The sequence below is a fragment of the Saccharothrix coeruleofusca genome, from assembly GCF_014648515.1.
Lineage (GTDB): Bacteria > Actinomycetota > Actinomycetes > Mycobacteriales > Pseudonocardiaceae > Actinosynnema > Actinosynnema coeruleofuscum.
This window is the reverse complement of record NZ_BMRG01000004.1, coordinates 564307-620547: the sequence shown is the minus strand read 5'-3', so window position 1 is coordinate 620547 and position 56241 is coordinate 564307. Positions and strand designations below refer to the sequence as shown.

Genomic DNA, 56241 nt, shown 5'->3' with positions numbered 1-56241 from the left:
CCGGCGGCGGGCCAGCGTCTCGGGGCTGTAGCCCAGCGGCTGGGTGCGCACCCGCGTGGTGCGCCCGCGCCAGCGGACCTCGGCGGCGGCGTGGTCGACCTCGGCGTCGGGCAGCAGGTCGGCGACGCAGGACAGGAAGTTCCCGGTCCACCGGCTGGTGAAGAAGCCGATCACGTCGGCGGCCAGCATCCCCTCCAGCACCTCGACCCGGATCGGCCTGGGCAGGATGCGCCAGTAGTCCGCCGACGGCCACGGGATGTGCACGAACAGCAGGATCGGCGCGTCCGGCCGGTGCGCCCTGATCCGCGCGGGCACGCACACCAGCTGGTAGTCGTGCACCAGGTAGACCGGGTCGGGGTCGTCGGCGGAGCGGGTGATCATCTCGTCGGCGAAGTCGCCGGTGAACTCGGCGAACCGCTCCCACGCCCGCCGGGTCTCCGCGCCGAAGGTGGGCGTGGTCCAGCGGTCCCAGCCGTAGTTGTTGCCCGCCCACATCAGCTCGGCGGTGAAGAAGTCCTGCACCACCCGGAACATCTCGCGGTCGTGGCGCAGCTGGTGGACCCGGATGGTGCGGCCCGAGGGCAGCTCCACGACCGAACCGTCGGGGTGCTGCTCGGCGGCCTTGTGGTCGTCCTCGGTGTCGGCGCTGACGATCCACGACACGTCCAGGTAGCCCGCCTGCTCGGCGACCACGTTGCCGGTGCCGCCGGGAGCCAGCCACGCCCGCAGCTCGCCGGTGTCCTCGTCCGGCGCGTAGGTGACGACGGCCCGCTTGCTCGCCAGGAACAGGTGCTTGTCGGTCAACGGTCCTCCACTGCTCGGTGCGTCTTGCCCAGTGCTTCGGACAACCTCCGCGCGCTCTCGTCCACCCCCTCCGGCTCCAGGCCCGCCAGCTCGGGCAGCGAGTCCGCCCGCTCGCTGTGCAGGCAGGCGTTCTCCGGGCGGCAGGCGTACGGCCCGTCGGCGCGCTTGGCGGGCCGCACCAGGTCCGCGTCGGCTCCCAGCGCGGCGGCGATGCGCAGCGCCCACTCGTAGCGCGACAGCCGGTCCGGGCCGCCCAGGTGCAGCACCCCGGTGCGCCCGGCGGCCAGCAGCGCCGCGGTCCAGGCGGCCACGTCGTCGACGTGCACCGGGGTGTTCCAGTGGTCGTCGGGTACCCGCAGGACCTGGCCCGCACGCAGGGTCCGGGCGCAGGTGGTGGCGAAGTTGGGGCGCAGCCCGTCGGGGTCCCAGCCGTGCACCAGGCTCACCCGCAGCGCCAGCGCCGCACCGGTGTCGAGCAGGGTGCGCTCGGCGGCGAGCTTGGCCGCGCCGTAGGCGTTGGCGGGGCTGGTCGGGGCGGACTCGCCGCTGCTGGGCCTGCTGCCGTCGAAGACGTTGTCGGTGGAGATCAGCAGCACCGGGCGGCCGTCCGCGGCGTCGGCCAGGTGCCGGGCGCCGCCGGTGTGCGCGGCCCGCGCGGCCTCGGGGTTGGCCTCGCACCAGGTGATGTCGGACGGGCCGTGCACCGCCACCAGCGCGTCGGGGGAGTGCTCGCGCACCGCCGCCCGGCAGGCTTCGGGGTCCCGAACGTCCAGCGGGTGCCACGGCAGGCCCGCGGCGGAGGCGGCGGTGGGGCGCCGTCGGGAGCAGACCACCGCGTGGTCGCCGCGTTCGCGCAGGTGCGCGGCGATCGTGCCGCCGAGGTAGCCGCTGCCGACCACGAGCGCCCTCATGACGCCGTTCCCGGTGCGCGCACCACGATCGACGCGGCGGCCACGAGCAGGCCCCCGCACGCCACGGCGGTCAGCGCCGGGGTGAGCCCCCAGGCGCCCGCCATCACGCCCACCACCGGCGGGCTGACCAGGAAGCCGAGGTAGGACAGCGTGGTGACGGCGGCGATGGCGCCGGGGCGGCGCGCGTCGTCGACGGCCGCGCCCGCCAGGCCCAGCAGCGTCGGCAGCGCCGGGGCCAGTCCCACGCCCGCGATCGCGAACCCGGCCAGCGCGAGCGCCGGGGGCAGCCCGGCCCGCGCGGCCAGCGCGGCCGTGCCGATGCCGACCGCGCCCAGCGCACCCCCGGTCAGCACCAGCGCGCGACCGGAGACCCGGTCGCCGCGCCACTGCGCCAGCAGCCGCCCGGCGAACAGGCCCGCCATGTAGCAGGCGGGTGCGGCGCTGCCCAGCAGCGGGCCCGCACCCATGCCCTGCTCCAGGTGCAGCGCCCCCCACTGCTCCACGGCGTTCTCCACGAACAGCACCACCGCGGCCAGCACCCCGAACGCGATCAGCAGGGGCGCCACCGAGCGGCGCGGGCCGGGTTCGGCCGGGGCCGCCCGCCACCCGTCGCGGTCCACCGCCAGCAGCGCGCTGAGCAGCACCAGTCCGGCGATCACCAGCAGCACCGGCAGCGGTGCGACCCCGTTCTGCCTGGCCAGGCCCACGGCGGGCGCGGCGAGCACCATGGCCAGCGGGGTGGCGGCGTGGACCTTGTTGAACAGCCGCACGCCGTCGCGCGCCTCGTGCGCGGCGGTGGTGGTGTTGAGGGCGACCTCGATCGCCCCGGAGGTGGCGCCCACCAGCAGCAGCGAGGCGGCCAGCGCCAGCGGTGAGGTCGCCAGGCCGGGCAGCGCGCAGGCCACCGCGAACGCCACCAGCACCACGGGCAGCGTCCAGGCGCGCAGCGCCCTGGCCAGCGGTGCGGTGGCCACCATCGCGGGCAGGGCGCCCACCGGGATGCCGAACAGGGCGAGCCCGAACTGGGCCTCGGTCGCGCCCACCTGCTCGATCAGACCGGGCAGGAGTGCGGCCCAGCCACCCCAGAACAGGCCCCAGCTCGCCGCGGCGGCGATCAGGCCCGTGGAAGCGGAGCGTGTGGCTGCTCTGACCGGCACGGATACCTCCTGTCACCTAAAGTGCATAGGTGTCTACTCTAAGTTATTCTGGTACGGGTGGAAACACAACACGTGCCCTTTTCGGGTGATCCCCGAGAGGAGAACGATGGACCGTCACGGCTACCAGATCCGCGACCACATCCCTCTGCCGACCAGTCTGGGCCCGGTGCGCGTCGACGTCACCAGGGACGACTCCTACGACATCCGCGTGGTGCCCGATGTCGACAGCGCCGTGGCGGCGCTGCTGGACGAACTCGACGGCCACCGCGCCGCGGTGGTCACCGACCACGTGGTGGCCGACCTGCACGCGGAGCGCTTCACCACCGCCTTGGCCGAGCGCGGCCTGCTGCTGGGCACGACCACCGTGCAGGCGGGTGAGAAGAGCAAGTCGCTGACCACCGCCTTCGAGCTGATCGACTGGCTGGCCGAGCTCGACTTCGCCCGCCGCGACGTGGTGGTGGCGCTGGGCGGCGGCGTGGTGGTCGACACCGTCGGCTTCGTCGCCAGCGCCTACATGCGCGGCGTGCCGTACGTGAACGTGCCGACCACGCTGCTGGCCCAGGTCGACGCGGGCATCGGCGGCAAGGTGGCGGTGGACCACAGCGAGGCCAAGAACCTCGTCGGCGCCTTCTACCAGCCCAGGGCGGTGATCTCCTGCTTGGCGCACCTGCGCACGCTGGACGAGCGCCAGGTCCGCTCCGGGCTGGCCGAGGTGGTCAAGAAGGCGGTGATCGCCTCCCCGCCGCTGTTCGACTTCATCGAGCGCTGCGCGGACGAGCTGCTCGCCTGCGCCTCCCCGGCCATCGACGTGCTGGTGCACGCGGCGGGCGCGATCAAGACCCAGCTGGTCGGCCGCGACCCCTACGAGGTGGACCTGCGCAGGCCGCTGAACTTCGGGCACACCACCGGTCACGCCGTCGAGACCGTCACCGGCTACGGCCCCGTGCTGCACGGCGAGGCCGTCGCGTTCGGCATGGCGGTGGCGGTGGACGTGGCTCGCGGACGCGGGCTGATCGTGCCCGAGGTGGCCGACCGGGTCATCGGGCTGATCCGGCGGCTGCGCCTGCCCGTGGCGCTGCACGAGCTGGCCCAGCAGCCCGCCGTGGACGACGTGCTGGCGGCGATGGGCAAGATCCGGCAGATCCGCGACGGCAGCCTGCGCTTCGTGCTGCCGGTCGAGCTGGGCACCACGATCATCGCCGAGGACGTCACCGAGGACGAGGTGCGCCGGGCGCTGGTGCGCGACCGGGCGGCCACGCCGTGAGCACGCTGTGGGCGGTGGACGCCGGGGGCAGCACCACCACCGCCACCGGACCGGGCGGCAGGTCGCGCCGCGGGTCGGTCAACCCGGCCTCGGTGGGCGCCCAGCGGGCGGAGGGCGCGCTGCGGTCGCTGTTCGCCGATCTGGCCGCGCGGCTGCCCGGCGGGGCCGGGTTGGGCTGGATCGCCACGGCCACGCTCGACCCGGTGGACCCCGAGCGCGAGCTGGACCGGTTGCGCGCGCTGGCCGCGGACGCGGGGCTGCGCGGCCGGGCGGTGGTGTCCAACGACGCGCTGCCCTGGCTGGTGGCGCCGCCGCTGGCGGGCCGAGGCGCGGTGGTCGTGTGCGGGACCGGGTCGGGCTTCCTGGCCCGCAACGGGGCGGACGCGCCCACGCGGGTGGGCGGCTGCGAGTACCTGGGCAGCGACGAGGGCAGCGCGTTCGACATCGGCCTCGCGGGGCTGCGCGCGGCGGTGCGCGCGCGGGACGGCCGGGGACCGGGGACCGCGCTGGCGGAGGCGTTCCGGCCGACACCCGCGCTGCTGGCCCGCGACCTCGCGGCACGGGCGTTCCCCAAGGCCGATGTCGCGGCGCTGGCCCCGGTGGTGTGCCGGGCGTGGCTGGAGGGCGACGAGGTGGCCGCGTCGATCGTGGCGCGCGCGGTGGACGAGCTGGTCGTCGGCGTCGCCGCGGCGGCGCGGTCGGCGGGGCTGGAGGACGAGTACCTGGTCGCGGCGGGCGGCGGGGTGCTGCGGGGCAACCCCGAGCTGCTCACCGAGCTGGACTGGGCGCTGCGCGCCGCGCTGCCGGTGAGCGGGCTGGTGCCGGTGCCGGACCCGGACGAAGCGGTGCTGGCGGCGCTGACCGCCTGCGTCCGCGACGGCGACATCGTCCTGCCGCCCGGTCTCGACGGCGCCTGCGCCTGGCTGCTGGACCTCACCCCGGACCGGGCCGCTCCCGGCCCGACCGCTCCCGAACGGGCGGTCCCCGCGCCGGAGCCGCCCGCGACCGGGAACGGCGACGCGCGGGCGGCGGTGCTGCCGGAGCCGAGGGCCGCCGGACCGGCGAGCACCGCTCCGGTGGCGGTGGGGCTGTGCCTGGCCGCGTGGGGCGGCGCGGGCCTGGACGCCGCGGTCGCCGCCGCCGTCGAGGCCCGTGTGGACGCCGTGGACCTGCCCACCGACAGCACCTCCGGGCTGGTCGACGCCGACCGCTGGGCGCGGGACGCGGACTACCGGGCGCAGCTGCGGGCCGCGCTGCGCCCGGTCGCCGTCACCTGCGTCAGCAACAGCCGCGACACCCAGCTCCTGCTCGGCCCGCACGGTCCGCACACCGATCCCGTGCTGCGCGGCAGTCCGGACCAGAAGCGGGCGCACGCGCTGCGGCACGCCCTGAACGCCGTGCGGATCGCCGCCGACCTCGGCGCCGCGCAGGTCCGGCTGATGCTCGGCGTGCCAGACCTGGCGCGCTGGCTGTCCTGGTGGCACAGCGAGGTCGGCTGGGACGACAACGTCGCCGCCTGGCGCGAGGCGGCCGAGCCGGTGCTCGACCTGGCCGCCGAGCACGGCGTGGAGCTGCTCGTGGAGCCGCACCCCAAGCAGGTCGCCCACGACCCGCCGAGCACGCGCGCCCTGCTCGACGCGGTCGCGGACCACCGCGCGTCGGTGCGGGTGTGCCTGGACGTCGCCAACATCGCCGCCACCGGGCACGACCCGCTGGGGTGCGTGCGCGGCTGGGGCCTCGACCTGGGCGCCGCGCACGCCAAGGACCTCCAGCGCTGGACCGGCCCCGGCCTGCCGACCGGGGCGGGCTGGTCCCGCTACGGACCGGGGCCCGCGATCCGGTTCCGCGCGCTGGGCAGCGGCGACCTGCCGTGGCCCGCGCTGGTGGCCGCGCTGCTGGACGAGGGCTTCACCGGCGTGCTCTACGTCGAGCACGAGGACGCCCTGCTGCCCCGGCGGCAGAGCGTGGCCAACTCGGTGCGGCTGCTGCGCGCGCTGCTGCCCGACAGCCAACCGCAGGGGAGGACGTGGTGACGCCGTGGACGACGTGAGGGCCGCCCTGCTCGCCGGGGGCCTCGGCGAGCGCATGGGCAGGCTGACCGACGACACCTGCAAACCGCTGGTGCCCTACGCGGCCTCGTGCCGCCTGGTGGACTTCAGCGTCGACAACGCGGCTCGCTCGGGCATCCCCGAGGTGGTGCTGATGTCCCTGCACCGCGAGCGCGACCTGATCGACCACCTCGCGCGGCACTGGGACGGGCCGCGCGTCAAAGTCCACTTCGGACCGCACGACGAGCTGATCCGCTCCGGCGACCCCGGCCCGCTGCCCGAGCGGCCACCCGAGCGCGGCACGGCGGACGCGCTGCTGGCCAACGCCGAGTACGTGTTCGCGCCCGGCGCGAGGGACGTGCTGGTGCAGCACGCCGATCACGTCTACTCCTTCGACTACGGGCCGATGGTCGCCGCGCACCGGGCCAGCGGCGCGGACGTCACGATCGGCGTGCAGCGCATCGAGCGGCGGTACGTGCGGCTGTTCGGCATGGTCGAGGTCGACGACGACCTGGTGGTGCGGCGGTTGGTGGAGAAGCCCGCCGAACCGACGTCGGACCTGGTGTTCACCGCTTTCTGCTTGTTCCGGGCGCAGGTGCTGCGGCGGGTGCTGGACGAGTTGGCCGCGCTGGGCGAGGACGGCTGGCAGCACGACATCAGCCGGGACGTGCTGCCGTTCATGATCTCCTCCGGGCGGCGGGTGCTGGCCTACCCGATCAGCGGCTACTGGGCCGACATCGGGACCGTGGAGCGGTACCACGCCGAGCAGCTGAAGCTGTTGCGGCGACCGCACCCGCTGCCGCTGAACGCCTTGCCCACGACGTTGGCGGGGCGGTCGCCGCGGTACGACGCGGACAGCGACAGCCTGGTGGTGGGCGAGCTGCCGCGCGGGGCGCGGGTGCGCTCCAGCGTGGTGTTCCCCGGCGCGGTGGTGGAACCGGGAGCGGTGGTGGAGCGGTCGGTGGTGCTGCCGGGCGCGGTGGTCGTGGCCGGCGTGGTGGCGCGGGAGACCGTGGTGGGGGCCGGGGAGCGGCTGGCCGTCGCGCGCACCGGCTTGGCCGAGCTGGAGCCGAGCCGGTGAGGGGCCCTACCGGACGGTGTCGAACCGCTGGTGACCCAGCACGCCGAGCAGTTGCAGCTTCTCGGCCGCCTCCGTGCGGGGCGCGGCCGTGAGCACGAGCAGCATCTGCGCCTGGTCCTCGGTGAACAGCACCTGGCAGTCCACCTCGATCTCCCCCAGCTGGGGGTGCACGAGGACCTTGTGGTCCTCGAAGCGCTTGGCGACCTCGTGGCGTTCCCACAGCCGCGCGAACTCCGGGCTGGCCCCGCGCAGCAGCCGCACCAGCTCGCCCGCGCGGGACCGAGGGCCCATCGAACCGTGGGCGGCGCGGAGGTTGGCCACCATGGCGCGGCTCTGCCGGTCGCGGTCGCCCTCGGGGTAGATCAGGCGCTCGGCCGGGTCGGTGAACCAGCGGTAGATGTCGCTGCGCGCCCAGCCGGTGAGGTGGGACCGGTCGCCGTAGAGGGCTTCCGCCATGCGGTTCTGCACCAGCACCTCGCCCAGGTTGGACAGGATCAGCGCGGGTGTGTCCGACAGCCGGTCGAGCACGCGGTGCAGCGCGGGCGCCACGTGCGTCGCCGCGACCACGGCGGCGGGAGCGTTGCGGCCCGCGACCCGGAACAGGTAGTCGCGCTCGGCGTCGGTCAGGCGCAGGGCGCGGGCCAGCGCGGCCAGCATCTGCTCGCTGGGCTGCGGGCCGCGCTGCTGCTCCAGCCGCGTGTAGTAGTCGGTCGACATCGCCGCCAGCGCCGCGACCTCCTCCCGGCGCAGGCCGCTCGCGCGTCGGCGCGCCCCGGCGGGCAGCCCCACGTCCTCTGGGCGCAACTGCTCCCGGCGGCTGCGCAGGAACGCCGCCAGCTCCACGCGATCCACGCCCCCAGTATCCCGGTCCGAGCCGTGCGAACCAGGGATCGCCGATCCCCCGATGAGCGCTCTCTCCCGCCGGTCCCGCCGCGAGCCCACGCTGTGAGCATGGACATCAGCGGAAACACCATCTTCATCCCCGGCGCCACCAGCGGCATCGGCCTCGCGCTCGCCCAGCGGCTGCGGGCCAGGGGCAACACCGTCATCATCGGCGGCCGCCGCACCGAACTGCTCCGGCGGCTCGCCGCCGAGCACGGGTTCGACACCGTGTCCATCGACACCGCCGACGCGGAGAGCATCCGCGCCGCGGCCGCCGAGGTGCTGCGGGCGCACCCCGACCTCAACGTGGTCATCGCGATGGCGGGCATCATGCGCGTCGAGGACTGGCACCACGCCGACGGCTTCCTGGCATCCGCCGAGGAGGTCGTGACCACGAACCTGCTCGGCCCCATCCGGTTGGTGGCCGCGTTCGTCGAGCACCTGCGGACGCGCCCGCGGGCCACCATCGTGACCGTGTCCTCGGGCCTGGCGTTCGCGCCGTTGAAGGCCACGCCGAGCTACAACGCGAGCAAGGCGGCCATCCACATGCTCAGCGAGTCGCTGCGGCTGCAGCTGGCGGACACGTCGGTGCAGGTCATCGAGCTGGAGCCGCCCTCGGTGCGCACCGCGCTGCTGCCCGGCCAGCAGGACAGCGAGTTCGCCATGCCGCTCGACGAGTTCGCCGACGAGGTGATCTCGCTCTTCGAAGCGCAGCCGGACGCCAAGGAGATCCAGGTGGAGAACGTGAAGTTCCTGCGCTACGGCGAGGCCCGCGGCGACTACGACCAGGTCGTGGCCACGCTCAACGCGGCCGACCCGCACGGGCGGTAGCGCAGGCCGTGCGGCGAAGTGCGTTCAGCGCGCTGCGGAATTCCGCACCGCGTAGCCGGTCACGGTCGCGGCGCCGACCATCACGGCGATGAGCGTGAAGGCCAGCGGAAGACCGAAGCCGTTCGCCAGGAAACCGATTGTCGGAGGTGCCAGCAGGATGCCCCCGTAGCCGAGGGTGGAGGCGAAGGCGACCCCGTTGGGCCCGCCAAGAGCGCCCGCCCGCGCGATGGCCACCGGGAAGATGTTGGCCAGGCCGAGGCCGGTCGCGGCGAGCGCCACCAACACCACCCCCAGGTCCGGCGCCAGCGCGGCCACCAGGGCGCCCGCCGACGCCACGGCGCCGCCGACGACCACCACCCTGGTCTGGCCGAGGCGTTCCAGCAGCGCCACGCCGGAGAGCCTGCCGATGGTCATCGTGCCCTGCACGATCGCGTAGCCCGCCGCCGCGACGCCTTGGCCGCCACCCAGGTCGTCGGTGATGTGCAGCGGCACCCAGTTGTCCAGCGCGCCCTGGCTGTACGCGGCGCACAGGGCGATCAGCGCGAACAGCGGCAGGGCCGTGCCCGCGCGCGGCAGCAGGCGGCGGGGCCGGTCGACCGGGGCCTGCTCGTGGTGCGCGGCGGGCAGCGGTCGGGTCAGCAGGAACCACCCGCCCACCGCGGTGGCGGCCAGCACCACCGGCACCATCAGCAGCATGTGCCCGGTGGGGGACAGGTGCCCGGCCAGCACGCCGCCCAGCCCAGCGCCCGCCAGGCTGCCGAGGCTGTTCGCGGCGTGCAGGCTGGGCATGACCGGCCTGCGCAGCGCGGCCACCAGGTCGACCGCCACGCTGTTGATGGCCACGTCGATCGCGCCGTAGGCGACGCCGAACAGCAGCAGCGCCAGACCGAGGGCGAGGGCGGAGCGGGTGAGCGTGGGCGGCACGGCGCTGAGCGCGAGCAGGGCGCTCGCCACGACCGCGACCCGCCTGCTGCCGAAGCGCTCGCAGAGCCTGCCGGTGACGGCCATGGTGGCCACCGCGGAGCCGGTCATCGCGAACAGCGCCAGGCCCAGCGTGCCCGGCGTCGCGGCGACCTGGTCCTTGATCGCGGGGATGCGGACCGCCCAGCCCGCGAAGACGAAGCCCCCGAGGGCGAAGAAGACGGTGGTGGCGACGCGCAGCCGCACCAGGGCCGGGGAAGCCTCCGTTTTCGTGGTCGTGGATAATTTGTCCATCGGCGTCACAAACCGAGTGTAGGGCGATGACCGGTAGCGGGCAGAAGGGGAAGCGCGGCCACGCGGTGCTCGGCCGCGCGCTGGCGCTGGTGCACACCGGGCAGGTGCGCACCAGGTCCGCGCTGACCGCGGAACTCGGCGTCACCCGCACCACGGCGGGTGCGGTGGTGGCGGAGCTGGAGGCGCTGGGGCTGATCGAGGTCGACGCGCGACCAGGGGCCTCGGAGGGGGCGGGCAGACCCTCGCACCGGATCGCGGTGCACCCCGGTGGGCCGGTGGTGCTGGCCGCGCAGGTGCACGTGGACGGGTACCAGGTGGCGCTGGTGGGCCTGGGCGGGCGCGTGGTGGCCCGGACGGCGGACCGGGTGGTCGTACCCGCCGAACCGGACCGGGTCATCCGGGCGGCCGTGGAGGCGGGACTGGCGCTGCTGCGCGACAGCGGGCGCCGCTGCGCGGGCGCGGGCCTGGCCGTCCCGTCGGCGGTCGCGGAGCCCGACGGGACCGCGCTCAACCCACTGCACGTGGCGTGGCCGACCGGCGCTCCGGTGCGCGAGACCATGGCCGCGGAGATCGCCCGCGCGGGCCTGCCGGGAGCGGCCGCGGTGGCCAACGACATCAACCTCACCGCGCTGGCCGAGCACCGTCACGGCGCCGGCCGCGGTGCCCGGCACCTGCTGGTCGTGGCCACCGGCCACCGCGGCGTCGGCGGCGCGCTGGTGGTCGACGGCAGGCTCTACCGGGGTGGGGCGGGGCTGGCGATGGAGGTCGGCCACCTGACGGTCAACCCGCGCGGGCGGCCCTGCCACTGCGGCGGCCGGGGCTGCCTGGACGTGGAGACCGACCCGTTGGCGCTGCTGGCGGCGGCGGGCCGGGAGCCCGACCCCGACCGGTCGCCGCTGGAGCAGGCGCTGGCGCTGCTGGACCGGGAGAACGCCGACTTGGCGGTGCGGGCCGCCACGAGCGCGGTGGTGGACCGGCTGGGCATCGGCCTGGCGGGGCTGGTCAACGTGCTCAACCCGGACCGCGTCCTGCTCGGCGGGCTGCACGGCGGGTTGCTGCGGGCCGCGCCGAGGCGGCTGCCCGCGGTGGTGGCCGACTGGAGCCTGTGGGGCCGCAGCGGCAGCGTTCCGCTGGTGGCCGCCGAGTTGGAGGACGGCAGCCTGGTCGGCGCGGCCGAACTGGCCTGGCAGCCGGTCCTGGACGACCCGCTGGGGACGCTGGGCCGGTAGCGGGCGACCGCGCGGCCGGTGGTGGACTTCGGGAAGTCGCACGCGCCGCGCGAGCGCGGAGGACAGGGCCGAGGTCAGCCCGGAGTTCCGCCCTCCCGGTCCAGCCACTCCGACAGCAGGGCGCGCTCGGCCGCGGTGAGCATCGGCAGCTCCGCCGCCGCGGCGCGCAACGCGGCGGGTGCGGCCGGGCCGCCAGGGGGCAGCGGGGGCGGGTCGGTGAGGATCGAGCGCGTCACCGCCTCGTACATCGCGTCGGCGAGGCCGGGATCGCGCTCCTGCGGCGGCAGGGCGAGCAGGGTGAGCACGGTGCCGGTGCCCGCGGCGTGGAGCAGTTCGACGGCGCGCTGTTCGGCGACCCGGAGCCGCCCGGCCGCCGCGACGCGGCGCACCCGTGCGCGCAGCACCTCCAGCCCGGCCGTCGCAGCCGGTGAGCGGCCTGTGCGAGCGGGGTCGGTGAGCAGGCCGAACAACGCCGCGTTGGCCAGGCCGAAGTCGATGTGGACCCGCCACCCGGCGCGCAGGTCCGCCACCGGGTCGCCGTCCTCGGCGACCGCCTTCTTGGCGACGTAGGTGGCGAAGACGTGCTCGGCGACGGCGTCCAGCAGCGCGTCCTTGTCCTCGAAGAACCGGTAGATGGTCGGCGCCTGCATCCCGGCCGCCTGCGCGACCGCGCGCGTGGTGACCGCCTGCGCGCCCCGCTCGCGCAGCAGCCGCGCGGCGACCTCCACGATGCTCGTCCGCGTCCGGTGCCTCTCGGGCTTCGCCTCCACCACGCGGCTCAGGATAAGGGCGGTGTTGCTATCACCGTTGCCAACGTTGGTGGTATCGCCGTTGATCGCCGGGTGGCGGTGGCGCTCAGCGCGGCGACCGGGGCGGGTGCAGCGAGGCGCAGGTGATCACCAGCGCGGCGAGGACGAGGACCGTGGTGACGATGTCGATCAGCGCGTCGAGCAGCCATTCGAAGAGCATGGTCAGTCCTGTGGTGCGGTGGTCTTCCGGGCCGCGGAGGTCCCGGAACGTCGTCGGGAGCGCAGGCTGGTCGCGGTGACGACGGCGAGGGTGCCGATGATCACGGCCAGCGAGACCGGGGTGGGGATCTCCGGGACCCCCGGCCAGATGCCGTGCGCCCAGTGCAGCGCCAGCTTCGCCCCGATGAAGGCGAGGATGACCGCGAGCCCGTGGTTGAGGTGGACGAGCTTGGCCAGCGCGGAGTGCAGCACGAAGTACAGGGCGCGCAGGCCGAGCAGGGCGAAGGCGTTCGTGGCGAACACCAGGTAGGGGTCGTCGGTGATGCCGTAGACGGCGGGCACCGAGTCGATGGCGAACACCACGTCGGTGGCGAACACGGCCACCACCACGACCGCCAGCGGCGTGAGGGCGCGGTGACCGCGCTCGCGCACGGTCAGGCGGGCGCCCCGGTAGTCCCCGGTGACCGGCATCAGCTTGCGCAGCAGCCGGACCGACCGCATCCGGGAGACGTCCCGCTCGACCTCGCCCCCGGTGAACGCGTCGCGCAGGAGCTTCACTGCGGAGACGAACAGCACCAGGCCGAACACCAGGAAGGCCCACGTCCCGGCCGCCAGCATGGCCGCGCCCACCGCGATGAACACGCCGCGCAGCACCAACGCGCCGACGATGCCGTAGAGCAGGACGCGCTGCCGGACCTCGGTGGGCACGGAGAAAGCGCCGAGCAGCAGCATGAACACGAACAGGTTGTCCACCGACAGGGACTTCTCCACCACGAACCCGGTCATGAACTCCACCGCCGGGCCGCTCCCGAAGGCGCTCCACAACCAGATCGCGAACACCACCGGCAGCGCGAGGTAGAACACCGACCACCCCACCGCCTCGCGTGCCGAGACCTCGTGCGGGCGATGGGTGATCGCGAAGTCGGCGATCAGCAGCGCCACCAGCACGGCGATGCTGACCAGCCACAAGTGCGCCGATCCCAGCGATCCCGCGGCATCGGCCGCGGCCGGTACGAGCATCGGGGCCTCCTCGAACACCGGAGTGGTTCGAGGTCTCCTTCACCCCGCCGGGGTGGTCCCCCGGGGACACCGCCGGGATGCCCGTACTGACCGGGTGGACGCTTCGGAAGTACTCCCCTCGGCGTTCAGTATCGAACAGCGCTCGCACGGAGTAAATGCCCCGTCAACGGCGGTGTGCCCGCCGATCGGGTGCACCGCCGTCGGCGGGGTCACCGCGATGCCGGATCGGAGCCGCCTGCGCGGTCGTTGCGCTCGCCACATCCCGACCTCACCACGGGATCACCGCGGCGGGATGGGGGTAGAGTTGCACGCCGTCGGCGGGACGACGTCGTCCCCACCACGAACCCCTTCACGGACAGGAGACGACGCGTGCGCACGAGCCCGCCTCGCTCCCGGTCCTGCCCGCCGTAGCGGGAACCCCCTCCTCGCGCCGCTTCGGCGGTGGCCCCCGCGAGCGCCTCCGGCGCCGCTTCTTCCCGCGCGTCCCGCCGCTGGGGCGCGTCCGAGCACGACAAGGTCGCTGTGAACCTCTCCGCACCGAAGGCCCGACCGGCCTGGCTCACCCCGAAGGTGCTGCGCACCGAAGTCCTGGCAGGGCTGCTGGTGGCGCTGGCGCTGATCCCGGAGGCCATCTCGTTCTCCGTCATCGCCGGGGTCGACCCCAGCGTCGGGCTGTTCGCCTCCTTCACCATGGCCGTGGTCATCTCGGTCGTCGGCGGTCGCCCGGCGATGATCTCCGCCGCCACCGGCGCGGTCGCCCTGGTCGTGGCGCCGCTGGTGCGCGAGCACGGCCTGGGTCACCTGGTGGCCGCGGTCATCCTGGGCGGTCTGGTCCAGATCGCGCTGGGCGCGCTGGGCGTGGCCGGGCTGATGCGGTTCGTGCCGCGCTCGGTGATGGTGGGGTTCGTCAACTCGCTGGCCATCCTGATCTTCCTGGCCCAGGTGCCCGAGCTGGTGGACGTGCCGTGGCCGGTCTACCCGCTGGTCGCGGGGGCGTTGACGCTGATGGTGCTGTTCCCGCGCCTGACGAAGGCGGTGCCCGCGCCGCTGGTGTCCATCGTCGCGCTGACCGCGCTGACCATCGGGGCGGGCATCGCCGTGCCCACGGTCGGCGACCGGGGCGAGCTGCCGTCGGCGCTGCCCACGCCGGGGCTGCCCGACGTGCCGTTCACGCTCGACACGCTCAAGACCATCGCGCCGTACGCGGTGGCGCTGGCGCTGGTGGGGCTGATGGAGTCGCTGATGACCGCGAAGCTGGTCGACGACCTCACCGACACCCGCTCCAACAAGACGCGGGAGTCCATCGGCCAGGGCGTGGCCAACGTGGTGACCGGCCTGTTCGGCGGCATGGGCGGCTGCGCCATGATCGGCCAGACGATGATCAACGTGAAGAACGGGGCGCGCACGCGCCTGTCGACGTTCCTGGCGGGCGCGTTCCTGATGGTGCTGTGCGTGGTCTTCGGCCCGCTGGTCTCGGACATCCCGATGGCCGCGCTGGTCGCGGTCATGGTGCTGGTCTCGGTGGGCACCTTCGACTGGCACTCCGTGGCACCGTCGACGCTCAAGCGGATGCCCGCCGGGGAGATCGCGGTGATGGTGGTGACCGTGGCGGCGGTCGTGGCCACCGACAACCTCGCCATCGGCGTCGTGCTCGGCAGTCTGACCGCCGTGGTCATCTTCGCCCGCCGCGTCGCGGGCACGGCCACCGTGGAAGCCGTGCTCGACCCGGACGGCACCAGGGTCGTCTACGTCGTCAAGGGGGAGTTGTTCTTCGCCTCCAGCAACGACATCGTGCACCGGTTCGACTACGCCAACGACCCCGCAGAGGTCATCGTCGACCTCGGCGCGGCGCACATCTGGGACGCGTCCTCGGTCGCGGCACTGGACGCGATCACCGGCAAGTACGCCGCACGCGGCAAGACCGTCCGGATCACCGGCCTCAACCGGCGCAGCGCCGAGCTCCACGGCGCGCTGAGCGGGGAGCTCAGCGGCAGCCACTGAAGCCCCGGCGCGGGCCCGCGATCAGCCCAGGACCAGCGGGAGCTTCGCGGCCAGCTCGCCCAGCCCGGCCCGCTGCGCGGGGGTCGGGGCCTTGCGACCGGTGCCGATCAGCAGCGCGTCCTCGTCGGAGAACGACCGGGGGAACGCGGCCGCGGCGATCCGCTCCAGCATCCCGCGCGAGCGGGCGAGGCCGTCGGCGGGCGGTCGCGCCGCGTCGGGCAGGTGCGCGACGAGGTCGAGGTGGTGCAGCGTCCACTCCAGGACGTACGCGGACAGGTAGTCACCCGCGGTGATGACCTGTCCGCGCGTGCTGACGCGGGCCTCGGGATCGGCCAGCCCGGCGGCCCGGCCTGCGGCGGAGCCGACGTCGTCGAGGTGGAACTTCAGCAGCCACGGCTGCTCGTAGGCGGCGGCCAGCCGGACGACCAGCGCGTCGAGCGGGTCGTCGCCGCTCGGCGGCGTCGCGGTGACCTGCCAGTAGGTGATCGCGTCCCTGGTCGGTTCCCCCTCGGCGGGGGTCACCAGGGTGATCAGGACGTCCTGCGCGTCGATGACCAGGTGGCACACCAGGTCCCGGACGAGCCAGCCCGCGCAGCCGGACGGTCGCGCGAAGTGCTCGTCGGGCAGGTCGGCCACCGCTGCCCGCAACGCCGCCCATGAGCGCGAGAAGAGGTCCACACCGGCAAGGTAGGGCGGGTCCGCGGTGGCGGACAAGCACTGGCGGACGAGCACTGGCGGCGGTCCGGATCAGTGGGATGATCGTCGGGACGTGGGGGAGGACCCGGTGAGCGTGCCAGCCGTGCAGCGCAAGGCGCTGCGATCCGACGTGCCGCAGATCGAGGCGCTGATGCGCAGGTCGGTGCTCGAGCTGTTCCCGGCCTTCCACGGCGAGCGGGAGACGGCCAGCGCGGCGGTGCACCTGACCGTGCCCGACGTGGTGCTCATCGACGACGGCACGTACTTCGTCCACGAGGCCGACGGGCAGATCGTCGCGTGCGGCGGCTGGAGCAGGCGGGACAAGCTCTACACCGGTTCCGGCGCCCAGCCGACCGACGACCGCCTGCTCGACCCCGCCACCGAGCCCGCGCGCGTGCGGGCGATGTTCGTGCGCGGCGACTGGGCACGCCTCGGCCTGGGACGCGCGATCCTGTCCTCGTGCGCGCGGGCGGCCAAGGCCGAGGGGTTCCGCGCACTGGTGCTGATGGCGACCCTGCCCGGCGAGCCGCTCTACCGGGCCTTCGGCTTCCGCGAGGTGCGCCGCACCGGTGTGCCCCTGCCCGACGGCGTCGTGCTGCCGGGCGTGTCGATGGAGTACCCGTTGGACTGACCGCGTCGGCCGCGCGGGGTGTGCCGACCGGGTGGAACCGATCACGTTCCCCTTCCGCGCCCGTGGTCCTCACCGGCGACGCGCTGTATCAGTAGAGTGCGAGTCCTGCCGCAGCAAGACGCCAAGCCCGCCGCCGTGCCGGGCCGAGCACGCGCTGATGGGGAGATGCCCTGATCCGGAGAGGTGTTCGCTGGTCGGTCCTCGGACCCTTGCGGGGCTGGGCGGACGGGGCGGAGCTGGCCCTGGGACCGCCGCAGCAGCAGGCGGTGCTCGCCCTCCTGCTGACGGGCGGGGGCAGGCCGGTGCCGCTGTCCCACCTCGTCGACGCGCTGTGGCCGGTCGACCCGCCCACCAGCGCGGCCAACGTGGTGCACCGCTACGTCGGCGCGCTGCGCAGGCTGATCGAGCCGGACCTGCCGCGCCGCGCCACGGGGCGTTGGCTGCTGCCGGTGGCGGGCGGCTACCAGCCCGTGGTCGACGCGGACAGCCTGGACCTGCTGCGGTTTCGCGAACTGGTGCGCCGAGCGGGCGGGCGGGAGCCGCGCGAAGCGCTCGCGCTGCTGGTCGAGGCGCTGGAGCTGTGGCAGGGGCCGGTGGCCGCGGGGATCACCGGGGAGGTCCGCTCGGGCCCGCAGTTCGTGGCCGTCGAGCACGAGCGGGTGGTCGCGGCGCGGCGGGCCGCCGCGCTGGCAGCGGACCTCGGCGAGGCGCAGGTCGTGCTGCCCGCGCTGCGGTCGGCCGCGCGCGAGCACCCGCTGGACGAGGCGTTGCACGCGGACCTGATGCTGGCGCTGGCCGCCTCCGGGGCGCAGGCCGAGGCGATCGAGGTCTACGAGGCGCTGCGCGCCCGGCTGGCCGAGGAACTGGGGCTCGATCCGGGGGAGGTGCTGCGGGCGGCGCACCGGAGCGTGCTGGGACCGGCCCCGCTCTCGGTGCGGCCCGCCCAGCTGCCCCGCCCGCTCGACGCCTTCGTGGGCAGGCGGGAGCAGTCGGAGGCGGTGGAACGGGCCATCGCCGACGGCGAGCGGCTGATCGCCGTCACCGGGATGGCGGGCGTCGGCAAGACCACCTTCGCGGTGCGCTTGGCGCACCGGGTCGCGGACCGCTTCCCCGACGGCCTGCTCTACGCCAACCTGCGGGGCTACCACCCCGGCGAGCCCGCGGTGAAGCCCGCCGTGCAGCTGCGCGAGTTCCTGCACGCCCTGGGCGTGCGGCCGGGGGACGTGCCCGAGGGCGAGCAGGGGCGCTCGGCGCTGCTGCGCAGCCTGCTCGACGGTCGCCGGGTGCTGGTGCTGCTGGACAACGCGCGCGACGCCGAACAGGTGCGGCCGCTGCTGCCCGGCGCGGGCTGCCTGGCCGTGGTGACCAGCCGCGACGACCTGGCGGGTCTGGTGGCCACGCACAACGCCCGTCCGGTCCGGCTGGACGTGCTCGACCCCGCCTCGGCCCGGCAGCTGCTGGCCCGGCGGCTGGGTGCGCGGCGGGTCGAGGCCGAGGAGGCCGCGGTGGACACGATCATCGCGGCGTGCGCCCGGCTGCCGCTGGCGCTGGCGGTGGTCGCCGCCCGCGCCGCCACCCGGCCCACCTTCGCCCTCGCCGCGCTGGCGGAGGACCTGGCCGACGCCCGCGAGGGCTTGGACGCGCTGTCGGCGGGGGACGTCACGCTGGACGTGCGCGCGGTGTTCTCCTGGTCCTACGACGCGCTCAGCACCGACGCGGCCCGGCTGTTCCGGCTGCTGCCGCTGGCCCCCGGCGCTGACATCGGCGTCGCCGCGGCCGCCGCGCTGCTGGGTGCGTCCCCGGCCCGCGCCCGGCGGCTGCTGACCGAGCTGACCGGCGTCCACCTGCTCGACGAGCACACCCCCGGCCGCTACGCCCTGCACGACTTGCTGCGCGTCTACGCCACCGAGCTGACCCACACCCACGACACCCCCGGCGAGCGCGACGCCGCGATCACCGGCGTGCTCGGGCACTACCTGCACACCGCCGTCGCGGCGGCCATGGCGATGTCCCCGGACCGGGTGCCCATCCCGCTGGACCCGCCCCCGCCGACCGCGCGGCCGACCGCCTTCGCCGACGCCGACCGCGCGGTGGGCTGGCTGGCCGCCGAGCGGGTGGTGCTGCTGGCCGCCCAGGCGCTGGCGTTCGAGCGGGGCGAGGACGGCATCGCGTGGCGGCTGGGCTGGGCGCTGGCGCACCACCTGGACCGGGCCGGGCACTGGCACGACCTGGTGGTGGCCAGCGAGGTGGCCATCGAGGCGGCCCGCCGCGCGGGCGACCGGCTCGGCGAGGGCCACGGGCTGGTCGGCCTGGCCAGGGCCGAGGCCGACCTGGGTCGGGTCGAGGTGGCGTGCGAGCACGGCGAGCTGGCGCTGACCGTGCTCGACGGGGTCGCCGAGCAGCGGCTGCTGGCCGACGTGCACCGGTTCACCAGCTGGCTCTACGAGTCCACCGGCGACTACGACCACGCCCTGGCCCACGCCCGCAAGACGCTGGCGGCGCAGCGCTCGGGGTCCGACGTGGTGCGCACCGCCCGCGCGCTCAACGCCGTGGGCTGGTGCCTGAGCCTGCTCGGCCGCTACGACGAGGCGTTGGAGCACTGCCAGGAGGGCTTGGCGCTGATGACGGGGACCGGCGACGAGTACGGTCTGGCCGATCTGCGCGACAGCATCGGGCACGCGCTGTTCCACCTGGGCCGGGTGGAGGAGGCGGTGCACAGCTACGAGCTGGCCCTCCAGGCGTACCTGCGGCTGGGCGTGCGCTACGCCGCAGCCGACACGGGGGAGCGGCTGGGCGACGCCGAGGCGGCGGCGGGCAGGCCCGAACGGGCCGCCGAGCGGTGGCGGGCGGCGCTGGTGACGTTCGAGGAGCTGGAGCTGCCGCGCGTGGAGGGGTTGCGGGCCAAGCTGGCCCACCTGCGGTGAAGGCGTCGTTCACAAATCACGCACTTCGGTTGCCTAGCGTCGGGCCCGACCGCGCGGCGCTGGGGGTTCGCGCGGGCCACTCGTACCGGATGGCGAGGGAGAACGCCTTGGTGTGGATGGACGTGGCGCGCGCCGACACCCCCGGACCCGCTCTGGGGTCGCTGCTGAGCACCTACCGCAGGCGGGCCGGGCTGACCCAGGAGCAGCTCAGCGAGCTGTCCGGGGTCAGCGTCCGGGCGATCAGCGACGTGGAGGGCGGTCGGGCGCGCTGGCCGCAGCGGCGCACGGGGGAGGCGCTGGCCAGCGCGCTGGGCCTGCGCGGCGACGAGCGCGCGGAGTTCCTGCGCGCGACCAGGGAGGGCCGGGTGGCGGCCAGGAGCAGGCCGCGAGCGGGGGGCGTGGCCCCGTCCCTGCCGATGCCGACCGCCGACTTCGCGGGCCGCGAGGCGGAGCTGGCGGTGCTGACCGGGCTGGGCCGCACCGCCGCCGACACGGCCGTGCTGCACGGTCCGCCCGGCGCGGGCAAGACCAGCACCGCGGTCCAGGCCGGGCACCTGGTCCAGACCCGGTTCCCCGACGGCGGGCTGCTGGTCGACATGGCAGGCTCCACCGAGCGCCCGACCTCGCCGAACGAGGTGTTGGACCGGGTGCTGCGGGTGCTGGGCGCGGAGCTGCCCGCGCACCCGGAGGACCGGGTCGACCTGGTCCGCTCGGCGTTGCGCGGCAGGCGGCTGCTGCTGGTGCTGGACGACGTGGCCGACGAGGCGCAGGTCCGCCCGGTGCTGGCGGCCGGGGCCGGTCGCCTGGTGCTGCTCACCAGCAGGCGGACGCTGGCCGGGCTGGAGCGGGTCACCCGGATCGGGTTGGGCGCACTGCCCGAGGATGCCGCGCTGGAGCTGCTGCGGTCGATCGCGGGCGGCGAGCGGGTCGCCGCCGAACCCGAGGCGGCCGTCGAGGTGGTGCGGCTGTGCGGCCACCTGCCGCTGGCCGTGCGCATCGCGGGCAACCGCCTGGTCAGCAGGCCGCGCTGGTCGATCGCGCACCTGGCGGACCGGCTGCGTGACCCCCGCCGCAGGCTGACCGCGCTGACCGCGGGCGATCTGCGGTTGGCCGAGCAGTTCGCGTCCTCCTACCGGCGGCTCGACCCCGACGCCGCGCTGGTGTTCCGCGGGCTCGGCCTCGCGCCCACCCGGAACGTGGACGTCGAGCTGGCCGCCGCGCTGGCGGGCGTGGACACCGGGCCGGCGGCGGACGCGCTGGAGGAGCTGGTGGACGCCTGCCTGCTGGAAGCCGCCGAAGGCGACCGCTACGCGATGCACGACCTGCTGCGGGTCTTCGCCCAGCAGCTGGTCGCGGAGGAGGAGCGGACCGACCAGGTGAGCGAGGCGCGGCGACGCGCGCACGGCCGCGCGGTGCGCCCGGAGTGCGTGGGCGCGGGTCGGCCGAGGCGTTCCTCGTAGCGCTGGGCTCACCGCTTCCGGCGTCCTTCGCCGTATTGCGGACGGCGTGCCGCAGGGTGCGCGAGGATGGGCCGGATGACTGAATCGGGGGAAGGCGCCGCGGGACTCACCGCGGCGGATGCCAGGGCGCTGGCCGCGAGCCTGCGCGGGTTGGTGGAACAGGCCGCTGCCATCGTCGACCAGGACGGCGTCGCCGCGCCGCTGGTCGCCAAGGTGTGCGGGCACCTGGGCTGCGATATCACCGAGGTGCTGTCGGTGGTCAGCAAGTTCGAGGTCTGGGAGCACGTCAACCTGCAACGCGGGGTGAACGCCTACCTCGCCGCCCACACGCCCGAGGCGGAGTGGTTCGGGCTCAGCGGCCAGCAGCGCGGTCGCGAGGACCTGGTGGGCATGATCGTCGCCGCCCGCTACCAGCGGACGCACGGCCTGGGCGCGGCCGACTACGCCACCGCGGCGGTCGGACCGGACGAGAGCGTCGAGGTGGTCCAGCTCGGGATGGCGCCCACCCGCGCGCCGGACGGCACACCGGTGCTGGTCGGTGTGCAGGGCTACAACGAGTACGGGGCGCCCGCGTGCAGGCTGGAGGTCATCGCCGCGGACCGGGCCACCGCTCGCGCGGTCGGCACCGAGATCGAGCGGCTGATGCGCCTGCACGACGCGTTCCGCGGCCAGGTGCTGGCCTTCGGGGTGAGCGAGCACCGGGGCAACGAGCTGCTCACCTTCCTGCCGCGCCCCGTGCTGGGGCCCGACGACGTGGTGCTGCCGGAGGGCGTGCTGGAGTCGATCGAGCACCACGTGGTGGGCGTCGCCGAGCACGCGGAGCGGCTGCGGGCGGCAGGGCAGCACCTCAAGCGGGGCCTGCTGCTGCACGGTCCGCCCGGAACCGGCAAGACGCACACCGTGCGGTACCTGATGAGCAGGCTGCCGGGGTGCGCGGTGATCCTGCTGACCGGCCCCGCCATGCGGCTGATCAACCAGGCCGTGGCGCTGGCCCGGCGGTTGCAGCCGTCGATGCTGGTGGTCGAGGACGTCGACCTGGTAGCCATGGACCGCGCGCGGTCCCACGGCGGCAACCCCCTGCTGTTCGCCCTGCTCGACGCGATGGACGGGGTGGGCGCCGACGCGGACGTGACCTTCGTGCTCACCACCAACCGGGCCGACGAGCTGGAGGGCGCGTTGGCCGACCGACCGGGCCGGGTGGACCTGGCGGTGGAGGTGCCGCGCCCGGATGCCGACGGCAGGCTGCGGCTGCTGCGGCTCTACGGCCGCGGCGTCGACCTGCGCGCCGACCTGGCCCCGGTGGTGGAGGCGACCGAGGGCGTGACGGCGTCGTTCATCAAGGAGCTGCTGCGCCGGGCCGTGCTGGAGGCGGTGCGCGCGGGTGGCGACGGGACGCCGGTGGTGGGTGACGAGCTGCTCGAGCTGACGCGGTCGATGACCGACGAGCGGCGGTCGCTGACCGGCGCCCTGCTCGGCGGCAAGCTGGGCTGAGCGGGGCGCGTCGGCTCACCTGAGGGCCAGGGTGCGGCTGGGCGGCACCCCGTACGCCGCGCGGTAGTGCGCGGTGAACCGGCTGTGGCTGGCGAACCCCCACCGCGCGGCGATGGCGGACACCGTGCCGTCGCGCGGATCGGTGCTCAGCAGCTCGCGGTGCGCCAGGTCGAGCCGCACGCGCCTCAGGTAGGCCGTCGGCGTGGTGCCCAGGTGCCTGCGGAACGCCAGCTGCACCGCCCGGATGCCGACGTTGGCCGCCGCGGCGATGGCGGCCACGTCGATGTCCCGCGCGGCGTTGTCCTCGATGAACGCCACCGCGCGGCGCAACGCAGTGGGAGTGGCGTCCCGGCGCTCCTGGGCCGTGGGGTCGGTGAGCGCGGTGTTGGGGAAGACGGCCAGGGTGACCGTGGCCAGCAGGTGGGCGGCGTTGGCCACGAGCAGGGGTTGGGCCGCCGTGGCCGGGTCGGCCAGCAGCCCGGCCACGTAGCGCCGGGCGGAGGACCACAACCGCGCACCGGCCGGGGTGACCGGTTCGAAGCGCGTGAAGCGCAGGGGCGCCGGGTGGCGTGCCGGAGCGGTGGCGGCCACCCCGGCCAGCAGGTCCGGGTCCAGCACGCACACCTCCAGGCCGCCGGGCAGCCACCGCGCGGTGTGCGGCGACCCGGCGCGGTTGGCCAGGAACACCTCCCCTGGTCCGTGCCTGCCCTCGTCCGCGCCGCAGCGGCGGACCAGCCGCGAGGTGGTGCTCCGGCAGACGACGTGGGCGCGCTGCGGGTCCACGGTGAGGACCAGGTGCGTCGACTGGGACGTCGACTCCAGGCGGAACGCCCCGGCGTCCACGCGCTGGTGGCGCAACCGCCAGCCCGCGCGGCTGCGCCAGCGGATGCGCATCCCCGTCCCGTACGCGGTGGTGAGGAAGGCGTGCCCGGCCTCGGGATCGGTGGTCTCGAAGTCCGACACGGCCCGCGTGCTGGTCATGGCACCCCCCACCTGTGGCGCGTGGATCACAAGCTACCGGGCAGCACCGCTTTCGCATTCCGGACAACGCCCGCCCACCCGTGCGTTCACCGGGCTAGCCGGAACGGGGCACCGCTTGTGACGCTGCGTAGCGCGTCCGACCCACCACCGGAGGGCTGAATGACCGAGCGCACCAAGTACCTGCTCGCCGAGGACGACATCCCCACCACCTGGTACAACCTGCGCGCCGACCTGGCGGACGCGCCGTCGCACCTGCACCCCGGCACCGGGCGGCCGGTGACCGTCGAGGACCTGGTGCCGATCATGCCCCGCGCGCTGGCCGAGCAGGAGCTGACCGGTGAGCGCGAGGTGGAGATCCCCGAACCGGTGCGGCGGCTGTACGCGCTGTGGCGGCCCTCGCCGCTGTTCCGGGCGCGCGGGCTGGAGCGCTCCCTGGACACCCCGGCCCGCCTCTACTACAAGTACGAGGGCGTCAGTCCGGTCGGCAGCCACAAGCCGAACACCGCCGTCGCGCAGGCTCACTACAACAAGGAGGCGGGGGCGCGGCGGCTGGCCACCGAGACCGGCGCGGGCCAGTGGGGCTCGTCGCTGTCGTTCGCGGGCGCGCTGTTCGACCTGCAGGTGCAGGTCTACATGGTCAAGGTCAGCTACCACCAGAAGCCCCACCGCAGGCTGCTGATGCAGACCTACGGCGGGCGGTGCGTGGCCAGCCCCAGCGAGGAGACCGAGGCGGGCAGGCGGGTGCTGGCCGAAGACCCCGACTGCGCGGGCAGCCTGGGCATCGCGGTCTCCGAGGCGGTGGAGCTGGCGATGGCCGACCCGCTGACCAACTACGCGCCGGGCAGCGTGCTCAACCACGTGCTGCTGCACCAGACGGTGATCGGGCAGGAGGCCATCGCGCAGATGGCGCTGGCCGACGACTACCCGGACGTGGTGGTCGGGTGCGCGGGCGGCGGCAGCAACCTGGGCGGGCTGGCCTTCCCGTTCCTGGGCGCCGGGTTCGCGGGCGGGCCGAGGGTGCGCGTGGTCGCGGCCGAGCCCGCGGCGTGCCCGACCCTGAGCAGGGGCAGGCTGGCGCTGGACTTCGGCGACGCCGCCGGGCTGACCCCGCTGCTGCGGATGCACACCCTGGGGCACTCCTACGTGCCGCCACCGCTGCACGCGGGCGGCCTGCGCTACCACGGGATGGCACCGCTGGTCAGCGCCGCGGTGGAGGCGGGGCTGGTGGAGGCGGTCGCGCTGGAGCAGTCCGCCTGCTTCGCCGCGGGCGTGGCGTTCGCCCGCGCCGAGGGCCTGGTGCCCGCCCCGGAGTCCGCCCACGCCGTCGAGGCCGCCATCCGGGAGGCGTTGCGCTGCAAGGAGGAAGGTCGCGCGGAGACGATCCTGTTCGGGCTGTCCGGCTTCGGCCACTTCGACCTGTCGGCCTACGAGGCGCACCTGTCCGGCGCGCTGCACGACGCGCCCTACGACCGGGCGGGCGTGGCGGCCGCGCTGGCCGCGCTGCCCCGCCCCGGACGCGGCTGATCGGAGTCGGCCCGCTTTGACAAGTACTTGTCAAAGCGGGCAGTATGCGCCACGTGGTCGCGCTGACCGCTCGTGGAGCGGAGTTCACCGAGCTGCTGGTCGAGGTCTTCCGGGTCAACGGTCTGCTGTTGGCCGCGGGGGACCGGCTGGCCGCGCCCGCCGGCCTGACCAGCGCGCGCTGGCAGGTGCTCGGCGTGGTCGACCACGGGCCGTGCACGGTGGCCGCGGTGGCCCGGACCATGGGGCTGACCCGGCAGGCCGTGCGGCAGACGGCGGTGGGCCTGGTCCGCGAGGGCATGGCGGAGTTCCGGGACAACCCCGCCGACCGCCGCGCCCGGCTGCTGGTGCTGACCCCGCGCGGCCGTTCCGCGCTGCGGCGGGTCGAGCGCGCGCAAGCGGCGTGGGCCAACGAGACCGCCGACCGCGTCCCGCTGGACGACCTGCGCGCGGCGTGCGGCACCCTGCGCGACCTCGCCGACCTGCTGGAGCGCTGATGGCCGTCATCCCGCTGCTGCCCTGCGCCTCGATCGACGAGGTGCTGGAGTTCTACTCGGCGCTGGGGTTCACCCGCACCTACCGGCAGACCAAGCCCAACCCGTACCTCGCGATGCGTCGCGAGGACGTGGAGCTGCACTTCTTCGGGATGCCCGGCTTCGACCCGGCGCAGTCCTACGGCAGTTGCGTCGTGCAGGTGCCCGACACCGCGGCGCTGCACCGCGCTTTCGCCGAAGGGCTGCGCGCGGCCTACGGTCGCGTTCCGCTGTCGGGCATCCCGAGGATGACCCGCCCGCGACCACGCAAGAACGTGGGCGGCCTGTCCGGCTTCAGCGTGGTCGACCCCGGCGGGAACTGGATACGGATCTTCCCGGTGGCGGGGACCGGCACCCCTCCCGCGATCGGGAAGCTGGCCGAGGCGCTGGAGAACGCCGTCGTGCTGGCCGACAGCCGCGGTGACCCGGCGCAGGCCGCCAAGATCCTCGACGGAGCCCTGCGGCGGGTCGCCGACGCGAGCGCGGTGGAGCGGGTGGAGGCACTGGCCTACCGCGCCGAACTGGCCCTCACCCTGGAGGACCCGGCCCGCGCGACGGCCGTGCTCGCCGAGCTGCGCGCGATCCCGCTCACCCCCGCCGACCGCACCAGTCTGGCCGCCACCCTGGCCGCTGTCGCCGAGCTCCAGCCCTGAAGCCACGCGCGACCCGGTCACCCTCGCCGACGGCGCCGTGAGCCGCGCGATGGTCCTCAACGACCCCGACTACGGCCGCCACGCCCGCGCGGCCGCCGAGACCCTCCTCGACCACGCGCCGCGCCGCCCCCGCGGGTGATCCCGCAGGGGCGGTCGTCAAGCGCACAACCGCGGCGTCAGAGCAGCTTGTCCTGGGTGATGGGCAGATCGCGGACGCGGCGGCCGGTGGCGTGGAAGACGGCGTTGCCGATGGCGGCCGGGACACCGGTGATCGGGGTCTCGCCGAACCCCTTGGCCCCCAGCGCCGTGCTGCCGGGGTCCGGCCGGTCCACGAACAGCGTCTCCACGCTCGGCGCGTCCGCGCACACCGGCACCAGGTAGGACGACAGGGAGGGGTTGACCACCCGCGCCGTCCGGCGGTCCAGCACCGTGTGCTCCATCAGCGCGTACCCGATGCCCCAGTTCACCCCGCCGATCACCTGCCCCCGCGCGGTGCGGCGGTTGAGCACCCGGCCCAGGTCGTGCGCGGTCACCACCCTGGTCACGCGCACCGAGCCGTACCGGGCGTGCACGCGGACCTCCAGGAACACCGCGCCGAAGCTGTGGCCCGGTGTGTTCGGCACGCTGCCGGTGGCCTCGACGGGTTGCCCGCCGCGCGCGACCACGTCCCGGTAGCTGTCCCGGCGGCGGCGGTCGTCCGCGGCGAACAGGTGGCCGTGCTCGGTGACGACCCGCTCCGGGGACAGGCCGAACAGCGGTGAGCGGCGGTCCGCCACGGCCTTGGCCACCACGGCGTCGCGGACCGCGGTGGCCGCGCGGTGCACCGGGCCGGTGACGCTGGCGACCGTCGCCGAGGCCGCCGAAAGGCCCGCCTCGGGCAGCGCGGTGTCGCCGATCCGCGCGGTGATGCGGTCCAGCGGCATCCCGAGCGCGTCCGCGGCGACCTGGCTGATCACGGTGTAGGTGCCGGTGCCGATGTCCTGGGTGGCGATGCGCAGCAGCACCCGCCCCTCCGCGTCGACGCTCACCGCCGCGGTGGCGGGCATGGCGCCGTGCGAGTGGGTCTCGGTGGCCATGCCCCAGCCGACGTACTCCTCGCCGTCCTTGGTGCTGCCCGGCCTGGGGTTGCGGCGTGCCCAGCCGAACGCCTCCGCGGCCATCCGGTAGCAGGCGTCGAGGTGCTTGCCGGTGTAGCGCTGCCCGGTCTCCGGGTTGACCTCGGTGTAGTTGCGCAGCCGCAGCTCCAGCGGGTCCAGGCCGAGTTCGTAGCTCAGCTCGTCCAGCGCGGTCTCCAGGCCGAAGTGCGCCGTCGTCTCGGGGGAGCGCATGTAGCTGGAGGTGGCCACGTCCAACCGCACACCCCGATGTCTGATGTGGACGTTGGGGCAGGCGTAGAGGAGGTGGGCGGAGTCGCTCCTGTTGAAGATCGCCTCGTCGGTGCGGGACAGCTGCGCGGTGCTGGTGTCCACGATCGCGGTCAGCACGCCGCGCCTGGTCGCGCCCAGCCGCAGGTTCTGGCGGAACTGCGCGCGGTGGCCGTTGGAGGTGAACATCTGCGCCCGGCTGAGCACCAGCTTCACCGGCCTGCCCACCAGCCGGGCGGCCGCCGCGGTGAGGATGGTGTGCGGCCACAGCGGGCCCTTCGCGCCGAAGCCGCCGCCCAGGTACGGGGAGATCACCCGCACGTTCTGCGGCGGCAGCCCCAGGGCGGCGGCCACCGTGCCCCTGGTGAGGTTGACGCCCTGGGCGGTCTCGTGCAGCGTCAGCCGGTCGCCCTCCCAGACAGCCGTGGTGGCATGTGGTTCGATCGGGTTGTGGTGGTGGGTGGGGCTGGAGTAGTCGGCCTCGAAGCGCACCTCCGCCCCGGCCAGCGCGGCTTCGCCCGCGCCGCGCACGATCTCGTTGGGCCGGTCGCGGAACGGCGCGGGCAGGTAGACCTCGTCGAGCGCATCTTCGATCACCGCCTTCGGCTGTTCGGCGCGGTAGCTGACCTCGACCAGGGCGGCGGCCTCGTGCGCCTGCTCCACCGTCTCGGCCAGCACCAGGGCCACCGGCTGCCCGCTGTGGTGGATCCTGGTGTCCTGCAGGGGGATGAAGCCCTTGAGGTAGGGGAACGGCGGCGCCGTCAGCCGCGGCATGTCGCGGTGGGTGTAGACGGCGACCACGCCGGGGTGCGCCCGCGCCGCGCTCGTGTCGATCCCGGTGATCTCCCCACGGGCGATGGTGCTGCCGACCAGGAACCCCTGCAGCGCGCCGGGGACGGGGTTGTCCGCGGCGTAGCGCGCCCCGCCGGTGACCTTGGCGCGGCCGTCGACCCGGTCCACGGCGCGTCCGACCAGTTCGCTCATCGCGGGCCTCCCAGCTCGGCGAGCACGCCGGCCATGGCGCGCTGGACCAGTTCCACCTTGAACGCGTTGTCGGGCCGGGGAGCGGCTCCGCGCACCAGCGCCCGACCCGCCTCGGCCACGTTGGCGGCGGTCAGCGGTTTGCCGCGCAGGGCCGCTTCGGCCTCGGCGGAGCGCCACGGCTTGGTGGCGACGCCGCCGAAGGCCAACCGCACGTCGCGCACCACGCCGCCGCGCAGCTCCAGCGCCGCCGCCACGGACACCACCGCGAACTCGAAGGTGGCCCGGTCGCGCAGCTTCAGGTAGCGCGAGTGCGCGGCGGCGTGGCTGTCCGGCACCTCGACGTGCGTGATCAGCTCGCCCCGGCGCAGCGCGTTCTCCCGCTCCGGGGTGCTGCCCGGCAGCAGGTGGAAGTCGGCGATCGGGATGCGCCGCGCGCCGTCCGGGCCGAGCACGTGCACGGAGGCGTCCAGGGCCAGCAGCGCCACGGCGAGGTCGGAGGGGTGGGTGGCGATGCAGTGGTCGCTGCCGCCGAGGATGGCGTGGCCCCGGCTGTAGCCCTCCAGCGCCGGGCACCCGCTGCCGGGCTCCCGCTTGTTGCACGCCGAACCGCTGTCGCGGAAGTAGCCGCACCGGGTGCGCTGCAGCAGGTTCCCGCCGATCGCGGCCATGTTGCGCAGCTGCGGCGACGCCGAGGCCAGCAGCGCCTGCGCCAGCACGGGGAAGCCCTCGCGGACCCGGCGGTGCTCGGCGACGTGCCGCATCCTGGCCAGCGCGCCGATGCGCACGCCCGCGCCCTGCGCCCGCACCTCGGCCATGTCCAGCCGGTTGAGGTCCACCAGGTGGTCGTGCGCCTGGGCGCCGTCCTTCATCAGGTTGAGCAGGTCGGTCCCGCCCGCGATGAAGGTGGCTCCCGGCGTGGTGGTGACCAGCCGGACCGCGTCGGCGGGGTCCTTCGCGACGGTGTAGCCGAAGGCCCTCATCGGCGCATCTCCCGCGCCGCGTCGCCGACCGCGGCGACGATGTTCTGGTAGCAGGCGCAGCGGCACAGGTTGCCGCTCATCCAGTCGCGGATCTCGGCTTCGGAACCCGCGTGCCCCTCCTGGATGCAGGCCACCGCGGACATGATCTGCCCGGAGGTGCAGCCGCCGCACTGGAAGGCGTCGTGGCGGATGAAGGCTTGCTGGACCGGGTGCAGCCGGTCGCCGTCGGCCAAGCCTTCCACGGTGGTGATCCGGCTGCCCTGCCGCATCACCGCGAGGGTCGTGCAGGACTTGATGCGCTCACCGTCGACCAGCACCGTGCACGCGCCGCACTCGCCGCGGTCGCAGCCCTTCTTGGCGCCGGTCAGCCCGAGCCGGTCGCGCAGGGCGTCGAGCAGGGTGACCCGCGGCTCCAGGGAGATGTCGTGGTCCCGGCCGTTGACCGACAGCGTGATGTCCACAGTGGAGGCAATCGCGGCCTCGGCCGAGGCGGTCGCGGCCAGTGGTGGCACCGCCGCGGCTCCTGCCGCCACGGCGCTGCCCTTGAGCACGGTCCGGCGCTTGTGGGCCCGCCGGGTGGGGTGGGGATCGTCAGTCACCGGTCGCTCCGATTCGACTGTAACGTTGTTAGACCCGCTGGCTTAACGATTCATGTATATAACGCCACTGTAGTGAGTGCAAGGTCCGTCTTATAGCCTTGTTACATGAGCTCCACGAACCGCAGGTCGACGCGGCAGCTGATCCTCGACGTCACCGCCGAGCTGTTGGAACGCCTGGGGGCCGAGGTGGTCTCCATCCGCGACGTGTGCCAGGCCGCGGAGGTCACCGCGCCGACCGTCTACCACCACTTCGGCGACAAGAAGGGGCTGTTCGAGGCGGTGGCGACCGAGGGGTTCGACCGCTACCTGGCGAACAAGCGCAGCCACGGGCCGTCCGAGGACCCGATGGAGGACCTGCGGCGCGGCTGGCAGAACCACGTGGAGTTCGGCCTCGCCCACCCGGCGTTCTACGGTCTGATGTTCGGCGCCGGCCGCACCACGCGGCACCCCGCGGCCAAGGAGGGCGACGAGATCCTGCAGGCGATCCTGGCGCGACTGGCGGAGCAGGGGCGCCTGCGCGTGCTGCCGGAGCAGGCCGCGCGGACCATCCACGCCGCCGCCGTCGGCACGACCTCGCTGTTGATCTCCGATCCGGGGGCGCCGGGCAACGAGGGGCTGTCGGATCGCACGCGCGACGCGGTGTTCGCCGCGGTCACCACCCAGGAGCCCGCTGCGGGCGACCCGCTGGGTGAGCAGGCTCGCACGCTGCTGGCCACGCTGGTGGCCCGCCAGGGCGAGGTCCCGCTGACACCGGGTGAGCTGGGGATCTTCCTGGAGCTGCTGCGGAAGCTGGGCTGATCAGGAGGTCGGCCAAGCGGCGCGCACCGCGGCCAACGCCTCCTCGTCGCTCGCGCCCAGGTCGCGGGCCGCGCGGGCGAACCGGTCGGCCGCCTCCCGCAGCAGGACGCCGCGGTCCGCCGGGACCACCGCGTCGGAGACGACCGTGCCCCTGGTCCCCGCCGTGGTCACCCGCCCCTCGGACTCCAGCAGCCGGTACACCCGCGCGACGGTGCCGGGGGCGAGCCCGAGGTCACGGGCCAGTTGGCGGATGGGTGGCAGCCGGGTGCCGGGGGACAGGGCGCCCGCGGTGATCGCGCGGGTGATCTGGTCGTGCACCTGCCGCCACGGCGCCAGCCCGCTGTCCGGGTCGACGGTGATCCTCGGCGGTGTCACGCGGAGACGGCCCTCGTGGTGGGGCCGGGATTGGCGATCCAGACGCAGGCGATCGCGCCCGCCAGCCACGTGATCCACCCGGTGTTCGGTGCGGCCAGCACAGCCGACGCCGCGATGCCCAACCCGGTGGACACGCGTGCGCTGCGGGTGCGCAGCGCGTTGTCCACCTCGGCGCTGCCAGAGGGGGGTCTGCGCACCGCCAGCAGCACCGTCGACCACGTGACGAGGACGACCCCGGCCAGCGTCGCCAACCGCACCCACTGTCCCGTCCAGGCCAGCTGCGCCACGCCGCCCGCCGCGGCCAACCAGTACAGCGCCACTGCCCACCGGGGCGCGAAGTCGGTCACGCGCCGCTCGGCCAGCACTGCGGTGCGCCGCCCCCGCCCGCTCGGGCGCTGTGCCAGCACTTCCGCCAGGAGGCTGCCCAGCAGGACGGTGACCACGATCGTCCACGTCCCGGTGGAGCTGCTCTCGGTGAGCCGGGCGGCGTCGGCGACCGGGGGCAGGAACATGAACAGCCACGGGTACCAGAAGCGTCGTCGGCGCAGGTACCGCACGGCTTCGGCGACATCCGGCTCGTCCGGTCGGGCAACACCCCACCGACGCAGCAGGCGTGTCCCCTGACGCGGGCCCGGCCACAGCGCGACCAGCAAGGCCAGGCCGAACAGACCCAGCGCGAAGCCGGGGAGCAGCAGGTTGTCCGGGCGCACAGCCACCTCCCGAAGCTTGTACCAAGTCCACGGTACAAGCTTCGGCAAGTGCTTGTCGGGTGATGCCGCACCCGCTACCGTCCCCAATATGTCAGGAAAACCCTGACAAGCTGGGGGTGGGTGCGATGGCGAACGCGGTGTCCCCGCTGGGGTGCTCCTTCTGCGGCAAGCGGGCCGCGGAGGTGCGGCGGATCATCGCCGGACCGGGCGTGTACATCTGCGACGGCTGCGTGGCGCTGTGCGACCAGGCGCTGGCCGAGGACCTGGGCTCGGGCGACGCGGCGACCGTGCCGGAGTGGGCGGGCATGACCGACGACGAGCTGCTGGACCACCTGCCGCGCATCGCCGCCACCGCCGAGCGGGTCGAGAACGGGCTGCGCGAGCGGGTCGCCGAGCTGTGCGGGCGCGGCGTGACGTGGACCCGGATCGGTGAGGCGCTGGGCACGACCCGGCAATCGGCCTGGGAGCGCTTCGCGCGGTCCTGACCCCAGCGCCGCCAAGGGCGCGATCACCGCGACCGGACAGGGGGAGACGTGGACGTGTGGGTCCGCGAGGCGATCGCGCTGCTGGAGGCGGACCGGGCAGCCGAGGCGGCCACCCCGCTGCGCCGCTCCTCGACGCCCTGTCGCGAGGCCTGATCGGCGAGGGCATTCCGCTGGTCGACGCGGCCAGCGGCAACATGGCCGTCGCCGAGGCGCACTTCGCGCGGCTGCTGGGGCTGTCCTTCACCGCAGTGGTGCCGAGCCGGACCGCCGCGGATCGAGGGGATCGGCAGGCCGAGGGGGGAGCCCGCGTTCGACGCCTCGGTGGTGGACCTGGTGATCCCGGTGCCCGACGCGACAGCCGTGGCGGCGATGCGCCACCTCGGCGCGGTGCCGAGGCTGTCCGCGGGGTCGCCGCGAGGGGTGGGACCTCGAAGGACCGACGGCGGTGTCGCGGCGGTTAATCGATCGCGTCCGCCCGCCCCGCCGGTTAGCCTGGGCGCGTGATGCAGCAGCTGTTCTACCTCTGAGGACGACAACCCCTTCGGCGCCGCTCCGCCGTGCGCCGGGTTCGCCGTCCCCGCTCATCACGTCCCGAGGACTTCCCATGTCCCTTTCCCCGATCGCTCCCGCGCGCGCTGCCCACTTGAGCGCGAGCGACGTCCACCTCTCCTTCGGCGGGCGCCCCGTGCTCGCCGGGGTCGACCTCACCGCGTCCGCGGGGGACCGGCTCGCCGTCGTCGGCGAGAACGGCCGCGGCAAGACCACCCTGCTCCGGGTCCTCGCGGGCCACCTGCCCGCCGACCGGGGGCGGGTCCGCCGGGTGGGCGGCCTCGGCTTCGCCGACCAGCGGTTGCCGCTGGGCGACGAGCACACCGTCGGCCACCTGGTCGACCTCGAACTCACCGCGGTGCGCGCGGCGCTGCGCGAACTCGACATCGCCGCCGAAGCGCTGGCCGGGGGCGGACCCGGCGCCGAGAGCGCCTACGCCGAGGCGCTGGCGGTGGCGGAGCGCCTGGACGCCTGGGACGCCGACCGGCGGGTCGAGGTGTCCCTGGCCGCGCTGGGCGCGGTGGCCGACCGGTCCCGCCCGCTGGGGTCGCTGTCGGTCGGGCAGCGCCACCGGGTGCGGCTGGCGTGCCTGCTCGGCGCGGGGCACGACCTGCTCCTGCTGGACGAGCCGACCAACCACCTGGACTCGGGTGGACTGGACCACCTCACCGAACGCCTGCTGCGCCACCCCGGCGTGGTGGTGCTGGTCAGCCACGACCGCGCGCTGCTGGCCGACGTGGCCACGACCGTGCTCGACCTCGATCCCACGCACGACGGCCGTCCCCGCCTGCACGGCGGCGGCTACGCGGGCCACCTCGCCGCGCGTCGGGCCGAACGCGCCCGCTGGGAAGCGCTGCACCTGGAGCAGGTCGCCGAACGCCAACGCCTGGCCGACGACTTGGCCGCGGCGCGCGACCGCCTCCAGGACTCGTGGCGGCCGGGCAAGGGGCACGGCAAGCACACCCGCGCCACCCGCGCGCCCGCGCTGGTCCGGGCGGTGCACCGCCGCCAGGACCAGCTCGACGCGCACGAGGTGTCGGTGCCGGAGCCACCGCTGCGGTTCACGCCGCCGGTGCTGCCCGCGCACGCGGGCGACTGGCTCCTGCGGGCCGACGGGGTGGCCGTGACCGGCCGACTGCGGCCGTGCGGGGTGGTGCTGGGGACCGCTGGCAGGCTGGTGGTCGCCGGCCCCAACGGGGCGGGCAAGTCCACGCTGCTGGCCGTCGTGGCCGGGGAGGTCGCGCCGAGCGCGGGGGAGGTCGCGGTGGCGCGCGGGGCGCGCGTCGGGTGGTTGCGGCAGGAGTCCCCGCCGCCGTCCCGGCGGGTCGCGCGCGAGGTCTACGACACCGCGATCGCCCGGCTGGTGGCCTCCGGGGATCTCCCGGAGGCGGAGGCGGTGACGCTGCCCGAGCTGGGGCTGCTCGACCGGCACGACGTGGAGCGGCCGGTCGCCGAGCTGTCGGTCGGCGCGCAGCGGCGGCTGGACCTGGCGCTGGTGCTCGCCGCCCGACCGCACCTGCTGCTGCTCGACGAGCCGACCAACCACCTGTCCGCCGCACTGGTGGACGAGCTGACCGAGGCGCTGGCGGGCACCGCGGCGGCGGTCGTGCTCACCACGCACGACCGCAGGCTCCTGCGCGACACGCGTGAGTGGCCGCGGTTGTCGTTGCGCCCGCTGTGACACCGGGGTCAGTCCGCTGTGGACAGTTGCCGCCGGGTGAGTTGGCGCAGGACTAGCAGCCCGCCGATGCCGGGGGCCAGCGCGGTGAGCTTGATCGGCGTCGTCGCGCCGCTGTGGCGCAGGGTGGCGAGGACGACGAACAGGTACGCGCACCCGTGCGTCGGTCCGATCAGGGAGGACAGCGGTGGCCAGTGCACCGTGGCGAGGTTGGCCAGCAGGACGACCAGGGACGCCAGTTCCACGGCCGCCGCGATCCGCAGCGACTTCACCGTCACACCCCCGTCGTGGAGCCGGGGCGGACGATCATCAGCACGGTCACCACGGCCCACAGCAGGTTGAACACCCCGGTGTGCATGGCCAGCCGCGCGGGTGTCCGCGGGTCGGGCTCGGCGTCCGCGGCGTCGAGGTCGGCCAGCACCGCTTCCTGGCGCGGCAGCACCAGCAGCGCCAGCACGCCCGCGGCGATGGCGGTCAGCCCGATCGACACGATCAGCCAGGCGTCGCCCAGCACGCCCAGGCTGCTGGCGGTGGCGAACCCGAACACCGGGACGACGATGCCGAGCACGGCGTAGACCCGGCAGATGCGGTGCAGCACGCGCAGTGAGGTCAGGTCGCGCGACCCGTCGGAGGCCAGGACGCGGCGGGCGTGGGCGGGGAACATGCTGGCCGCCACCGCGACCGGTCCGATGGCGAGGATGGCGGCCAGCACGTGCACCGAGAGCAGGAACTTCGTCACGGACCGGGAGGCTAGCCACGTCGAGACCCCACAGGTATTGGCAGAACTGCCATGTTTCGCTTGATTCTCGCCAGTGCCCCCACCAGGGTGGCGGAAAGCCAGAACCCGCTCACTGCCCTTGGCCGGAATCGGGCGCACCCCTACCGTGTAGCCATGCACACCGTGGCGGTCCTGGCCCTGGACGGGGTCATCCCCTTCGACCTGTCCACTCCCATCGAGGTGTTCACGCGCGCCAGGTTGCCCGACGGCCGCCCCGCCTACCGCCTGCGGGTCTGCGCCGCCACCCGCACCGTCGACGCGGGCCAGTTCGTGCTGCAGGCGCGGTGGGGTCTGGAGGCGCTGGCCGACGCGGACACGATCATCCTGCCCGGCTGCTCCGACGTCACCGCCCCGGTTCCGGACGAGGTCGTCGACGCGCTGCGCCAGGCCGCGGCGCGGGGCACCCGCATCGCCTCGATCTGCTCGGGCGCGTTCGTCCTGGCCGCCACCGGCCTGCTCGACGGCCTGCGCGCCACCACCCACTGGCTGGCCGCGGCCGCGTTCGCCCAGCGCTACCCCGCGGTGGAGGTGGACCCGGACGTGCTCTACGTCGACAACGGCCAGTTCCTCACCTCGGCGGGCGCCGCGGCGGGGCTGGACCTGTGCCTGCACCTGATCCGGGGCGACCACGGCTCCGCGGTCGCCGCGGACGCCGCGCGCCTGTCGGTCATGCCCCTGGAGCGGGAGGGCGGGCAGGCGCAGTTCGTCGTCCACGACCAGCCGCCCACGCCGCGCGGCTCGGCGCTGGAGCCGGTGCTGCGCTGGATGGAGGACAACTGCGCGGAGGACCTCGTGCTGGAGGACATCGCCGCGCGCGCGGGCATGAGCACCCGCACCCTCAACCGCCGCTTCCGCGAGCAGACCGGCACCACGCCGCTGCAGTGGCTGCTGCGCACCCGCATCCGCCGGGCGCAGCACCTGCTGGAGGCCACCAGCCAGCCGGTGGACCGGATCGCGAGCCGGGTGGGCTTCGGCTCGCCCACCGCTTTCCGCGACCGGTTCAAGCGGGTCGTCGGCACCAGTCCCGGCGCCTACCGCGCCGCCTTCCGCGGCCGCGAGCGCGAGGCGCGCAGCGCCTGACCCCCCTCCCCTTGCCCCATGCCCGTCGGCAAGTACTACCCGTGGCCCCACAGGGGGCCGCTGACCACCACCCGGCGACCCGAACGCTCGGTTCGCGCCTGGGCGCGGGTCAGCGGCGGGTGAGCACCAGGGGGCCGTCCTCGGTGATCGCCACCGTGTGCTCGGAGTGTGCCGTGCGCGAGCCGTCGGCGGACCGGATGGTCCAGCCGTCCGGGTCGAAGACGATCCGGTCGGTGGAGCGGGCCAGCCAGGGCTCGATGGCCAGGGTCAGTCCCGGCCGCAGCGTCAGGCCGCGTCCGGCGGGCCCCTTGTTGGGCACGTGCGGCGGCTCGTGCATGGTCCGGCCCAGCCCGTGCCCGCCGAACTCGGTGTTGACCCGGTAGCCGCGCTCGTGCGCGACCGCCCCGATCGCCGCGGAGATGTCACCCAGCCGGTTGCCCGGCTGGGCCGCCTCGACGGCCGCCCGCAGCGCGTCCTCGGTGGTCCGGATCAGGTGCAGGTCCTCCTCGGCCGGGGTGCCCACGACGATGCTCACCGCCGAGTCCGCCACCCAGCCGTCGATGGCCACCGCGATGTCCATGCTGAGCAGGTCGCCGTCGCGCAGCACGTAGTCGTGGGGCAGTCCGTGCAGCACCGCGTCGTTGACCGACAGGCAGATGACGTTGCGGAACGGCCCGTTGCCGAACTCGGGGGCGTAGTCCCAGTAGCAGGACTCGGCCCCGCGCTCCCGGATCATGCGGCGGGCGTGGTGCTCCAGGTCGAGCAGGTTCACCCCGACGTCCGCGAGATCGCTGAGCTCGGACAGGACGTGGGCGACGAACTGCCCGGTGACGTGCATCCGCTCGATCTCCGCGGGTGACTTCAACTCGATCACGACTTCTCCTCCACTTGATCGGTATAATAATACCGAATCGCGGTGGCCCTCCTGCGGCACCCCGCCCTTCAGGAGCACCGCACGCCTGCGGCTGCCGGGTGAACCATTCGAGTGGTGCGGTCCTCGTTGCCGGGCCCGCGCCAGGGGTGCGGTGGACAGTGTGCGGATGGCGAGGCGGGAGAGCAGGCTCGATCCGGACGCGGGGCCGCTTCAGGCGTTCGCGCACGGGTTGCGGGAACTGCGCTACCGCGCGGGGGAACCGTCGTACCGGGACCTGGCCCGGAAGGCGTTCGTGTCCGCGGGAGCGCTGTCCGAGGCGGCGGGCGGCAAGAAGCTGCCCGGTCTGGCGACCACGCTGGCCTACGTGCGGGCGTGCGGCGGCGACGAGCGGGAGTGGGAGCAGCGCTGGCTGCGGGTGAAGTCGCGGCTGGCGGGAGTGCGCCGCAGCGACCCGCTGGCCGAGGGCGACCCGGCGAAGGTCGGTCCCTTCCGGCTGGAGGGCAGGCTGGGCGCGGGCGCGGCGGGCCGGGTCTACCTCGGCCGCACACCGGCCGGGCGTCCCGTCGCGGTCAAGGTCATCCACCCCGAGCTGGCCGACGACCCGCTGTTCCGCCGCCGGTTCGCTCGCGAGGTGGAAGCGGCGCGGCGGGTGCACGGGCTGTACGTGGCCGCGCTGGTGGACGCCGACCCCGACGCGGCGCGGCCGTGGCTGGCCACCGCCTACATCCCCGGTCCCACGCTCCGCGCGGCCGTGGCGGAGCACGGCCCGCTGCCCGTGGACAGCCTCCTGCCGCTGGCGGCCGGGATGGCCGAAGCCCTCGAAGCGATCTTCGCCGCGGGCCTGGTGCACCGCGACCTCAAACCCGCCAACGTGCTGCTGGCCGAAGGGGGACCGCGGATCATCGACTTCGGCATCGCCCGCGCGCTCGACCGCACCCAGCTGACCCGCACCGGTACGGGCGTCGGCACTCCGGGATTCATCGCGCCCGAGCAGGTCCGCGGTCTGCCCGCGGGCCCCGAGGCGGACGTGTTCGCCCTCGGCGGCGTGCTGGCCTACGCCGCCACCGGCCGCCCGCCGTTCGGCGACGGCCCCGCCGAGTCGGTGCTCTACCGCCTGGTCCACGAGCCGCCCGCGCTGGAGGGCCTGCCGTCGCGGCTGCGCGAGGTCGTCGAGGCGTGCCTGGACAAGGACCCGGCCCGGCGTCCACCGCCCGCACAGGTCATCGGGCACTGCCGCGGCGACGACGCCCCCTCCGGGTGGTTGCCGCCCGCGCTGGCCGCGGAAGTCACCGAGCGCGCCGAGGCAGCGGCCAGCGCCGAGCCGCGGGCCGGGCGGCGGAGGGCGGTCGTCACGGCGGTCGCCGCCGCCGTCGCGCTGGTGGCGGCGTTCCTCGTCGGCACCAGCGTGGGCACCGGCGGGGACGGCGCCTTGCGACTGCACCGCGACACGGTGCCCGCGCACGTCGACCTGACCGCCCTGGGCGTCCTCGACTGGGTGCACTGGGGCCACCTCGACTCCGACGAGGGCCGCACCGAGGAGTACGTCGGTGACTACGTCGACCGGGAGTGCCACTACAACCTGCACTGCGTCAACCGGAAACGCGGGGCGAACCACATCGGCGACTACACGCCCATCGGCAACGCCGCGCCGTTCCGGTTGCGCCACCGGGACGCCGCGACGGCTTTCTCCTGGCGTGACGGCGAACCCACCCCAATCGCGTCGGACGTGAAATCGCTGGAGTACGCGGGAATGCGCGGAAACGGTTTCCGGCTGACCGCACCGGCCGATCGCGCGGAGCGCGAGCTGACCGTCTACCTCGCCGTTTACCAGGGGAAGGCGAAGTGCGCCGGATCGCTGAGCGACGGCAGCGCCGACGCGGTGGAGGACGACACGCTGAACACGTTCGGCACCTTCAACACGGGCCGCTTCGCGACCTGCTCCTTCCGCTACCGGGCAGGTCGCGACGGTCAGCGGCTCGCGGTGGAGCTGGTCCTGGTCGAGGACATCGGCGGCGGGAACGTGGCGCTCCTCGCGGCCACCCTGCGCTGAACCGCGTGCTGAACAGTGCGCTGAACAATCCCGAACACCCCCGGTTGTTCAAATTCGGGTCCGCGGTCGCGAGCGCGGGTTAGAACGGTGTCGCGTTCCGTTCTGACCACGATGGCGAAAGGTGTGGATCGCGATGTTCCGGAAAATCCTCGAAGTCCTGCCCCTGGTGGCGCTGGTGTCGGTCTGCGCCGCACCAGCGGCTGTGGCCGCCCCCGGCGACTACGACGCCGACCCGGCGGGTGGCGGCTGCCAGTACGTTCCCAACGGCGCCCTCGGCGGCGGTGACCTGCTCAACGTCCTGTTCCGGATCAGGACCAGCGGAACCGTTCCGCCGCGCCTGGTCGAGGTGCGGGGAACCAGCGACACGGGCCTGTTCACCGAGTTCAGGTCCGGCTGGGGCGGATCGGGGTACACCGCCGCCCAGTTCACGCTCCGGGCGGGCGACTTCGGCCGCTTCCACGTGATCACCATCGTCGTCGACCCCGACGACGAGTTCGCCGAGACCGACGAGGCCAACAACCGCGTCACGGCCCGGCTCACCCTGCCGAGCCCGCGCCCGACCAGCACGATCGCGCCACTGCCCTGCACGATCGTCCGCGGCGCCTGACCACCCGCTCGGCGGGCCCCGATGGGCCGGGGGATCGCCCATCGGGGCCCTGGGGAGGACTGCCCGGCGCGGGTGCTCGTGCGCCGGGCGGCTCCCGGCTACAGCGTCAGGCTCCAGCTGTCCACGTCGCCCTTGGCCAGCCAGATGAGGCTGTTCACGCGCAGCTGCCACGTGCCTTCGCGGGTCTCGCGGGACAGGTCGACGGTGTAGGAGGCGCTGTCGTCGGTCCCGGTGCTCTGCCGCTGGGTCTCCAGGCGGTAGGTCGTGCTGTCCGGCGCGATCAGGTCCATGCGCAGGTAGGAGATCGACAGGTTCTTGAGGGTCACGTCGACGCGCGAGGTCGACCGGGCGTTGTCCTCGCAGCCGGAGACCTCGACGGGCAGGGTGACCACGGTGCCGCCGGGCAGGGGGGTGTCGGTGTCGACCCGCGTGACGCACTCGGTGGACGGCTCGGGGACCGGCGCGTAGGGCGCGGCGGCCTTGTGCGCCGAGTGCAGCAGCATGGGCAGCGCCTTCGGCCAGAAGAAGGTCTCCTGGCAGGAGTAGGCGGGGAAGAAGCCGCCGCACTCCTGGTCGGGCTGTCCGCCCATCTCCCAGACGTAGGAGGCCACGCCGAGGTCGTCGTAGACCCAGTCGTCGGTGGTGCCCGAGGCGGAGTAGAGCACCTGGCCGGACTGCCCGTACTGCCAGTCCGCACCGGCCATCTCGGCCAGCTCCTGGGCGTGCTGCCGCAGCGCCGCGTCGTTGCCCGCCCGCTGCTCGATCACCCCGCCGGTCCACGGGAACAGCACGAGGTTGCCGTAGCTGTGCAGCGACAGCACCATGCCCGCGGTGTCGGTGGGTGCGGCCTGGGTCCGCTCCGGTGCGCGGCGGTCGGGGTACAGCGACCGCCACAGCCCCTGCAGCGCCTGGGTCTCCGGCTCCGAGTCCGGGGCGGTGCCCCGGTAGGTCTGCCTGCACTCGTAGTACGAGATGTTCTGGGCCGATTCCCAGTTCGAACTGGTGTTGCGGTTGAGGTCGACCCCGTAGTGGCTGTCGGACCTGGCTTCGCACCGGGAACCCTCGTCCCTGCCGTTCTTGCGGTGGGAGTGCGGCGCGTCACCGCCCACCTCGACGTAGTCGACGCCGTCGGGGTTGGCGACGGGGACCACCCAGAACTCGGTGCTCTCGAGCAGCGCGGTGACCTCGGGGTCGGTGCCGTGCCCCTGGACGAGGTGGTCGATCCAGCGCCAGGCGGTCTCGCCGGTGGTCAGCTCGCGGGCGTGCAGTTGGCCCATGACGAAGAAGCGGGGCTTGGGCGCGTCGGGGGACAGCGCGCAGTCACCGGGCCGCTTGGCGGTGATGCAGATGGCGCGCAGGTCGTGACCGCCCCGGTTCTGGGTCTTCAGCCACGAGTCGCCGTAGTCGACCACGGTCGCCAGGTCCGGGTGCTCGCGGGCGACCTGGTCCAAGTGCTGGTAGTGGGCGTTGACGGTGTGGTAGCCACCGTAGAAGGTGTCCGCGGCGGCTTGGGCGGCCTGCGGCGGCTCGGGCAGCACCTGGTCCACGGTGGCCTTGAAGCCCGCCCGTTCGAGCGCGGTCCGGGTGCCGGCGTCGCCCAGCACGAACAGGCTGTCGCCGTCGCGGTGCTCCATCACGTCGAAGCCCTGCTCGAACAGGGCCTGCTCGCTGCCGAGCGGGGCGTGCACCTCGTACAGGACCGAGCTCTCGTCCGGCGTCGCCGTGGCCGGGACGGCGGCGGGCAGCAGTGCCAAGGCGCTGAACAGGACGAGCGCCCGGTGTCGTTTGCGTGTCATCCGTGCTTCCTCAATCGGGGGAGGACCAACACTGACGACTTTTCCAGGGCGCGGCGAAACGGGACGGGGACTGTCGATGTCGACAGGAATCCTGCCTCGAAGTGCCGCCGGGTGACCCGATCGGACAGCGGACTGGTCGCGGCGCGCCCGCGCTCCCGGCGGGTCTAGCGCGGCAGCGGACGGCGTCCGGCGAAGCCCACGTCCGCGCGGTGGTACCAGCTCAGCTCGGCGTCGCCCTCCAGCCAGCACAGCAGCACGTCCGCGCCGTCCAGCTCCGAGGGGAAGTCCACCAGCAGCGGGGCGAAGCCCTTCAACTCGGCGCCGGTGGCCTGCACCGCCGTCATCAGGTCGTCCAGCCTGGCCTGCGCCGCCTTCAGCTCGGGCAGCCCGCCCAGCGGGCTGGGCGTCCCGGAGCCCAGCGCCGCGGCCAGCTCGGCGGCGTCGGCCCGCACGGCCACGATCTCCGCCAGCACCGGCCGCAGCCGAGCCAGCTCCTCGCGCGCCTCGGACAGGCTGAACAGCGCCACGCCGCCACCTCGCTGATTCCTCCGCCGCGCGCCCGCCGCTGGTGCGGCGAACGGTGCGACGAGATCCCGACACCGATCAGTCCTACCGGGACGGTCGTGGTCGAGTGCGCTGCCCGGTGCGGTCACGCTACCCCGACCACGTCCACTGGGTCCTCTCGACCCTCGAAACTATCGGAACAGAACTCGACAGCAGGGTGTGCCAAGGGGCTGTGATCGCCTCATCGGAGTCTATCAACGGCCGCCTTAGGGGCGGAGGTGGGGCGATCGGAGGCTCGAAGTGCTCGCTGTTCACGCACGTGAACAGCGAGGGATATGACTGCGTGGTGAACCGCGGCCTTCGACGTGTCCCGGTGACTGGTGGTCACTGGTCATCGAAAGTCATAGGCTCGAAGACCGATAGTTTAGAAGCGGTGGACGCGCGGACAGGGGTCAGCATGAGCACATCGCTCGAACCGGGCGCGAGCAGGGGGACCTCGTCCATCGCGTCCATCGCCGCCGAGGCGGGTGTGTCGGTGCCGACCGTGTCCAAGGTGCTCAACGGCAGGCCCGACGTGGCCCCCGACACCCGCGCGCGGGTGGAGAACGTCATCGAGCAGCACCGCTACCAGCGGCGGCGGGCGCGCCGGTCGTCCCGGCCCGCGCTGGTCGAGGTCGTCTTCCACGAACTGCACTCGGCGTGGGCGACCGAGATCATCCGCGGCGTCGAGCAGGCCGCCGCCGCCGAGCGCGCCGCCGTGGTGCTCTCCGAGTTGCGCGACGGCCACCGCCCCCGCCGCGAGTGGTTCGAGGACCTGCTGGCCCGCCGTCCGCTGGGGGTCATCCTCGTGCTCGCCGAGTTGGACGCGGGCGAGCGCCACCAGCTGACCACGCGCAGCACCCCGTTCGTCGTCGTGGACACCGCGGGGGAGCCACCGCCGGGAGTGCCGACCGTCGGCTCGGCCAACTGGGCGGGCGGCCTGGCCGCCACCCGGCACCTGCTGGCACTGGGACACCGCCGGATCGCGGTCGTCTCCGGCCCCACCGACGTGCTGTGCAGCCGCGCCAGGGTGGACGGCTTCCGCAGCGCGCTGGAGGACGCGGGCGTGCCGGTCGAGCCGGACTTCGTGCGGTACGGCGACTTCTACGTCAACGGCGGGTACTCGCACGGGCTGTCCCTGCTCGACCGCCCCGACCGGCCCACCGCGATCTTCGCCGGGTCGGACTTCCAGGCGCTGGGCGTCATGCGCGCGGCGCGCGAGCTCGGACTGGCCGTCCCGGACGACCTGTCGGTGGTCGGCTACGACGACCTGTCGGTCACCGAGTGGATCGGCCCGCCGCTGACCACCGTGCGCCAGCCGCTGCGCGAGATGGCGGCCACCGCGGCCCAGATGGTCTTCACCCTGGCCAGGGGCGAGCGGCCGGTCAACGAGCGGATAGACCTCGCCACCGAGCTGATCGTGCGCGAGAGCACCGGCCCGCCGCGCCGGTGAGCCGCGGTGGCCGGAGCCGGGGACGGGTCAGACCGGGGTGTGCGGGGCCGCGCCGGAATCGCCGCGCTCGCGCGCCGCGCGGGCGCGCACCCGGTCCAGCAGCAGCATGGCGGGTGAGGCCGACACGCCGTGCAGGACGATCGACCCGATCACCACCAGGCCCACGACCCGCCACAGCGCCTCCGCCTCGGCGAAGTGGCCCGCGTGCAAGGCGTAGGACACGTAGAACAGCGAGCCGATGCCGCGCACGCCGAAGAACGCGATGACGACCCGCTCGCGCGGGCCGGTCCGGCCGCCGCGCAGGCCCAGCAGACCGGCCGCGGGCCGCACCACCAGCAGGACCGCGGCGGCGACCAGCACCTCGCGCCAGTGCGTGCCCGAGAGCAGGCCGGTGGCCGCCGCGCCGCCGAGCAGGAACACCAGCAGCACGGTCAGCATCCGCTCGACCTGCTCCACGTACTGGTGCAGCACGTGGTGGTAGTCGTGACGGCGCTCGGCGGCGCGGATGGCGCACGCGCAGACGAACACCGCGACGAACCCGTAGCCCTCGACCAGCTCGGTGACCCCGTAGGCCAGGAAGGTGGCCGCCAGCGCCACGAACCCCTCCGCGTGCTCGGCCAGCCGGAGCTTCTCCGAGGGCGCGGAGAAGAACAGCTTGCCCAGCAGCCACCCCACCAGCACGCCGACACCCACGCCCGCGCCCAGCCGCCACAGCACGTCCACCGCCAGCCAGCGCGGCAGCCACAGGGCGGGCGCGGCGCCCAGCGCGGCGATGGCCACCGCGGCGTGGGTGAACGGGAAGGCCAGCCCGTCGTTGAGCCCGGCCTCGGAGGTCAGCGCGAACCGCGCCTCGTCCTCGTCGGACTCCGGGTGCTCGGCGGGCTCGGCCACCTGCACCTCGCTGGCCAGCACCGGGTCGGTGGGCGCCAGCACCGCGGCCAGCAGCACCGCGCCCGCCGCGCCCAGCCCGAGCACGGCCCAGCCCAGCACGCCGACGGCCAGCACCGACAGCGGCATGGTGATGCCCAGCAGCCGCCACGTGGTCGCCCAGCGCCGTCGGCCGACCGGCCGGTTGAGCGCCAGTCCCGCGCCCATCAGCGAGATGATCACGCACAGCTCGGTCAGGTGCAGCACCGCCGAGCCGTGCGCGAGCGGGTCCACGTCGGGCAGCGGCTCGACCAGGCCGAAGGCCAGCGCCCCCGCGCCGAGGAACACCATCGGCATCGAGATCGGGGCCCTGGCCAGCAGGCGAGGTAGCACCGCCGCTGCCAGCGTGACGAAACCCGCCCCTGCGTAGAGTGCGGGACCGGGATCCAAGGGAAGCCTCTCGACGGTGCGGGTGGTCGTATGCGTACCCCGGTCGGGTGAGAGCAAACACCCGTGCGGCTCAGTCACCTCGGTCGCGTGGACTGCGGATCCGGCCCGCTACGTGACCAGTGGGGGTGCGGACCGGCCGCCCGGTTCGGGTGCCGCCCGCGCGCCACCCGAAGAACAGGCAGGTCTCGTTCCGCAGGTGGTTCCGCGTGGTCCACCGGGCCCGCCGCGGGTCTACTGGTCGTCGGGATCGTTCCCACCGGGGGGAGCCGGCGGTGTCGTCGGCGTCGGGGCGACTGACGCCGAGGGGGATGGATGGACCCGCAACCGATCCTGCTCCGGCCGTCCTGGTTCGACGGCCGAATCGCCTCGCGGCGACCGCGGGCCGCTCGGTGGGGGGCCGCTGAGCGGCCCGCGGTGCTGCGGGGCGCGATCGTCGCGGACGAGCGCCCGGTGGCGGCGAAGCGCTACACCGCCGGGGTGCTGTCCGGGGCGGAACTGCTCCAGGACCGGTGGGGGCAACTGCTGCCGCCGGACGACCCGCTGTGGGCCTGGCCGGTCTTCGCCGCCGCGGAGCGGGCGCGCAACCGGCCGGACCACCACGGTTACGCGGCGGTCCGGCGTCAGGGCGACGTCATCGCGGTGCTGCCGATGAGCGGCTTCCGCGGGCTGCGATTACCGTCCGTGCTCGGGGCGGGGGATGGCGGGTTGCCTGGCCGGGTGGACCGGGTGCTGCCGCCCATGTCGGTGCTGCTGTGCGGCAACCCGCTGGGCCGGGGCCGGGTGCTCTCCGCCGGACCGCTGCTCGAGCCGGTGGCCGACCGGCTGGTCCGCGAGGTGCTGGCGCACGCGCGCCTGCGGGAGTTCGACGTGGTGGTGTTCAAGGACTTCGCCGAACCGGACCTCGCGCCGCTGCGGCGGTCGCTGCTGCGCTCGCGGTTCTTCTTCGCGCCCGCCCCGCCCGACCTCGAACTCCGCCTCGGCCGCTTCCACCCGCCCCGCCTGCCCGCGCCGCCGGGGACGCGGGTGGAGGTGCTCGACGACTTCCAACGGCTCCTGCCCCAGGTCGCGGACCTGCACCGGGCGGCGGCCGGGGTCGTGGACGTGCTGGACGAGGAATTCCTGCGCGTGCTGCGGCCCGTGGACGGGCTGCGCAGGAAGTTGATCGCCTGCTTCCGGGACGACCGCCTGGTGGCGTACCTGCTGTGCCTGTTCGCGGGCTCCGGCGCCACCGCCGTCCAGGTCGCGCTGGACGAGCGGGTGGTCGAGGAGGCCGGGCTGCGCGGGCTGGCCGCCGAGCTGGCCGCCGCCGAGGGGTGCGAGCGCATCCGCTTCCCCCGCGCCGCGGCGCGGGACGCGGCGCGGACGGGTGGCGAGCTGGTCGAGCAGTCGTTCGCGATCACCCACCTGAAGCCGCTGCCGCGGGCGGTGCTGCGCGGCTTGCTGCCGGGGGTGCTGTCCCGCTGATCCGCCACGCGTCACCGGACCGTCCTGTGTGGATGGTCGTCCTCCGATCGGCCGACGCAGGCGGTTCACCATCGGGGGGAGCCCCGCATATTCGATCGCCGGTGGCGCGGGTGCTGCGGCAGCATGGGGTCCCCACCGTTTCCCGAAAGGGGCCCCATGGCCGCGCCCGGACCGGGTGGTGACACCGAGAACGCCGACCGGAGTTCGCCCAGCCGCAGGACCGCGGTGCTGCTGGTACTGCGCCACTACGCCCGAGAACTGCTGCGCCACCGCAAGTTTGCGGTGCCCGCCCTGCTCATGCCCGCCCTGGGCAACACCTGCGCGTTCTACCTCGCCCCGCTCGTGGTGGCCGCGCTCGCGGGCCACCTGGCGGAGGGCGGCGACACCGACCCGACCGCGGTGCTGCCCTACGCGCTGGGCTTCGCGGGACTGCTGCTGCTGTCCGAACTCCTGTGGCGGATCGGGGTGCACTGCCTCAACCGCACCGACGGCCGCAGCATCGAGAACCTGGCGGTGGTCGGCATGGACGAGCTGCTGGCCAAGGACGCGGCGTTCTTCCACGACAACTTCGCGGGCTCGCTGACCAAGCGCGTGCTCAGCTTCGCCGCGCGGTTCGAGCAGTTCGTCGACACCCTGGCGTTCTCGGTCGTGGCCAACGTCGTGCCGCTGGTGTTCGCCTCGGTGGTGCTCTGGCGCTACGACCCGCTGCTGGTCGCCGTGCTGGTCGGCCTGATCGCGGTCACCGGGCTGGGCGTCGCGCCGCTGGTGCGCCGCCGCCAAGCGCTGGTCGACGCGCGCGAGGCGGCCATCGCCAGGGTGTCCGGCCACGTCGCGGACACCCTGGCGAACATGGAGACGGTGCGCGCCTTCGCCGCCGAGGAGCGCGAGGCCGCCGAGCACCGGGCCCGCGTGGCCGAGCAGCGCAGCCTGGCCATCCGGTCCTGGGACTACGCCAACCTGCGCATCGACAGCCTGGTCGCGCCGATGTCCGTGCTGGCCAACGCCCTGGGCCTGCTGCTGGCGGTGAGCCTGAGCGGCGGGCGGCTGGGCGTGGAAGCGGTCGTGGTGGCCTTCGCCTACTACTCCAACGCCACCAGGGTCATGTTCGAGTTCAACCAGATCTACCGCAGGCTGGAGAGCGCGCTGACCGAGGCCGCCCAGTTCACCGAGCTGCTGCTCACCCCGCCGACGGTGCTCGACCCGCCCGTCCCGAAACCGCTGAGCCCGCGCGGGGCCGACATCCGCTTCGAGCGGGTCGACTTCGCCCACCCCGGCGGGCCCGCCCTGTTCAGCGGCCTGGACCTGAGCATCCCCAGCGGCGCCAGGGTCGGCCTGGTGGGCCGCTCCGGCGGCGGCAAGAGCACGCTGACCCGGTTGCTGCTGCGGCTGATGGACGTCGACGGCGGGCGCATCCTCATCGGCGGCCAGGACATCTCCCGGCTGCGCCAGGCCGACCTGCGCAGCCTGATCGCCTACGTGCCGCAGGACCCGGCCATGTTCCACCGCACGCTGCGCGACAACATCGCCTTCGCCAAGCCGGGCGCCACCGACGCCGAGATCCGCCGCGCGGCGCTGGCCGCGCACGTCACCGAGTTCGCCGACGCGCTGCCCCGCGGTTTCGACACGTTGGTGGGCGAGCGCGGCGTCAAGCTCTCCGGCGGCCAGCGGCAGCGGGTCGCGCTGGCCCGCGCCATCCTGCGCGACGCGCCCGTCCTGCTGCTGGACGAGGCGACCAGCGCGCTGGACTCGGAGAGCGAGGTCCTGGTGCAGGAAGCGCTGTGGCGGCTGATGCGGGACCGCACCGCGGTCGTGGTGGCGCACCGGCTGAGCACGGTGGTGCGGATGGACCGGCTGGTGGTGCTCGACCAGGGCCGGATCGTCGAGCAGGGCACCCACGACGAGCTGCTGCGCGCCCAGGGCGGCTACGCCAGGTTGTGGCAGCACCAGTCCGGCGGGTTCCTCGACGACGCGGCGGACACCCTGCGCTCACCCGAGCGCGAGTCCCGCGCCCGGACACCCTGAACCGAGCGCCCCGACACCCTGAACCGAGCGCCCGGACACCCTGAACCGAGCGCCCGGACACCCTGAACCGAGCGCCCAGACACCCTGAACCGAGCGTCCGGGCACCCGGTCAGCGGTGGTCGCCCGCGTGCCCGCCGCGCCTGCGCTGCCGAGCCGGCACGCCGCGGATGACGTTGCCGGTGGGCTCGCCCAGCGCCCTGGCGATCTCCTCCACCCGGTAGCCCGCCTCCTGCAGCAGGATCGCCTTCTTCGTCCGCTCGTCGGGGATGTCGTCGAAGCCCTGCCACAGGCTCAGCCGCCGCAGCGCGAGGTCCGCCGGGTCCTGCTCGCACGAGGACAGCCCCGCGATGCCCAGCGCGGGCGACTCCGCGGCGGCCAGGTGCTGCCGGTGCCACTGCTCGACCCGCCACTTGCGGTAGGCGTTGGGGAAGGCCAGCACGCACCGCCCGACGAAGTAGGTCTTCAGGCAGGCCCCGCCGTCGGGCCGCCAGCCACCGCCGACCAGCGCCCGGTCGCGGAAGTCCAGCACCGCCTGGCTGACCGTGTCCTCGGCCACGGCCCGCAGGTCGTCGTGCCGCCACGCGACCGGCGGCGGTCCGGGGTAGCAGGTCGGAGGTGATCGGGTAGGCCCGGCCGTCACCCGCGGGCAGCCGCCGCAGCGCGTCGCGGTCCTCGTGGTCCCGGTTGAGCACGCGGGCCAGCAGGTCCGACAGCCACTCGACGGCGCGCACGGCGTTGTCGTCGAACGCGCGGGGTTGGTAGCTCTGCAGCGCCAGCATGCCGAACAGCCGCCGCCCGCCGTCCTTGGCCGACCGGAACAGCGGCACGGTGATCGCGTCCTCGGAGCGCCGGGTGACGTCGCCCGTCATCACCCCGGCGTTCAGCGCCGCGCCGTTGTCGTAGGCGTAGCGGTAGGTCACCCGGTGCTTGAGCAGCCACGCGGTCTGCCCGTTCGGCCCGTAGGTGTGCGACGCCGGGTCGTCGTACTTGCCGCCCTCGTAGCCGTACGGGTAGCGCACCCGGTTGGCGCCGTGCAGGAACCCGATCCAGAAGGTGTCGAACGGGACGATCTTGGCCGCGACCGCGCGCACGTAGTCGTACAGCGCGTAGTGGTTGCCCGGCGGTAACGCCACGATCTTGTGGTATGCCTCGCGCAGCACGACCGCGGTGGTGCCGTCCACTTTCAGCACGTCCGGTTTGTCCCCCGCCATCGCAGCATGGTCCCCCGCGCCGTCGGGTGGTGAGTACCCCCGACCGAGGCACCGCCGGGCGGGACCGGGCTACCGGGCGCTGCGGTGCCTGCTCTGCGCCAACCCCTCGGCCACGCCGATCAGCAGCACCGAGGCGATCACCGCGATGACGAACCCCAGCACGTTGAGCTCGAAGATGTTCCCGGTGCCGAGCAGGTTGGCGATGGTGCCCCCGATCACCGAGCCGACCAGCCCCAGCAGCAGGGTGGACAGGATGCCCAGCCGCTGCTTGCCCGGTTTGATCAGCCGCGCCAGCGCGCCGATGACCAGCCCCGCGACGATGAATCCGATCATGACAGCCTCCGTGGTGCTCATCCCTGCGCCCACGCTAAGCCCGCCGGACCGATCGTGCCCGGTCAGCGCCTGCTACCGGTCCACGCGCTCCAGCAGGAACTCCTGGTCGGCCTTGCCCGAGCAGGAGCTCTGCGTCGCCTCCGCGCCCGCGTCCACGTCGGCGGGGCCGCCCAGCACCCCGACGCACTTGCCGCTGTGCACCGGGCGCAGCACGAATCCGCCCGGCACCGGGGTGTCCACCGGCTCCAGCAGGAAGCGCTCGTGCGCCGCGCCGGTGCAGGTGCGCGGCGCGATCAGCGTCTCGTCCTCCAGCGAGGCGTCGTCCACCGACAGGCAGCCCCAGCCCTCCTGGTCGCTGCGCCACTTGATCAGGTACACCCCGGAGCCCAAGCTCTCCAGGTAGGTGTCCGGGACGAGCCCTTGGCACGGCCGCTGCACCGCCAGCGGCCGGTCGGTCCGCTGGTTGCGCTCGCGGCCCTCGCCCAGGCACAGGTCGCGATCGGCGACGTGCGCCGGTCGCAGCCGGTACCAGCCGTCCTCGGGCAGTTCCGACCCGGTGAGCACCGCCGAGGCGGCGACCGCGCCGACCGCCGCGGCCGAGACCGCCGCGGCGACCGGCCACCAGCGCAGCCACCGACGACCGGTCGGCCGGTCGTCGGGCTCGGGCTCGGGCTCGGGCCGGGGGTCCTCCGGTTCGGCCGGGTCCATCGCCAGCCGCCTGCGCGCGGCCACCCACCGCTCGACGTCCTCCTCGCCCAGTCCGCACGCCCTGGTGAAGGCCACCACCAGCTGCTCCCTGGGCAGGGTCCGCCTGCCGAGCATGGTCGCGGTCGTGCTGGCGGGCAGCACCTCCCCGCGCGCCCTGGCCTTGGCCTCCACCTGGCGGTAGGTCAACCCGGACCAGACGCGTAACCGCTTGAGGGCGGCGACGTAGTCGGCGGCGCTGGTGACTTCCTCGGGCAGCGGCGGTTCGGCGTGTCGCTCCTTCACCAGGACAGCATGCACCGACCGGCGGCACCGCTTCGACATACCTGTTCGACACGCCTGCGACCAGCGCGAACATGCTCGAACAACTCCGAACGGCGGTGAGCGCCCGAGCCGGGCTATACCAGTGGCACGGTTCGGCGGAGGGGGGAGCGAATGGCGTTCGAAGTTCGGCTGCTGGGGGCGGTGGAGGCGCTCGGGGACGGCGTCGCCGTGGAGTTGGGGCACGCCCGCCAACGGTGCGTGCTGGTCGCGCTGGCGGTCGAGGCGAACCGGCCGGTGAGCTACGACCAGCTGGTGACCAGGGTGTGGGGCGACGCCCCGCCCCGGCAGCCGCGCGCCGCGCTGTACGGCTACCTGTACCGGCTGCGGCAGGTGCTGTCCGACGTGCCTGACGTGGCCTTGGCGCGGGTGCCGGGGTGCTACCGGATGGTGGTGGACCCGGACGCGGTGGACCTGCACCGGTTCGAGCGCTTGGTGGCGCGGGCCCGCCGGGCCGAGGACGACGCGCGCCGCGTCGCGCTGTACGACGAGGCGCTCGCGCTGTGGCGCGGGGAGGCGTTCACCGGCCTGGACACGCCGTGGCTGAGCACTGTGCGGATGGCGCTGGAGCAGCAGCGGTCCGTCGCCGAGGCCGACCGCACGGACGCCGCCCTGCGCCTGGGCAGGCATCAGGAGGTGCTGGCCGTGCTGACCGCGCGCACCGCCGCCCACCCGCTGGACGAGCGCTTGGCGGGCCAGCTCATGCTGGCCCTGCACGGCCTCGGCCGCACGGCCGAGGCGCTGGCGGTCTACCAGCGGGTGCGCCGCCGCCTCGCCGAGGAGCTGGGCGCCGACCCCGGCGAGGCGCTGCGCGCGGTGCACCGCCGCGTGCTTCAGACCCCGGTGCTCACCGTGACGCCCGCGCCCACCTGGCGTGCCGTGGTCACCCCGGTGACCAGGTTGCCGGTCGAGGCCACCACCAGCGCGGTGCCCGGACCCCGCTGGTAGTCCAGGCCGACGCCGGAGCCGTTGCCGCGCACGGTGTTGCCGGTCACCACGAGGTTGCCCGTGCCGTAGTTGGTCCGGGCCTGGAGGAAGGTGCCCGTGCCGCCCCCGAAGTCGAACACCCGGTTGCCGCCGATCGTGGACGCCGCCTCGCCCTGCACCGAGACCCGGATGCCCGCCTCGCCGAAGTCCTCCAGGTAGTTGTCGCTGATCGACGAGCCGTAGAGCCGCTCCGCCCACAGCGCGACCCGGCCGACGCCGTAGACGTGGTTGCCGCGCACCAGCCACCCCGCCGCGTTGTCCAGCCCGATGCCCTCGGTGCCGGAGTCCTCGATCCAGTTGTCCAGCAGCTGCCAGTCGGTGACCGAGTTGCCGGTGCCCTCCGCCCCGGCCACGTCCTCCGCGAACACCCCGCGCTGCCCGGAACCCGCGACGTGGCTGCCCACGATGCGGCCGTTGACCTGGGTGTTGGTCAGCGCGACCCGGTTGGCGGACAGGTTGGTCACCCGGATGCCGTGCCGGGTGGCCCCGCGCACCACCACGTCCTCCACGACCGTCTGCCACGACCGCAGCACGAGGGCGTCGTGCGCGGCGGGGTTGTTGTCGCGGTCGGCGTCCAGCGTCAGCGACCGGATGGTCACCGGCGCCCCGGTCCACGGCACGTCGTCGAGGTAGGAGTCGCTGGCCAGCATCGCGTCCAGGTTCGCGCCGGGGGCCTGCCGGATGACCGTGCCGGTGCGCGAGAGCCCCCGGTAGGTGCGCTCGCCCACCAGCCGGACCGTGCCGTTGATCAGGCACGTCCCGTTGAGCACCAGCTCGTCGCCGGGGGCGCTGGCGGCGACGGCGGCGTTGATCCGCTCGTCGTCGCCGGTGTTGTTCTGGCACAGCACGTCGGTCCGCGTGTCTGCCCGCGCCTGCCCGCTCACCAGGACCCCCGCGCCGATCACCGCTACGAGCAGCAGCTTCACCGGATCACCCTTGATCATGCGCACACCCTTTCCGCCGTCGGTCCGGCGAGCCTGGCGCAGTCGGATGGGGAGAATCTGGGATCGCCGTGGGAATGGCGGTGGTCACCGGCCTCGTGGCGGGCCTCGGGTAGTGCTCGCGGGTGGCTAGTTGTGGGTCACCTTCAAGTCGTAGATCTCCACCTCCCCGTAGTTGCCCTCGTCGCAGGGCGAGGAGTTGGAGCAGTTGGCCTGGGTGTAGGCGCCCGCTTTGAAGTAGGCGCCGCTGAAGCTCCTGGAGATCGTGGTCTGCAGGACGCCGTTGTAGTAGGCCTTGATCTTCTTGTCGCTGACCACGAACTTCGCCTGGAACTTCGTGCCGAGCACGTAGTCGTCGATCACGAGCTTGTGGTGCGTGTCGTCGTCGTTGGTGACGTAGAGCTTGGTGCCCTCCAGGCGGAAGACCGCCAGGTCGTCGCTGCCGCCGTGGATCTGCCCGGCCACCACGTGCGGCTTGTCCTGCGGCAGCGCGGTGATGGCCTGCTCGATCACCATCGTGTGCGTGCCCGAGGTGGACGACCAGGCCGCCTTGCTCGACCCGTTCATCTCGCGCAGCTCCGAGCGCGGGTTGCTGGAGCCGCTGGTGGTGACGCCGTTGACCGCGGCGCGGAAGCGCACCCCGTCGCACTCCGGGGTGGTGCGGAACCACGGGTCGATCGAGAAGGTGGCCAGCTCGGGCTGCTCGACGTTGGTCGGGTCCTCCTCCTCGCCGATGGGCAGCCCGATGTACCAGTTGGTCAGGTCCAGCACGTCAGCGGGGTACCGGCAGTCCCCGCCGCCACCGCCGCCGCCCCCGTCGGCCCCGTTGACGGACACCTCGGTGATGCTGGTCCAGTCGTTGGAGGTGTTGCCGTGGCCGACGATGCGCAGGTAGCGCGCCGAGCTGTCGGCGAAGTCGTGGGTTTCCGGCCGGGTGGTGGTGCCGCTGCTGCTGCGGCGCGCCACGGCCGCCCGCCAGGACGTCCCGTCGGCGGAGAGCTCGACCTCGAAGGTGTGCCGCCTGGTGTCGCCCTTGTGCCAGGCGATCGACACCGACCCGACCACCTGGGATGAGCCGAGGTCGTAGCTGATCCAGACGCCGTCGCCCTCGGCGGACCACCGGGTGCTCAGCTCACCGTCGAGGGTGTTGGCGGGGACGTTGCCGTCGTGGTCGCTCGCGCTGACGCCCACGACGGCCAGTGGACTGCCCGCGGTCGGCGCCGCCGCGTCGGCCGCGCCCGCTGATCCGAGCACGAGCGCGCCTGCCAGGGTGGTGCTGAGGATGCGTCTCATCGTCCCTCTTCCGGTTGATCGGACTCGCCGCGTGCGACCGTGCCGCAGCGTTTCCGGGACGGGTCCCCGACGACGCCGTCACACTGTCGACGAGCCGAAGGAGACCGATGAACCACGAGAGCCTGGCTCGCGGCGTGCCCCGCACCGCGCCCGGAGCCATCGTCGCCAGTGCGCTGACCGGCCGTCTCCACGTCGACCCGGTCGAGGGGCGCACGGTCCGGTTCGGGCGCAACCGCCCGAACGTCGACCTGTGCGTCGGCGAGACCGACCCGAGGGTCAGCCGCCAGCACGGCCTGCTCACCCGCCGCGGCGGCCACTGGTGGGTCACCAACACCGGGCAGCTGCCGATCCGGCTGCCCAGGACCCGGTGGCTGTTCCGCGGTGAGGACGCCGTGCCGCTGCCCAGGGGCTACACGCCGCTGTTCGTGCGCGGCTCCCGCGACCGCGAGCACCTGCTGGAGCTCTACGTCGCCGACGACCGGGACGCGGCGCCGCGCGCCCAGCACGACTGGGTGACCCAACCGCCGACGCGGTGGCGGCTCACCCCCGACGAGCGACTGATGCTCATCGTGCTGGGGCAGCGCTACCTGATGCACGAGGCCAACCCCCAGCCGGTGTCCCGCCAGCAGACCGCGCAGGTGCTGGCGGAGCTGCAACCGGATGCCACCTGGAGCGTCAAGCGGGTCGAGCACATGATCGCCGACGTGCGCGCCCGGTTGTCGGCAGGCGGCGTGCCCGGTCTGCTCCGCGAGGAGGTCGGCGAACCCGTCGGCAACGCGCTCAACGACAACCTGCTGCGTGAGCTGGTGCTGTCCACCACCCTCGTGCCCACGGACCTGGCTGCCCTTGACCCGTTGTGCTGAATTCCGGAGAACGCCGTGACGCCACCGAGCGTAGTCCATACGCTGCTTTCCGTGCGTACGGGCGATGTCGTTGACGGCCGCTACGAGCTGGAGGACGCCCGCGGCTCCGGGTCCGGCGGCGTGGTGTGGACCGCGTTCGACCGGAAGCTGAAGCGGAGGGTGGCGCTCAAGCGTCCGCACGCGGCGGCCGACCAAGCCGACCGGGCGCGGTTCCACCGCGAGGCCCAGACCGCCGCGCAGGTGCACCACCCCAACGCGGTCGCGGTCTTCGACACCGTCGACGCCGACGGCTGCTGGCTGGTGATGGAGTACCTGCCCGCGCGGAGCCTGGACGTGGTGCTGGCGCAGGACGGGCCGCTGCCGGTGGAGCGGGTGGCGCGGATCGGCGTGCAGATCGCGGGCGCGCTGGCCGCGGTGCACGCTCGCGACATCGTGCACCGGGACGTGAAGCCGGGCAACATCCTGGTCACCGACGACGACCTGGCCAAACTCACCGACTTCGGCATCTCCATCTGGCGGGAGGTGACCCGCACCGACGACGGCAGGGTCAGCGGCACCCCCGCCTACGCCTCGCCCGAGGTCGCGAACGGCTACCCGGCCAGTCGGGCCTCGGACGTCTTCTCGCTCGGCGCCACCCTGTACGCCGCGGTCGAGGGTACGCCGCCGTTCGGCGGCGGTGAGCCGCACGAGGTGCTGGAGCGCGTCCGGCGAGGCGAGGTCCCGCCCGCGCGACGCGCGGGCCCGCTGGCCCCGCTGCTGGCGGAGATGCTGCGGGCGCGC

Annotated in this window: 51 protein-coding genes (1 of these 51 only partly in view); 26 read left to right on the top strand and 25 right to left on the bottom strand. The window is 74.1% G+C overall.

Annotated features, from left to right (window positions below):
* The 3 genes in view from IEZ00_RS15045 to IEZ00_RS15035 are tightly spaced (each overlapping or abutting the next) and all read right to left on the bottom strand, a layout consistent with a single transcriptional unit that may run on beyond the window.
* On the bottom strand, positions 1-804 hold the 5' portion of the coding sequence (locus IEZ00_RS15045) for a trehalose-6-phosphate synthase (protein ID WP_189223826.1). The gene continues 624 nt to the left of window position 1, outside the view; the window shows 804 of its 1428 coding nt (coding positions 1-804); the start codon lies at positions 802-804; its stop codon lies beyond the left edge, outside the window.
* Positions 801-1715, bottom strand: a complete 915-nt coding sequence (locus IEZ00_RS15040; RefSeq protein WP_189223825.1) for an SDR family oxidoreductase — start codon at positions 1713-1715, stop codon at positions 801-803. The genes IEZ00_RS15045 and IEZ00_RS15040 overlap by 4 nt, the downstream gene beginning before the upstream one ends.
* Entirely contained in the window at positions 1712-2872 is a 1161-nt protein-coding gene (locus IEZ00_RS15035; RefSeq protein WP_189223824.1) for an MFS transporter, read from the bottom strand. The genes IEZ00_RS15040 and IEZ00_RS15035 overlap by 4 nt, the downstream gene beginning before the upstream one ends.
* Positions 2873-2978: 106 nt before the next feature.
* On the opposite strand from IEZ00_RS15035, the gene aroB reads away from it, so the two are divergent.
* From aroB to IEZ00_RS15020, 3 genes are read left to right on the top strand one after another with little or no spacing between them, the layout of a single operon-like run.
* Complete coding sequence (aroB, locus tag IEZ00_RS15030; RefSeq protein WP_189223823.1) at positions 2979-4136, top strand: 3-dehydroquinate synthase; 1158 nt, start codon at positions 2979-2981, stop codon at positions 4134-4136.
* Positions 4133-6169 carry a TIM barrel protein gene (locus IEZ00_RS15025; protein WP_189223822.1) on the top strand — a complete coding sequence of 679 codons (2037 nt, stop codon included), beginning with the start codon at positions 4133-4135 and terminating at the stop codon, positions 6167-6169. Before aroB ends, IEZ00_RS15025 begins: the two co-directional genes overlap by 4 nt.
* A gap of 4 nt (positions 6170-6173) precedes the next feature.
* Positions 6174-7265 carry a sugar phosphate nucleotidyltransferase gene (locus IEZ00_RS15020; RefSeq protein ID WP_229795673.1) on the top strand — a complete coding sequence of 364 codons (1092 nt, stop codon included), beginning with the start codon at positions 6174-6176 and terminating at the stop codon, positions 7263-7265.
* 6 nt (positions 7266-7271) lie between these two features.
* On the opposite strand, the gene IEZ00_RS15015 is transcribed toward IEZ00_RS15020, so the two are convergent.
* A complete protein-coding gene (locus IEZ00_RS15015; RefSeq protein ID WP_189223821.1) occupies positions 7272-8117 on the bottom strand; it encodes a helix-turn-helix transcriptional regulator in 846 nt (281 codons plus the stop codon).
* A gap of 99 nt (positions 8118-8216) precedes the next feature.
* Here IEZ00_RS15015 and IEZ00_RS15010 point away from each other — a divergent pair, with 99 nt between their 5' ends.
* A complete protein-coding gene (locus IEZ00_RS15010; protein ID WP_189223820.1) occupies positions 8217-8978 on the top strand; it encodes an SDR family oxidoreductase in 762 nt (253 codons plus the stop codon).
* Positions 8979-9002: 24 nt separating this feature from the next.
* Here the strand turns inward: IEZ00_RS15010 and IEZ00_RS15005 are convergent, their stop codons facing one another.
* A complete protein-coding gene (locus IEZ00_RS15005) occupies positions 9003-10193 on the bottom strand; it encodes an MFS transporter (RefSeq protein WP_189223819.1) in 1191 nt (396 codons plus the stop codon).
* A gap of 26 nt (positions 10194-10219) precedes the next feature.
* Between IEZ00_RS15005 and IEZ00_RS15000 the strand changes: the two genes are divergently transcribed.
* Entirely contained in the window at positions 10220-11422 is a 1203-nt protein-coding gene (locus IEZ00_RS15000) for an ROK family protein (protein WP_189223818.1), read from the top strand.
* 74 nt (positions 11423-11496) lie between these two features.
* On the opposite strand, the gene IEZ00_RS14995 is transcribed toward IEZ00_RS15000, so the two are convergent.
* Together IEZ00_RS14995 and IEZ00_RS14990 are read right to left on the bottom strand one after the other, a co-directional pair.
* A complete protein-coding gene (locus IEZ00_RS14995) occupies positions 11497-12195 on the bottom strand; it encodes a TetR/AcrR family transcriptional regulator (RefSeq protein WP_306344677.1) in 699 nt (232 codons plus the stop codon).
* 198 nt (positions 12196-12393) lie between these two features.
* On the bottom strand, positions 12394-13410 hold the full coding sequence (locus tag IEZ00_RS14990) for a TerC/Alx family metal homeostasis membrane protein (protein ID WP_189223817.1): 1017 nt from the start codon (positions 13408-13410) through the stop codon (positions 12394-12396).
* Positions 13411-13932: 522 nt separating this feature from the next.
* Between IEZ00_RS14990 and IEZ00_RS14985 the strand changes: the two genes are divergently transcribed.
* On the top strand, positions 13933-15411 hold the full coding sequence (locus IEZ00_RS14985) for a SulP family inorganic anion transporter (RefSeq protein ID WP_189223816.1): 1479 nt from the start codon (positions 13933-13935) through the stop codon (positions 15409-15411).
* A 21-nt stretch (positions 15412-15432) separates the two neighbouring features.
* On the opposite strand, the gene IEZ00_RS14980 is transcribed toward IEZ00_RS14985, so the two are convergent.
* A complete protein-coding gene (locus IEZ00_RS14980) occupies positions 15433-16089 on the bottom strand; it encodes a maleylpyruvate isomerase N-terminal domain-containing protein (RefSeq protein WP_189223815.1) in 657 nt (218 codons plus the stop codon).
* A gap of 106 nt (positions 16090-16195) precedes the next feature.
* Between IEZ00_RS14980 and IEZ00_RS14975 the strand changes: the two genes are divergently transcribed.
* The 4 genes from IEZ00_RS14975 to IEZ00_RS14960 all read left to right on the top strand — a co-directional run bounded on the left by IEZ00_RS14975 (position 16196) and on the right by IEZ00_RS14960 (position 22613).
* The gene (locus IEZ00_RS14975) at positions 16196-16738 is read left to right on the top strand and encodes a GNAT family N-acetyltransferase (RefSeq protein ID WP_229795671.1); all 543 of its coding nucleotides are present in this window, start codon (positions 16196-16198) and stop codon (positions 16736-16738) included.
* Between the two features lie 209 nt (positions 16739-16947).
* Positions 16948-19662, top strand: a complete 2715-nt coding sequence (locus tag IEZ00_RS37785; protein WP_189223814.1) for an AfsR/SARP family transcriptional regulator — start codon at positions 16948-16950, stop codon at positions 19660-19662.
* Between the two features lie 89 nt (positions 19663-19751).
* A complete protein-coding gene (locus IEZ00_RS14965; protein ID WP_189223813.1) occupies positions 19752-21122 on the top strand; it encodes an XRE family transcriptional regulator in 1371 nt (456 codons plus the stop codon).
* Positions 21123-21197: 75 nt separating this feature from the next.
* Positions 21198-22613: an AAA family ATPase gene (locus tag IEZ00_RS14960; protein ID WP_189223812.1), complete on the top strand. Its 1416-nt coding sequence runs from the start codon at positions 21198-21200 to the stop codon at positions 22611-22613.
* Between the two features lie 15 nt (positions 22614-22628).
* Here the strand turns inward: IEZ00_RS14960 and IEZ00_RS14955 are convergent, their stop codons facing one another.
* Positions 22629-23594 (bottom strand): AraC family transcriptional regulator, encoded by a 966-nt coding sequence (locus IEZ00_RS14955; RefSeq protein WP_189223811.1) that lies wholly within the window; start codon positions 23592-23594, stop codon positions 22629-22631.
* A 159-nt stretch (positions 23595-23753) separates the two neighbouring features.
* Here IEZ00_RS14955 and IEZ00_RS14950 point away from each other — a divergent pair, with 159 nt between their 5' ends.
* From IEZ00_RS14950 to IEZ00_RS14940, 3 genes are read left to right on the top strand one after another with little or no spacing between them, the layout of a single operon-like run.
* Complete coding sequence (locus IEZ00_RS14950) at positions 23754-25118, top strand: TrpB-like pyridoxal phosphate-dependent enzyme (protein ID WP_189223810.1); 1365 nt, start codon at positions 23754-23756, stop codon at positions 25116-25118.
* A gap of 44 nt (positions 25119-25162) precedes the next feature.
* Positions 25163-25612: a MarR family winged helix-turn-helix transcriptional regulator gene (locus IEZ00_RS14945; RefSeq protein ID WP_229795669.1), complete on the top strand. Its 450-nt coding sequence runs from the start codon at positions 25163-25165 to the stop codon at positions 25610-25612.
* Entirely contained in the window at positions 25612-26301 is a 690-nt protein-coding gene (locus tag IEZ00_RS14940; protein WP_189223809.1) for a bleomycin resistance protein, read from the top strand. The genes IEZ00_RS14945 and IEZ00_RS14940 overlap by 1 nt, the downstream gene beginning before the upstream one ends.
* Before the next feature lie 176 nt (positions 26302-26477).
* On the opposite strand, the gene IEZ00_RS14930 is transcribed toward IEZ00_RS14940, so the two are convergent.
* The 3 genes from IEZ00_RS14930 to IEZ00_RS14920 are packed head-to-tail and all read right to left on the bottom strand — an operon-like array spanning position 26478 to position 30228.
* Positions 26478-28649, bottom strand: coding sequence for a xanthine dehydrogenase family protein molybdopterin-binding subunit (locus tag IEZ00_RS14930; protein WP_189223808.1), 2172 nt, complete (start codon positions 28647-28649; stop codon positions 26478-26480).
* Positions 28646-29629 (bottom strand): FAD binding domain-containing protein, encoded by a 984-nt coding sequence (locus IEZ00_RS14925; protein WP_189223807.1) that lies wholly within the window; start codon positions 29627-29629, stop codon positions 28646-28648. The genes IEZ00_RS14930 and IEZ00_RS14925 overlap by 4 nt, the downstream gene beginning before the upstream one ends.
* Complete coding sequence (locus tag IEZ00_RS14920) at positions 29626-30228, bottom strand: (2Fe-2S)-binding protein (RefSeq protein ID WP_189223806.1); 603 nt, start codon at positions 30226-30228, stop codon at positions 29626-29628. The genes IEZ00_RS14925 and IEZ00_RS14920 overlap by 4 nt, the downstream gene beginning before the upstream one ends.
* 105 nt (positions 30229-30333) lie before the next feature.
* Here IEZ00_RS14920 and IEZ00_RS14915 point away from each other — a divergent pair, with 105 nt between their 5' ends.
* Positions 30334-31026 (top strand): TetR/AcrR family transcriptional regulator, encoded by a 693-nt coding sequence (locus IEZ00_RS14915; RefSeq protein WP_189223805.1) that lies wholly within the window; start codon positions 30334-30336, stop codon positions 31024-31026.
* On the opposite strand, the gene IEZ00_RS14910 is transcribed toward IEZ00_RS14915, so the two are convergent.
* Complete coding sequence (locus IEZ00_RS14910; protein WP_189223804.1) at positions 31027-31401, bottom strand: GntR family transcriptional regulator; 375 nt, start codon at positions 31399-31401, stop codon at positions 31027-31029.
* On the bottom strand, positions 31398-32117 hold the full coding sequence (locus IEZ00_RS14905) for a hypothetical protein (protein WP_189223803.1): 720 nt from the start codon (positions 32115-32117) through the stop codon (positions 31398-31400). The genes IEZ00_RS14910 and IEZ00_RS14905 overlap by 4 nt, the downstream gene beginning before the upstream one ends.
* Positions 32118-32236: 119 nt before the next feature.
* Between IEZ00_RS14905 and IEZ00_RS37780 the strand changes: the two genes are divergently transcribed.
* Positions 32237-32596, top strand: coding sequence for a ClpX C4-type zinc finger protein (locus tag IEZ00_RS37780; protein ID WP_189223802.1), 360 nt, complete (start codon positions 32237-32239; stop codon positions 32594-32596).
* Between the two features lie 604 nt (positions 32597-33200).
* A complete protein-coding gene (locus IEZ00_RS14895; protein ID WP_189223801.1) occupies positions 33201-34826 on the top strand; it encodes an ABC-F family ATP-binding cassette domain-containing protein in 1626 nt (541 codons plus the stop codon).
* A gap of 8 nt (positions 34827-34834) precedes the next feature.
* On the opposite strand, the gene IEZ00_RS14890 is transcribed toward IEZ00_RS14895, so the two are convergent.
* A complete protein-coding gene (locus IEZ00_RS14890) occupies positions 34835-35095 on the bottom strand; it encodes a DUF3817 domain-containing protein (RefSeq protein ID WP_229795667.1) in 261 nt (86 codons plus the stop codon).
* Between the two features lie 2 nt (positions 35096-35097).
* Positions 35098-35562 carry a DUF2269 family protein gene (locus IEZ00_RS14885; RefSeq protein WP_189223799.1) on the bottom strand — a complete coding sequence of 155 codons (465 nt, stop codon included), beginning with the start codon at positions 35560-35562 and terminating at the stop codon, positions 35098-35100.
* Between the two features lie 153 nt (positions 35563-35715).
* Between IEZ00_RS14885 and IEZ00_RS14880 the strand changes: the two genes are divergently transcribed.
* The gene (locus IEZ00_RS14880) at positions 35716-36681 is read left to right on the top strand and encodes a GlxA family transcriptional regulator (protein WP_189223798.1); all 966 of its coding nucleotides are present in this window, start codon (positions 35716-35718) and stop codon (positions 36679-36681) included.
* A gap of 109 nt (positions 36682-36790) precedes the next feature.
* Here IEZ00_RS14880 and map read toward each other — a convergent pair whose 3' ends face one another.
* Positions 36791-37555: a type I methionyl aminopeptidase gene (gene map / locus IEZ00_RS14875; RefSeq protein ID WP_189223797.1), complete on the bottom strand. Its 765-nt coding sequence runs from the start codon at positions 37553-37555 to the stop codon at positions 36791-36793.
* A gap of 166 nt (positions 37556-37721) precedes the next feature.
* On the opposite strand from map, the gene IEZ00_RS36635 reads away from it, so the two are divergent.
* Both IEZ00_RS36635 and IEZ00_RS14865 read left to right on the top strand, forming a co-directional pair.
* Positions 37722-39605, top strand: coding sequence for a serine/threonine-protein kinase (locus IEZ00_RS36635; protein WP_229795665.1), 1884 nt, complete (start codon positions 37722-37724; stop codon positions 39603-39605).
* Between the two features lie 133 nt (positions 39606-39738).
* Positions 39739-40212, top strand: a complete 474-nt coding sequence (locus IEZ00_RS14865; RefSeq protein WP_189223796.1) for a hypothetical protein — start codon at positions 39739-39741, stop codon at positions 40210-40212.
* A 98-nt stretch (positions 40213-40310) separates the two neighbouring features.
* Here IEZ00_RS14865 and IEZ00_RS14860 read toward each other — a convergent pair whose 3' ends face one another.
* Complete coding sequence (locus IEZ00_RS14860) at positions 40311-42008, bottom strand: M14 family zinc carboxypeptidase (protein WP_189223795.1); 1698 nt, start codon at positions 42006-42008, stop codon at positions 40311-40313.
* A 164-nt stretch (positions 42009-42172) separates the two neighbouring features.
* Positions 42173-42535: a DUF2203 domain-containing protein gene (locus IEZ00_RS14855; protein ID WP_189223794.1), complete on the bottom strand. Its 363-nt coding sequence runs from the start codon at positions 42533-42535 to the stop codon at positions 42173-42175.
* A 434-nt stretch (positions 42536-42969) separates the two neighbouring features.
* Here IEZ00_RS14855 and IEZ00_RS14850 point away from each other — a divergent pair, with 434 nt between their 5' ends.
* Positions 42970-44004, top strand: a complete 1035-nt coding sequence (locus IEZ00_RS14850) for a LacI family DNA-binding transcriptional regulator (RefSeq protein WP_189223793.1) — start codon at positions 42970-42972, stop codon at positions 44002-44004.
* A 27-nt stretch (positions 44005-44031) separates the two neighbouring features.
* On the opposite strand, the gene IEZ00_RS14845 is transcribed toward IEZ00_RS14850, so the two are convergent.
* Complete coding sequence (locus IEZ00_RS14845) at positions 44032-45264, bottom strand: cation:proton antiporter (protein WP_229795663.1); 1233 nt, start codon at positions 45262-45264, stop codon at positions 44032-44034.
* 369 nt (positions 45265-45633) lie between these two features.
* On the opposite strand from IEZ00_RS14845, the gene IEZ00_RS14840 reads away from it, so the two are divergent.
* Both IEZ00_RS14840 and IEZ00_RS14835 read left to right on the top strand, forming a co-directional pair.
* Entirely contained in the window at positions 45634-46785 is a 1152-nt protein-coding gene (locus IEZ00_RS14840) for a GNAT family N-acetyltransferase (protein WP_189223791.1), read from the top strand.
* A gap of 156 nt (positions 46786-46941) precedes the next feature.
* Complete coding sequence (locus IEZ00_RS14835; protein WP_189223790.1) at positions 46942-48807, top strand: ABC transporter ATP-binding protein; 1866 nt, start codon at positions 46942-46944, stop codon at positions 48805-48807.
* 109 nt (positions 48808-48916) lie between these two features.
* Here the strand turns inward: IEZ00_RS14835 and IEZ00_RS14830 are convergent, their stop codons facing one another.
* Positions 48917-49447, bottom strand: coding sequence for a hypothetical protein (locus IEZ00_RS14830; protein WP_189223789.1), 531 nt, complete (start codon positions 49445-49447; stop codon positions 48917-48919).
* Positions 49448-49584: 137 nt separating this feature from the next.
* Between IEZ00_RS14830 and IEZ00_RS37775 the strand changes: the two genes are divergently transcribed.
* A complete protein-coding gene (locus IEZ00_RS37775) occupies positions 49585-49710 on the top strand; it encodes a hypothetical protein (protein ID WP_268248719.1) in 126 nt (41 codons plus the stop codon).
* A 377-nt stretch (positions 49711-50087) separates the two neighbouring features.
* On the opposite strand, the gene IEZ00_RS14825 is transcribed toward IEZ00_RS37775, so the two are convergent.
* Together IEZ00_RS14825 and IEZ00_RS14820 are read right to left on the bottom strand one after the other, a co-directional pair.
* Positions 50088-50351 (bottom strand): GlsB/YeaQ/YmgE family stress response membrane protein, encoded by a 264-nt coding sequence (locus tag IEZ00_RS14825; protein WP_189223788.1) that lies wholly within the window; start codon positions 50349-50351, stop codon positions 50088-50090.
* A 72-nt stretch (positions 50352-50423) separates the two neighbouring features.
* On the bottom strand, positions 50424-51341 hold the full coding sequence (locus IEZ00_RS14820; RefSeq protein ID WP_189223787.1) for an XRE family transcriptional regulator: 918 nt from the start codon (positions 51339-51341) through the stop codon (positions 50424-50426).
* 150 nt (positions 51342-51491) lie between these two features.
* Here IEZ00_RS14820 and IEZ00_RS14815 point away from each other — a divergent pair, with 150 nt between their 5' ends.
* Positions 51492-52325, top strand: coding sequence for an AfsR/SARP family transcriptional regulator (locus IEZ00_RS14815; RefSeq protein WP_189223786.1), 834 nt, complete (start codon positions 51492-51494; stop codon positions 52323-52325).
* Here the strand turns inward: IEZ00_RS14815 and IEZ00_RS14810 are convergent.
* Complete coding sequence (locus IEZ00_RS14810) at positions 52211-53308, bottom strand: right-handed parallel beta-helix repeat-containing protein (protein ID WP_189223785.1); 1098 nt, start codon at positions 53306-53308, stop codon at positions 52211-52213. The two genes, IEZ00_RS14815 and IEZ00_RS14810, sit on opposite strands and share 115 nt — an antisense overlap.
* A gap of 126 nt (positions 53309-53434) precedes the next feature.
* Positions 53435-54598 carry a polysaccharide lyase family 7 protein gene (locus IEZ00_RS14805; protein WP_189223784.1) on the bottom strand — a complete coding sequence of 388 codons (1164 nt, stop codon included), beginning with the start codon at positions 54596-54598 and terminating at the stop codon, positions 53435-53437.
* Between the two features lie 107 nt (positions 54599-54705).
* On the opposite strand from IEZ00_RS14805, the gene IEZ00_RS14800 reads away from it, so the two are divergent.
* Both IEZ00_RS14800 and IEZ00_RS14795 read left to right on the top strand, forming a co-directional pair.
* The gene (locus tag IEZ00_RS14800) at positions 54706-55461 is read left to right on the top strand and encodes an FHA domain-containing protein (protein WP_189223783.1); all 756 of its coding nucleotides are present in this window, start codon (positions 54706-54708) and stop codon (positions 55459-55461) included.
* Positions 55462-55512: 51 nt separating this feature from the next.
* The coding region (locus IEZ00_RS14795; protein ID WP_189223782.1) for a serine/threonine-protein kinase at positions 55513-56241 on the top strand (729 nt) is incomplete at its 3' end.

What these genes read in the sequence shown, in the direction of transcription:
- IEZ00_RS14940 (WP_189223809.1), top strand. Translation starts at nt 25,612, where the DNA reads ATGGCCGTCATCCCGCTGCTGCCCTGCGCCTCGATCGACGAGGTGCTG.
- IEZ00_RS14860 (WP_189223795.1), bottom strand. Translation starts at nt 42,008, where the DNA reads ATGACACGCAAACGACACCGGGCGCTCGTCCTGTTCAGCGCCTTGGCA.
- IEZ00_RS14850 (WP_189223793.1), top strand. Translation starts at nt 42,970, where the DNA reads ATGAGCACATCGCTCGAACCGGGCGCGAGCAGGGGGACCTCGTCCATC.
- IEZ00_RS37780 (WP_189223802.1), top strand. Translation starts at nt 32,237, where the DNA reads ATGGCGAACGCGGTGTCCCCGCTGGGGTGCTCCTTCTGCGGCAAGCGG.
- IEZ00_RS14835 (WP_189223790.1), top strand. Translation starts at nt 46,942, where the DNA reads ATGGCCGCGCCCGGACCGGGTGGTGACACCGAGAACGCCGACCGGAGT.
- IEZ00_RS14955 (WP_189223811.1), bottom strand. Translation starts at nt 23,594, where the DNA reads ATGACCAGCACGCGGGCCGTGTCGGACTTCGAGACCACCGATCCCGAG.
- IEZ00_RS14865 (WP_189223796.1), top strand. Translation starts at nt 39,739, where the DNA reads ATGTTCCGGAAAATCCTCGAAGTCCTGCCCCTGGTGGCGCTGGTGTCG.
- IEZ00_RS15000 (WP_189223818.1), top strand. Translation starts at nt 10,220, where the DNA reads ATGACCGGTAGCGGGCAGAAGGGGAAGCGCGGCCACGCGGTGCTCGGC.
- IEZ00_RS14880 (WP_189223798.1), top strand. Translation starts at nt 35,716, where the DNA reads ATGCACACCGTGGCGGTCCTGGCCCTGGACGGGGTCATCCCCTTCGAC.
- IEZ00_RS14895 (WP_189223801.1), top strand. Translation starts at nt 33,201, where the DNA reads ATGTCCCTTTCCCCGATCGCTCCCGCGCGCGCTGCCCACTTGAGCGCG.
- IEZ00_RS14815 (WP_189223786.1), top strand. Translation starts at nt 51,492, where the DNA reads ATGGCGTTCGAAGTTCGGCTGCTGGGGGCGGTGGAGGCGCTCGGGGAC.
- IEZ00_RS14800 (WP_189223783.1), top strand. Translation starts at nt 54,706, where the DNA reads ATGAACCACGAGAGCCTGGCTCGCGGCGTGCCCCGCACCGCGCCCGGA.
- IEZ00_RS36635 (WP_229795665.1), top strand. Translation starts at nt 37,722, where the DNA reads ATGGCGAGGCGGGAGAGCAGGCTCGATCCGGACGCGGGGCCGCTTCAG.
- IEZ00_RS14840 (WP_189223791.1), top strand. Translation starts at nt 45,634, where the DNA reads ATGGACCCGCAACCGATCCTGCTCCGGCCGTCCTGGTTCGACGGCCGA.
- IEZ00_RS15040 (WP_189223825.1), bottom strand. Translation starts at nt 1,715, where the DNA reads ATGAGGGCGCTCGTGGTCGGCAGCGGCTACCTCGGCGGCACGATCGCC.
- IEZ00_RS14960 (WP_189223812.1), top strand. Translation starts at nt 21,198, where the DNA reads ATGACTGAATCGGGGGAAGGCGCCGCGGGACTCACCGCGGCGGATGCC.
- IEZ00_RS14930 (WP_189223808.1), bottom strand. Translation starts at nt 28,649, where the DNA reads ATGAGCGAACTGGTCGGACGCGCCGTGGACCGGGTCGACGGCCGCGCC.
- IEZ00_RS14965 (WP_189223813.1), top strand. Translation starts at nt 19,752, where the DNA reads ATGGCGAGGGAGAACGCCTTGGTGTGGATGGACGTGGCGCGCGCCGAC.
- IEZ00_RS14925 (WP_189223807.1), bottom strand. Translation starts at nt 29,629, where the DNA reads ATGAGGGCCTTCGGCTACACCGTCGCGAAGGACCCCGCCGACGCGGTC.
- IEZ00_RS14805 (WP_189223784.1), bottom strand. Translation starts at nt 54,598, where the DNA reads ATGAGACGCATCCTCAGCACCACCCTGGCAGGCGCGCTCGTGCTCGGA.
- IEZ00_RS14825 (WP_189223788.1), bottom strand. Translation starts at nt 50,351, where the DNA reads ATGATCGGATTCATCGTCGCGGGGCTGGTCATCGGCGCGCTGGCGCGG.
- IEZ00_RS14945 (WP_229795669.1), top strand. Translation starts at nt 25,163, where the DNA reads ATGCGCCACGTGGTCGCGCTGACCGCTCGTGGAGCGGAGTTCACCGAG.
- IEZ00_RS14810 (WP_189223785.1), bottom strand. Translation starts at nt 53,308, where the DNA reads ATGATCAAGGGTGATCCGGTGAAGCTGCTGCTCGTAGCGGTGATCGGC.
- IEZ00_RS15005 (WP_189223819.1), bottom strand. Translation starts at nt 10,193, where the DNA reads ATGGACAAATTATCCACGACCACGAAAACGGAGGCTTCCCCGGCCCTG.
- IEZ00_RS14990 (WP_189223817.1), bottom strand. Translation starts at nt 13,410, where the DNA reads ATGCTCGTACCGGCCGCGGCCGATGCCGCGGGATCGCTGGGATCGGCG.
- IEZ00_RS15010 (WP_189223820.1), top strand. Translation starts at nt 8,217, where the DNA reads ATGGACATCAGCGGAAACACCATCTTCATCCCCGGCGCCACCAGCGGC.
- IEZ00_RS37775 (WP_268248719.1), top strand. Translation starts at nt 49,585, where the DNA reads ATGCCGAACAGCCGCCGCCCGCCGTCCTTGGCCGACCGGAACAGCGGC.
- IEZ00_RS14915 (WP_189223805.1), top strand. Translation starts at nt 30,334, where the DNA reads ATGAGCTCCACGAACCGCAGGTCGACGCGGCAGCTGATCCTCGACGTC.
- IEZ00_RS14950 (WP_189223810.1), top strand. Translation starts at nt 23,754, where the DNA reads ATGACCGAGCGCACCAAGTACCTGCTCGCCGAGGACGACATCCCCACC.
- aroB (WP_189223823.1), top strand. Translation starts at nt 2,979, where the DNA reads ATGGACCGTCACGGCTACCAGATCCGCGACCACATCCCTCTGCCGACC.